We start from the raw sequence: 56,994 nt of genomic DNA on the forward strand, positions 1-56,994 counted from the left end.
GCCCGGCGCGACAAGTTCACCATGATCGAGACGGTGCGGGCGGCCGGTCTGCACTGCGCCGGACAGTTCGTCGGCTCCGATCCGGCCGGGATCACCGGCTGGGCCCGCGACCTCGGCAGCTACCCGGTGGTGGTCAAGCCGCGCAGCTCGTCCTCCTCGGACAACGTCTTCATATGCCGGTCCGAGGCGGAGGTGTCGCAGGCCGCGCGGGCGGTGCTGGCCGGCATCACCATGTACGACCAGCGCAACACCGACGTCCTCGTCCAGTCCTATCTGGACGGCACGGAGTACATCGTGGACACGGTGAGCGCGAACGGGCGCCACACGGTGTGCGGGGTGTGGCGCTACGACAAGAACCTGCTGCCTTCCGGCAGGCCGGTCTACGACCTGGACGTGCTGCAGGACCCGGACGCACCGCACGTGCGTGAACTGATCGCCTACGTGCTGCGGGTGCTGGACGCCCTGGGCATAGAGCACGGTCCCGGCCACGCCGAGGTGATCATGACGGAGTCGGGCCCCGCGCTCGTGGAGCTGGGCGCCCGGTTGAACGGGAACATGAACCCCGCCCACCACGAAGCGTTCAGCGGGACCAACCCGGCGCGTCTGGGTGCCCTCGCCTACGCACGGCCCGCCGAGTTCACCGCCCGCTACGCCGGCAAGGTCTACGCCAAGTCCTGCGAGGCGGTCGTGCACAACGCCGCCACCAGCCGTGAGGGCCTCGTGACCGGGATCGACGAGGCGGTGGTCGACAAGATCGCCTCGCTTCCCACGGTCCGGGAGGTCGTGGTCCGGCGTCCGGCCGGGACCCGGCTGGTACCCACCGTCGACCTGATGACCAGTCCCATGCGCGTGTTCCACATCGGTGGCTCGCACGCCGAGATCCTCGCCGACCACCAGGTCATCGGGCAGCTGACGGAGGACGTCTTCCGACTGGCCGACCCGACGGCCTGACCCGCAATCTCCCAGGGGGAACGATGAACGACACACCCAGGTCTCTGCTGTTCTGGGGCGGGTCCGCACCGGTGGATCTCGGACGTGACGTGGGCACCCGCCTGCTCCGGCAGGCCGCCGCCCGCGAGGTCGCCACGCAGGTCACCACCGAGTTCCCGGACGTGCCCGAACTGGAAGCACTCGCCCGCACCCTGCACCGTACCCAGGTGGAGGACCCGGCGGCGGCCGTCGCCTGGGCCGGGGGGCGGCAGTTCGACGTGGTCCTCGGCGTCAGGGAGCAGGTGCAGGTGGCCCTCGCCGAGGTCGCCCGGGCCGTCGGTGCCCCCGGCAACCCGCCGGCGGCCGTACGCACCGTCCGCGACAAGGACCGCTGCCGTCAGGTCCTGCGCGAAGCCGGGCTGCCGCAGCCGGAGTTCCGGCTCTGCGCGGATCTCGCCGAAGCCCGGGCGTTCCTGGAGGGCACGACCGGGCCGTGGATCGTGAAGCCGCGGGACGCCTCCGGCAGCCTCGGCGTCCGCAAGGTCACCGCGCCCCACGACCTGGCCCCCGCCGTGGCCGCGCTGCCCGCCCGCACGGCATTCCTCGTCGAGCAGTTCGTCGAGGGCCCCGAGTACAGCGTCGAAGGGGTGTTCCTGCGCGGTGAGCCCCGGGTGCTGGCGGTGACCGAGAAGAAGCTGCTGCCGCCGCCGAACTTCGTGGAGGCCGGGCATGTGCTGCCCGCCGACCTGCCCACCGGGCTCCTCCAGGAGTTCGAACAGGCCGTGACCAGCGCGCTCAAGGCACTGGACCTGCGGTTCGGCATCTTCCACGTCGAACTGTGGTCCACCGCGGACGGCCCGGTGCTCGGCGAGGTCCACGTCCGCAACGGCGGCGACTGGATCCACCTCATGCTCGAGTACGCGATTCCCGGGCTGGACCTGTTCGGCCTGGTGATCGACGACGCCCTCGGCTCGGACACCGGATCGTGCGACCTGGTGCCCTCCAGGGCGGCCGCAGTCCGGTTCCTCGCCCCGCCGCCGGGCCGGGTGAGGCGGGTCGTCGGCTGGGACGAGGTACTGCGGCACCCCGCCGTGCTGAAGGCGGATCTGACCGTACGGCCGGGGGACCTCGTCGGAGAGATCCGCGAGTCCTACGACCGGGCGGGATACCTCGTGGTCGGCGCCGGTTCCCCGCGACGGGCGGCGGAACTGGCCGACCGGCTGACCGCGCGGGTCCGTTTCGAGATGGCCACCCGGCAGGAGGCCGCGGCGTGAACCGCAGGGCCTTCACCGCCGGGCTGTCCGCCGACCACGCGGCCGGCAACCTCGGCCAGTACATGATCCTCCCCGTGCTGGGTGTCTTCCTGACCGCCCAGGTCGGCGGTGACTGGATCGTCGGCGTCGGGCTGTTCCTGTACAGCGCGTCCGCCGGGGTCTGCGCGCTGCTGGTGAACCACTGGCTGCCCAGGTTCAGCATCGTCGGCGCCATGACCGGCAGTACGGTGCTGTCGGCGCTGGGCTTCGGCCTGATGCCCTACAGCCACGACGCCGTGGTCCAGGTGCTGCTCATCGTCCTGGCCGGCTTCGGCGGCAGCGTCCACTTCCTGCTGTCCAGGGTCCTGGTCGCCGAAGCGATCCCCGACGCCGTCGGGCGGCACCAGGTGTACTCGGTGCTGCAGATCGCGGTGAACCTGGCCGCGGCGCTCGGCCCGTTCCTCGCCGGGCTGCTGTACTCGTCGGCCGACCCCCGGGTGCTGCTCACCACCGTCGCCGGCTGCTACCTGCTCGCCGGGCTGTCGCTACGGTTCGGCATCCCCAGGGAGCTCCGGCCCACGGCGACGTCCGGCCGGTGGCCCGTCAGCCGGGCCGTGCTGCGGCTGGTCCGGGAGGACTCCTCGATCCGCCGGACGGTGACGATCTGCGTCCTCGGCGCCTTCGTCTACGGCCAGCTGTACTCCGCGTTCGCCCTGTTCGTCGCCCGGGACGTCGGCTCCGCGCTGGTGCGGGCCGCGCTGCTGGCCGCGCCCGCCCTGGCCATCGTCGTCCTCCAGACGGCGGTCACGGCCGCCACCGGGAAGCTGCTGGCCAGGGGCACCCGCCCGTTCACACTGCTGGTCCACGGCACCGTCCTGTTCAGTGCCTCCATGGTGGTGCTGGGCGTCGGACTGCCGGTCGTCCTCGGCGCCGCCCTGGCCGTCGCGCTGTTCTCCCTCGCCGAAATGCTGTTCACCCCCATGGTGAGCACCGCGTTCGCCGGTCTGCCGGTCACGTCCACGCTGGAGGCCTTCAACCTGCGCCAGCTCAGCTGGACCGCCGGTGAGGCGATCGGCTCGCTGGCCGGCGGCACCGTGTTCCTGGCCCTGGACCAGGCAGGTCTCGCCCACGGCTACTGGCTGGGCGTGGCGCTCGGCACCGGCGCCGTCCTCTACGGGCTCGCCCGTCACGTGCCCCGGCGCGACACGGTCGTCAACGTCACCCGAGAACCGGCCGTCTGAAGCCAGGAGAGAAAGGAACCCACCATGTGCCGACTCATCCTCGCCTCCGGGGATTTCGCCGTGGCCGACATCACCGCTGCCGCCCTGGACATGAGCTGTGGCCGGACCGCCGATCACGACAACCCCACCAAGGTGCACGCGCACGGGTGGGGCGCGGTCTGGCGCGAGCACGACCAGGGGACCGGGCACGGGCTGCGCGCGCACACCGACGTACGGCCGCTGGCCGACAGCCTGCGCGAATCCCCGCTGCCGGACATCAAGACCGACTTCCTGGCCGTCCACACGCGCAACGCGAGCCTGGAATCCCAGCGCGGCCTCCGCTACACCCACCCGCTGAACAGGGACGACGGCTGGTACTTCATGCACAACGGCTATCTGCCCACCGCCCACCAGGGGCTGGGTCTGCCCGCCTGCGAGTTCGACTCGCGGGAGTACTTCGACTACCTCCTCCCGCGCGGCGCCGAGGGCCTCGATCCGGCGGTGGCTCTCGGCAAGCTGGACGCGCTGCCGCCCGGCGGGAACTCCGGCAACGCCATCGCCGTGCACCCCACGGGTGCGTACCTCGTGCACTGGAGTGCGCCCGCGGTGGCCACCCCGGTGTTCTTCGCGATGCGGCGCCTGAGCCTGCCGGGGCTGGAGGTCATCGCCTCCGAGGTGGTCCCGGGTCTCGCCCCGGCCGAGCAGTGGGAACCGCTGCCGGCCCGCACGGTCTCGTACTTCCCCTTCCCGAAGGAGGCGTGAGAGATGTCCGCGACCGGTGACCCGTACCGTCGGGTACTCCAGAAGATCGACGAGCACGGCGTCGAACTGATCCGCTTCCTGTGGGTGGACCACAACGGCATCGTCCGGGGCAAGGCGGTGACCCGCCAGTACCTGCGATCCCGGATGGAATCGGGCATCGGGCTGGCCAAGTCCAGGCAGGCGGCCGGCCTCATGGACATCGCCGTGCCGGTGCCCGGCTTCAACGCCGTCGGCGAGGTACGGCTGGTCCCCGACCCGGCGACCTTCGTCGCGCTCCCGCACGCGCCGGGATCCGGAGCCATGCTGTGCGACCTGGTCCAGCTGGACGACACCCCCTGGGACGCCTGCCCCCGCACCTTCCTGAAGTCCGCGCTGGCGGCGGCGGGCGAGCTGCAGGTCGTGGCCTCCTTCGAACCGGAGTTCACACTCTGCGACAGCCGGCCGGAGCTCGGCGCGCTGAGCGTGCTGGACGACAGCCTGTGCTTCGACAACACCGGCTTCGACGCCGCCAACGACTACGTGATCCGGCTGCTCCGGGGTCTGCGGGGGCAGGGCATCGACGTGGAGGTGTACCACCCCGAATTCGGCGCCGGGCAGCACGAGATGACCCTGCGGCACGGCCCGGCACTGAGGGCGGCCGACATCTCGGTGTGGCAGCAGGTGATCACCAGGGGGCTGGCCGCCTCGATGGGCCTGTGGGCGACGTTCGCCCCCACTCCCGGCCCCGGCTTCCGGGGCAACGGGAACCACCTGCACCTGTCCATGTGGAAGGACGGCCCCGGCCGCGCCCCGGAGAACGTGTTCGCCGACGGCGCGGACGAACTGGGCCTGTCCGAGACGGCCTACCACTTCATCGGCGGGATGCTCCGGCACCTGCCCGGCCTGCTGGCACTGACCTGCCCCAGCGTCAACAGCTACGAGCGGCTGCGACCGGGCATGTGGTCCGGCGCGCACGCCTGTTACGGCCAGGACAACCGGGAAGCCGCCGTACGGGTCCCGAGCAGGCTGCGCGGCAGCACGGCCGCGTCCACCAACGTCGAGCTCAAGGCGGTCGACTCCACGGCGAACCCGTATCTGGCCATGGGCGCGGTGATCTACGCGGGCATGGACGGCATCACCAACCGGATCGATCCGGGACCCCAGCTCGCGGAGGACCCGAGCGGGCTGTCCGACTCGGAACGGGACCGCCTCGGGCTGGGCCTGCCGCTGTCCCTGGAGGAGTCGTTGGAGGCGCTGCGCCGGGACGACTACCTGATGGATGTACTGGGTCCGCTGCGCCGGCAGGTGTATCCCGCGATCAAGGAGGCCGACATCCGGGCGGTCAAGGAGATGGGGGACGACCTCGCCTTCCTGACCTACGCCACGCGCTACTGAGGAACCGCGCTCGCCACAGGAGGTCGCAGTGCTGGAACAACCTGCCTTCGGGCAGCGGCTGCGGGCACTCCGCATCGAGCGAGGACTGTCGCAAGCCGCGCTGGCCGCGGGCGGCCTGTCCACGGGCTACCTGTCCCGGCTGGAATCGGGCACCCGGCCGCCCACCCGACGAGTACTCGAACACCTGGCCAAGCGGCTGGGGCTGCCGGTGTCGGCGTTCGCCCGGGGGTCGGGCCAGAGCCTGTCCCGGGCGCTGGCCCTGGCCGTGTCCTCGGCGCGCATCGGTACCGTCGCCGACGAACTGGCCGTGCTGCTGCACGCGGGCGAGGACCGGCTGGATCCCGCGTTGCGCTGGCAGTCACTGTGGCTGCTGGCCTCGGTGCGGGACGGGGAAGCCCGGTACGAGGACGAACACGAGCTCCTGGTGGAACTCGGCGAGCTCAGCGAGGTGATCGGCATCCCCGAGCTGACCGTACGGGCCCGCATCCGGCTCTCCCGGTGCCTGCTGTTGCTCGGGAACACCGCCCGCGCCCACGCCGAGGCGCAGGAGGCCCACCACCTGGCCGCGGACCTGTCGGTGGACGACAGGTCGGCCGCTCTGCACGCGCTGATCCGCGCGGAGGCCGAAGCGGACCGCCCGGACGAGGCCCGGGCGCACGCCCGCGAACTGTGCGAGCTCACCGCGGCGGAACCCGGGCCGCTGCACGTCCAGGCCCTGTGGGCGACGAGCTGGTTGTACGCCCGCCATCGCGACCACGCGAATGCCCAGCGGTCACTGGAACGGGCCCTGGACCTGCTGGGCCGGGAGCAGAACCCGTGGCTGCCGGCGTGGGCGTTCCCGCTCCACCTGTGGCCACCCGGTCGATGACCGGACCGGCGGCCGGCCCCTGGGGCCGGCCGTTTCGTCAACTCCGGGTCGTGGTCCGAATATGCGACGATCCGGCCAGCAATCGAGAGGGCTGATGGGCACATGGGCAAGATGCACGCCGACGAAGCGCAGACCGACGCCGACCTGGTCCGGCGGCTGTTACGCGCCCAGTTCCCCCAGTGGGCGGATCTGCCGGTCACCCGGCTCGCCTCCGGAGGAACGGTCAACGCGATCTACCGGCTGGGCGAGGACCTGACCGTCCGGCTCCCGCTGCGCCCCGGCGGCGCCGAGGCCATCGCCATGGAGGCGGGGCTGCTGCCCCGGCTGGCACCGCTGCTGCCGCTGCCGATCCCCGAGGTGGTGGCGACCGGCGCTCCCGGCGAGGGGTACCCCCTGACCTGGGCGGTGCACCGGTGGATCGAGGGCCGAACCCCGGTCGAGGGCGACCTCGCCGAGCCCGAGCGCGTGGCCCGCGACCTCGCCGCGTTCGCGGTCGCCATCCGCGAGATCGACCTCCCCTGCGGTCCGCCCGCCCACCGCGGCGAGCCGCTGATCGCCGAAGACCGGGAAATGCGGGCGGCGATCGAGGCACTGCGCCGCACCGACGAACCCTTCGACGCCGACGAGATCACCGCTGCCTGGGAGGAGGCACTCGCCGCGCCCCTGTGGACCGGCCCGGCCTGCTGGACGCACTGCGACCTGATGCCGAGCAACCTGCTGCTGGCCGGCGACCGCGTCGGCGCGGTCATCGACTTCGGCACCGTGGGCATGGGTGAACCGGCCACCGACCTCATCCCGGCCTGGAACCTGCTGCCCGCCTCGGCGCGGCAGGTGTACCGCGATGCCGTGGACGTCGACGACGCGACCTGGGCCCGCAGCCGGGGCTGGGCGCTGTCCATGGCGGTCATCCAGCTGCCGTACTACCGGACCACCAACCCGGTCATCTCGGCCAACGCCCGGCACGTCATCAGGGAGGTACTCGGCACCGCGGCATAGCGCGGTGCCGAGGACCCCGACGCACCGAAGAGGGGCGCTCCTTCCGGGAGCGCCCCTCTTCGGTGCGTCGTGCGGCCGGCTACCGGTGCGGCCGGATCCGCCGGTGGAGCCTGTCCATCGTGGTCACGCGTTCATCCCGTCGCGCCAGGCGATCCACCGGCGGAGCGTCCCCAGGTCGAACGCGGGGCCACCCGCGCCGACGACGAACAGCGAGACACCGAGACCGTGCAGCTCGGTCCCCAGTTCGTTCGGGTCGCCCTCGTGCGCGGCCAGGCCGGACACGCTGGTCGACACCTCGATCCCGGCCGGATCCCGGCCCACGTCCGCGCAGTGCTTGTGCAGGACGGACAGCTTGTGCCGAATCGTCGCCGGATCGTGGAAGGCGTGCCAGATGTCCGCGTGTTCGGCGACGAGGCGCAGGGTGCGCTTCTCGCCTCCCCCGCCGAGCAGCAGGGGCAGCTTCCCCGCCGGCGCCGGGTTGAGCCGCGACAGCCGGGACCTCACCCGCGGGATCGCCGCCGCGAGTTCCCGCAGCCGTTCGCCGTCGGAGCCGAACGGGTAGCCGTAGCCGGCGAAGTCCTTCTCGTACCAGCCGGAGCCGAGGCCGAGCACGACCCGGCCGCCGCTGATGTGGTCGACGGTGCGTGCCATGTCCGCGAGCAGATCGGGATTGCGGTACCCGGTGCAGCTCACCAGCGGCCCGAGCTGCACCGTCGAGGTGGACTCGGCCAGCGCCGCGAGGACCGTCCAGCATTCGAAGTGCCTGCCCTCCGGCTCACCGGTGAGCGGGAAGAAGTGGTCCCAGACGAAGATCGCGTCCGCGCCGAGGGCCTCGGCCTCGGCCGCGGTCCGGCGGATCGACGCGTAGTCGGCGTGCTCGGGCTGCAGCTGCAGCCCGATACGTACGGGCCGGCCGCTCACGCGGGCCCGCTGTACTCGGCGAAGGTCAGCTCGGTGAACAGCTCCGGGCGGTCCGGCGCCAGGTTCAGCTCCCGGGCCCGCCTGAGCATGTAGCGCCAGTACGGCTTGACCGGCGGCCACAGCGGGCCGACCTCGCAGTAGGAGGCGTCGACGAAGTAGCGCGGCTTGCCCAGCCCGCCCGGGCGGGGCCGGCGGGCATGGAAGAGGGCCGAGTGCAGTACGACGGTGCTGCCCGGCGGCAGCTCCTCCAGCACGACCTCACCGGGCAGCGGGCCGGTGCCCAGGTGCACACGGGCCGTCTTGTCCACGCGCTCCCGGTGCGACCCGGGCAGCACGACCAGCGAGGAGGTGTCGGTGCTCAGGCCGTCCAGGTAGTGCAGGGCGTGGATCATCGTCGCCGAGCGGCCGGTCTGCGTGCTCTCGTAGTCGTGGTGCCAGGGCTTGCCGGGCACGTCCGGGGCCTGGCGGTCGCTGTGCAGGTGGTGGAACACGTAGGACGCGCCCATCAGCTGGTCGAGTATCCCCAGCAGCGGGGACCAGGTGATCAGCTCGCCGTGGGCGGGCAGCTCCAGCTCCATGACCGGCGGAACGCCGAACTTCTCCGGGTCCTTCACCGAGTCGATGGAACGCGCCCGCAGGCCGTCGTCCACCCACCGGTCGACCTCGGGCTTCATCCGGTCGACCAGGTCCTCGTCGAGGAAGCCGGGCAGGATCAGGTAGCCGAGCTCCTGGAACTGCCGCAGCTGATCGGAACGCAGGGAAGTCGGCTTGTCGCGGGCGAGCAGAAGAGTGTTCGGTGTCATCGCGTTACCCCCATTGGCTTCTACAGATCGGTGAACAACTGATCGATGAACGCGGAACGGAACTTGCCGTCCGGATCGTGCTTCGTGGCGAGGCGGGCGAAGTCCGCCGCGCGCGGATAGCCGGCGGTGATCCGCCCGGCCGGGGTCTCGGTGAGCTTGGCCCAGTGCGGCCGGGCGCCCAGGGGCATCAGCTGCTCCTCGACGGCGGCGATCACCGGCCGTACCGCGGGCAGGTCCTTGAACCAGGTGAAGTGGAAGGTGACGGTGTCCCGCCCGTAGGCGGAGCTCAGCCACAGGTCGTCGCCGCGGACCGTGCGCACCTCGGCGATGTGCAGCACCGGGGCGATCCGGTCGGCAAGTGCCCGGATCGCGGCGAACGCGGTGGCGGCCCGGCTGCGGGGCAGGAAGTACTCGGACTGCAACTCCTCACCGGCGCCGGGCGTGAGCTCGGGCCGGAAGTGCGGCAGCCGCTGGTACCAGGGGCCTGGCACGCCCAACTGCTCAGTGCTGGAACCGGGATCGACCCCGGGCACCGGGTGCAGCGGCGCGGCCGCCTGACGTCCGCGCCACCAGCCTGAATCGGGCCGGTCGGTACGGTGCTTGAGCCACACCGAGCCGTGACCGCTGCGCCAGTCGGTGAACAGGCTGACGCTGTAGGCGGCACCGAACACCGCGTCCAGGTCTTCCGCGACCTCGTCCAGCGGCACGTCCGGGCAGACCGTCTGCGCCATTTGGTAGGCCGGTTCGACATCCAGGGTGAGCCGGGTGACCACGCCCAGCGCGCCCAGCGCCACCACCGCGCCGGCGAACTCGTCGGCGTGTGTCTCCCGACGCAGTTCGACGAGGTCGCCCTCCGGACCGACGAGCTCCAGACCGGACACCGCCGCGGCCAGACAGCGCTGGCTGTCACCCGAACCATGGGTTCCGGTGGCGACCGAGCCGGCCACCGAAATGTGCGGGAGGGAAGCCAGGTTGCCGAGCGCCCAGCCCTCCCGGTGCAGGTACGGCGCCAGTTCGGCGTAGCGCGTGCCCGCCGGCACCGTCACGGTGCCGGCCGCCGGGTCCAGCAGCACGGAGTCCGCAAGCCCGTCCAGCCGTACGAGGTCACCCGTGGTGTCGGCGACCCCGTTGAACGAGTGCCGGGTGCCGAGCGCGCGTATCCGGTCGCTGCCCGCGACGAGCGCGCGCAACTCGTCGACCGTGCGCGGCCGGTGGACCCGGCGCGCGCCGTAGGTCAGGCTGCCCGCCCAGTTGCTCATCGTTTCGGACACCGCCGTCACCGTTCCCCACCTGCGAACGCGGCGGCGGGCGCGGGTGCGCCCAGCTGCTGCTCGACCGGAACGATGCTGAAACCGCGCTCCAGCAGCCCCTCGATCATCGGGGCCAGGGCCGCCACCGTCTGCGAGCGGTCGCCGCCGCTGTCGTGCAGCAGCACGATGGAACCGGGCCGGGCCTGCTCGACCACGCCGGTGGCGATGGTGTCCGCGCCGGGCATCTGCCAGTCGTCGGGGGCCACGTCCCACAGCACGGTGGTGAGCCCCGATTCGGCGAGCCAGCCCAGCACTTGCGGAGTGCGCGAGCCGTACGGGGGCCGGAAGAGGGTGGGTGCCCGGCCGCCGGTGGCCGCGGCGATCGCCTCGTTGGTGCGGTCCAGCTGCTCGACGAGCTGGGGCCGCGTCAGTTCGAAGAGCAGGGGATGCGACCACGTGTGGTTCGCGATGCCGTGGCCCTCCTCCAGCATCCGGGCCAGGTACTCGGGATACGCCGTCGCGTACATGCCGGTGCAGAAGAAAGTGGCCGGTACGTCGTAGCGTCGCAGGACGTCCAGCACCTGCCCGGTGTAGGGCGGCTGCGGGCCGTCGTCGAAGGTCAGAGAGATCTCCCGGCGCTCACCGCTGCCCCGGCTGACGCAGGTACGCCGCTCGGTCCACTCGGCCAGGGCCCGCTCACTGGTGCGGGCGAACTCCGCGAGGTCGGGCTCCCGCCCGGTCTGGCTGCCCCGGTGGCGCTGCAGCCGGGTCAGTGCGCCGAGTCCGCGGCGCGCGGCCGCCGCGATGTCCGCGGCCGGCACCGCGGCGAAGAGCGGGCGTTCCCCGAGGTGCCGCGGATCCGCGCGGTACACGGTCAGCCCCTCGGCCATCATGCGCCCGTCGAGCACCCCGTTGGTGCTGTCCACGACGGCGGCCAGCTCCCCTTCGAAGCCGTACAGGTACCGGATCAGTTCCTGGGTGTGCCGGGGGCCGAACAGCCGTGACGGCTGCCGCCGCTCCCCGGACTCGTCGATGACGTCCACCGTGAAGCCGTCGGCGCTCCAGGAGATTCCCGAATAGAACATCTGCCCCCCAGCTTGGCAAATTGTTGTCAATATATGTCAGATGTGCCAGCACATCAGCACTGGTCATCACATGGGGACTCAAGCCATGCGATCCCGCCAGTATTGATGTTTGGCACAGTGATGTCAACGCATGGCAATTAGCTTGCCTTGGGTTGGACACTGCCGACCGGGCGTCCGGGCCGGCCTGGAAGAGGCGGGCGAGCAGGCACCGGGAGGCGGCGAGGGCGGTTTCTCGCGGTTGTCCGGCGAGGCCGCTGGGGGCCGGGAGCAGGAGGGTGATGCCGGCAGGGGCGAAGTGGTCGCGCGGCTGTCCGGTCTCGCGGGCACGCCGGACCGGCCGCGCCGGACCCTCTTGCCCCGGCGCGGCGGGCTCGCGCACGCGGCGCGGCCCGCCGGCGGTGAGAGCGCTCGCGCCGAGGGGCGGCGGGGTCGGCGAGTGCGGGCGTGTCCGCCCGGCCCCGGCCCCGGCTCCGGCTCCGGCTCCGGCCCCGGCACCGCCGGAGGCCGGTCGTGGGGCGGCGGGGTGCCGCGGTCGTGCGGCTCAGGGTTCCAGGACCACCTTGCCCATGGTGCGGCGGCCTTCCAGTGCGGTGTGCGCGGCTGCGGCGTCGGCCAGGGGGAAGCGCTGGAGAGCGGGTACGAGCCGCCTCGTCGCGGCTTCGGCCAGTGCGGCGGTTTCCAGGCCGCGCAGGCCGTCCGCGCCGGCGGCGGCGAGCATGGGCGGGCCGACCAGGAGCTCGCCCCGTCCCGGCTGCGGCGGCTCACCGGACGACCAGCCGTACACCAGGTGCCGGCCGCCGTCCCCGAGCAGTGCCACCGCCTCGCGGGCGAGGGCGCCGCCGACGCCGTCGAAGACCCTCGTCGCCGTACGGCCGCCGAGCGCGGCCCTGGCGTGTCCGGGCCATCCGTCGGCGGAGTAGTCGACGGCGGCGTCCGCGCCGAGCGCGAGGACCCGTCCGGCCTTGGCGGATCCGCCCGCCAGGCCGATCACCACGGCTCCGGCCCGGTGTGCGGCCTGTACCAGCAGGGTGCCGATGCCGCCGGCCGCCGCGGTGACGACGACCACGTCGTCCGGGCCCAGCGGCCCGGCCTGGCGGAGGATGCCCAGGGTCGTACGACCGGTGCCGATCATGGCCACCGCGGTCGCGAAGTCCAGGGCGTCCGGCAGGACGTGCGGCTTGTCGGTGCCGGTGACGGCCAGTTCGGCGTAGCCGCCGGGCACCATGCCGAGGTGGGCGACGACGCGCCGGCCCAGCCACTGCGGCCCGACGCCCGCGCCCACCGCGTCCACCGTCCCGGCGACCTCGCGGCCGGGGATCGTCGGCAGGTCGGGAAGCGCGTACGGGCCCTTGGGGTCGCCGGCCCGGATCGCGGTGTCGATGACGTGCACCCCGGCCGCCGCGACAGCGATCCGCACCTGGCCGGGGCCGGGTTCCGGGTCCTCGGTCCGCTCGTGACGGAGGTTCTCGGCCGGTCCGAAGGCATGGAGTCGGATGGCGTGCACGGTGGGCTCCTGGAGGTGGGCGGACGCGTGACGTCAGCCTTGGACCTCAACCCTGGTTGAGGTCAAGTCCTCGGGAACCGCGCCAGCAGATCCCAGACGACCGGATTCCGGTCCAGCCCGTCGTGCATGTCGGTCAGATCGGCGACCAGGTCCTGCAGGAAGTCGCGGGCCTCCCGGCGCAGTTCCGCGTGGTTGAAGGCCAGCGGCGGATCGTCGGGGGCCCAGTCGGCGGTGACGTCCACCCAGCCGAAGCGCCGTTCGAAGCGCAGCCGGTCGGTGGACTCGGTGAAGTCCAGCTCGGCGTACTGCGGCCGGGCCGCGCGACTGCCCAGGGGGTCGCGGTCGAGCCGCTCGACGATGTCGCACAGCGCCCACGCGAAGTCCAGTACCGGAACCCATCCCCAGGCTGTGGACAACTCGCGGTCCGACTTCACGTCCGCGAGGTAGACGTCGCCGCAGAACAGGTCGTGCCGCAGCGTGTGGACGTCCGCGCTGCGGTAGTCGGTCTGGGGCGGGTCCGGGAAGCGGCGGGAGAGCGAGTAGCCGATATCGATCACGTCGCCGATGGTGTCATGGGCGTGCGGACAAGCCGGTGGCCCCGGTCCGTTCTGGACGGACCGGGGCCACCGTGGGACCGGACGTCAGAGACTGACGCCGAAGTCGGTCGCGATGCCCGCCAGGCCGGACGCGTAGCCCTGGCCCACGGCCCGGAACTTCCACTCGGCGCCGTTGCGGTACAGCTCGCCGAAGACCATCGCGGTCTCGGTGGCCGCGTCCTCGCTGAGGTCGTAGCGGGCGATCTCGGCGCCGCCGGCCTGGTTGATGATGCGGATGTACGCGTTCCGCACCTGGCCGAAGTTCTGGCTGCGCGTCTCGGCGTCGTAGATCGACACCGGGAAGACGATCTTGTCGATGTCGGCCGGGAGGCCCGCGAGGTTGACGTTGATGGACTCGTCGTCGCCCGAGCCCTCGCCGGTGCGGTTGTCACCGGTGTGGACGATGGTCTGGTCCGGGCTGGTCTTGTTGTTGAAGAAGACGAAGTGGCCGTCCGAGTAGACCTTGCCGCCCGTGTTGACGGCGATGGCGCTCGCGTCCAGGTCGAAATCGGTGCCGGTGGTGGTGCGAACGTCCCAGCCGAGGCCGACCGTGACAGCCGTCAGGCCCGGTGCCTCCTTGGTGAGCGAGACATTGCCGCCCTTGGACAGGCTTACAGCCATGGGAGTCCCTCCGTGATGCCGATGCGTTACCGGCGAACGACGCTACCTTCATCGGGCACAACGTCGTCAGGGGGTCACTCGGTTCCGTTCGCGGCCAAAAACCGCGTGACGGACCGCTGCCGGACACGGGATCATGGGACACATGTCCGGGCCACTGCAAATCCGCGGCTCGGTCTCCGTCCCGGAGGCCGAGCTGATGTGGCGTTTCTCCCGCTCCTCCGGGCCCGGCGGCCAGCACGTCAACACCAGCGACAGCCAGGTCGAGCTGCGCTTCGACCTGGCCGCCACCGACGCCCTCCCCCCGGTGTGGAAGGAACGCGCCCTCGAACGGCTCGCCGGCCGCCTCACCGGCGGCGTGCTGTCCGTACGGGCCTCCGAGCACCGCTCCCAGTGGCGCAACCGGGAGACCGCCGCCGCCCGGATGGCCTCCCTCCTCGCCGAGGCCACCGCGCCCCCGCCCAAGGCCCGGCGGGCCACCCGCATCCCGCGCGGCATCAACGAACGCCGCCTGGAGCACAAGAAGCGCCGCGCCAACACCAAGCGGGGCCGATCCGGCAAGGACTGGAGCTGAACGCCCCATGAGCGACGCCACGGGCGACATCACGGACGACATGACGGACGGCGTCACGGACGACATCACGGACGGGGACAAGGCCGCCCGCCGCTTCGCCGCGATCCGCGCGTGCGACCGGGTGCTGTCCTACGGCAGGCCGCTGACGATGGGCGAGCAACTCGCCCGCCTGACCGGGTACGAGGGCCTCGACCGCCGGCCCGACATGTACGGCGACGGCATCGTCGCCGAACTGGAGCAGCGGGTCGCCGGGCTGCTGGGCACCGAAGCCGCCGCCTTCTTCCCGACCGGCACCATGGCCCAGCAGGCCGCCCTGCGCTGCTGGGCCGGGCAGACCGGCAACTCCACGGTCGCCCTGCACCCGCTGGCGCACCCGGAGGTCCACGAGCGGGGCGCCCTCGGCACCCTGAGCGGGCTGCGCACCGTCCACCCCACCACCGCGCGCCGGCTGCCCAGCGCCGACGAGATACGTGACCTCGACGAGCCGTTCGGCACCCTGATGCTCGAACTGCCGCTGCGCGACGCCGGTTTCCTCCTCCCCACCTGGGAGGAGCTCACCGCGACCGTCGCCGCCGCCGTCCAGCGCGACGCCGTCGTCCACTTCGACGGCGCCCGGCTGTGGGAGTGCCCGCCGCACTTCGGGCACTCCCTGCGCGAGATCGCCGGGCTCGCCGACAGCGTCTACGTCTCGTTCTACAAGTCCCTCGGCGGTATCTCCGGCGCCGCCCTCGCCGGACCCGCCGACTTCGTCGCCGAGGCCAAGGCCTGGCGGCACCGCTACGGCGGTCTGCTCTTCCAGCAGTGGCCCGCCGTGCTGGCCGCGCTGCACGGCCTCGACCACGAACTGCCGCGCCTGCCCGGCTATGTCGCCCACGCCAAGGTCGTCGCCACGGCGCTGCGGGAGGCGCTGGAGGGCGCCGTGCCGTTCTTCCGGATCAGCCCGGAGGCTCCGTACACCCACCAGTTCCAGGTCTGGCTGCCCTATGACGCCGACGCGCTCGACGCGGCCGGTCTGCGCCAGGCGGAGGAGTCCGGGACGGCCGTCTTCGGCAGGTGGTTCGCCTCGGAACTGCCGGGTCTTTCGGTCACCGAGGTGACGGTGGCCGCCTCCGCGCTGGAGTGGACGGCGGAGGACGTACGCAAGGGCGTCGCCGACTTCCTCGCCTACGGGCCGTCCGGCGGCTGAACACAGGCGCGCTGTCCAGCCGTCCGGCGATCGAGGACAACACGGCCACCGGAAGGACCCGGTGAACCGACCCGGTCGCCGCGCCAGGCCCCGCGCCAGGCCCCGCGCTAGCCGCCCGCGCTGCCCGCCCGCACCAGCCCGGTCTCGTAGGCCAGCACCACGGCCTGCACCCGGTCGCGCAGGCCGAGCTTGGTGAGTATCCGGCCGACGTGGGTCTTCACGGTGGCCTCCGAGAGCACCAGTTTGCGCGCGATCTCGCCGTTGGACAGGCCCTGGGCGACCAGCAGCAGCACCTCGCGCTCGCGCTCGGTGAGCCGGTCGAGGTTCTCCGCGCCCGGCTCGGCGGTGGTGCTGGGCAGCATCGGCGTGAAGCGGTCGAGGAGCCGGCGGGTGGTGCTGGGAGCCACGACGGCGTCGCCGCTGTGGACGGCCCGGATGGCGGCGAGGAGGTCGCCGGGCGGGACGTCCTTGAGCATGAAGCCGCTGGCGCCGGCCTTCAGGGCGGAGAAGGCGTACTCGTCCAGGTCGAAGGTGGTCAGGATCAGGACCCGCGGGCCGTTCTCGTCGTCCCGGCCGCCGGGCCGGTCGCCGCAGATCCTGCGGGTCGCCTCGACGCCGTCCATCCTCGGCATGCGCACATCCATCAGCACCACGTCCACCTTGGTGGAGCGCAGCACGTCCACGGCCTCCGCGCCGTCGCCCGCCTCGGCTACGACCTCCATGTCGGGCTGGGCCTGCAGCACCATGCGGAAGCCGGTGCGCAGCAGCGCCTGGTCGTCGACGAGCATCACGCGGATCGCCATGGTCGTGGGGTCCTCTTCTCCGTCGTTCTCTGTCGTTCTCAGTCGTTCTGTGTGGTTCCGTCGTGCTCTGGTGCTAGTGGGTGGCCTTGACCGGCAGGACGGCACTGACCCGGAAGCCGCCGCCCGGCCTCGGTCCGGCGTCCAGGGTGCCGCTGACCATACCGACGCGCTCGCGCATGCCGATGAGGCCCTGACCGAGGCCGTCCTCGCCGCCCTCCTCGTACAACTCGTGCTGCGCGCCGCGCCCGTCGTCGTCTATCAGCAGGGCCAGTTCGCTGTCGCCGAAGCCGATGCTCACGCTGGCGCTCACCTCCGGGCCGCCGTGCTTGCGGGTGTTGGTCAGGGCCTCCTGCACGATGCGGTACGCGGTCAGCTCGACCCCGCTGGGCAGCGGCCGCGGCTCACCGGTCATCTCGAACCGCACCGGCAGTCCGGCTCCCCGCACCTGCTCGATGAGGTCGGAGAGCTGGTCGACGCCGGGCTGCGGGACGTACTCGCCGCCGTGGTCGTCGGCCGACCGGAGCAGGCCGAGCAGCCTGCGCATCTCGGCGAGCGCCTGGCGCCCGGTCGAGGAGATGGTCTCCAGCGCCTGCTTGGCCTGCGCGGGGGAGGCGTCCAGGACGTAGGCGGCGCCGTCCGCCTGCACCACCATCACCGAGACGTTGTGCGCGACGACGTCGTGCAGCTCCCGGGCGATCCGGGCGCGCTCGGCCGCCACCGCCGCCCTGGACTGCGCCTCGCGCTCCCGGTGCAGGCGGGCGGCGCGCTCCTCCAGCTGGGCGTAGTAGGCCCGGCGGGTGCGCAGGCTGTCGCCGACGACCCAGGCCAGGGCGAAGGGGACGGTCAGGAAGACCATGCCGAACAGCTGGCCCCACTCGCCCTCGCTCCCGTCCGGCCAGCGCAGGGTGGCGATGGGTGAGGCGCACAGTCCGCCGATCAGGGCGAGGCGGGAGGCCCAGCGGGTGCCGACGGCCGCGACCGTGTAGATGATCACCAGCATCGCGAAGTCGCTGGGATTGACGCCGATGTCGAACACGACCTGGGCCACGCCCGCGGCTATCGCGAGCACGAGCATCTGCTCGGGCATCCGGCGTCGCAGCGCGACGACGACCGACAGCGCGAGGGTCGTCGGCAGGGCGGTGAGTGACGCCTCCGCGGTGATCCACATGGCGGACAGACCGAGCAGTACGACAGCCCAGAAGGTGTCGACACCGGTCGGGTGCCTGCGGAAGAAATCGTAGAGGCGCTGCACGTCACCCAGCGTATGTAACGCCGGTGTGTGCGGGAGTCAGCCGGAGGAGCGATCCGTCCTACTCCGCAGGGTGGACCCGGGGGCGGTCCGGCTCAGCCTGCGCGGCGGTGGTTGGGCCGGTTGCCGGAGCGGGAGCGCTTCTCGATGTACATCCGCTGGTCCGCCGACTTCAGCACCTCGTCGGCCGTCATGCCGCAGCCGGCCCAGCCGATGCCGAAGCTGGCGCCGACCCTCACGGCCCGGCCGTCGACCCGGATCGGCGGGATGATCGCGTTGCGCAGGCGTTCGGCGAGGTCGGCCGCGTCGTCGTCGGCCAGTCCGTCGGCGAGGACCACGAACTCGTCGCCGCCGAGCCGGGCGACGGTGTCGCCGTCGCGCACGACGCTGGTGAGCCGCCGGGCGACCTCGATGAGGACCGCGTCGCCGGTGTGGTGGCCGAAGCGGTCGTTGATGGACTTGAAGCCGTCCAGGTCGCAGAAGAGCACCGCCAGCCCCTTGCCCCCGGCGGCCTCGCCCTCGGGGGCCACGGTGTGGGTGTGGTGGTGGTCGTAGCCGGCCAGCGGGGCGGCCAGTTCGTCGGGGCCGTAGCCGTAGCTGTACGCGTCGGTGTACCGGGAGGTGTCACCGGCCTGGTGCTGCGGGCGGTCGCAGAGCTTGCCGGACAGCCGGGCGCGCAGTTCGGCGCTGTTGGGCAGTCCGGTCAGCGAGTCGTGGCTGGCCCGGTGGGCCAACGCCAGCTCGCGGCCCTTGCGTTCCTCGATGTCCTCGACGTGGGTGAGCAGGAAGCGCGGCCCGTCGGTGGTGTCGGCGACCACCGAGTTGCGCAGCGAGACCCAGACGTACGTTCCGTCGCGCCGCTGGAGGCGCAGTTCGGCCCGGCCGCCCTCGGCGCTGGTGCGCAGCAGGACCCCGACGTCCTCGGGGTGGACCAGGTCGGAGAAGGAGTAGCGGCGCATGATGGCGGCGGGCCGCCCGAGCAGCCGGCACAGCGCGTCGTTGGCGCGTACGACCTTGCCGTGCTGGTCGCCGCCCATCTCGGCGATGGCCATGCCGCTGGGCGCGTACTCGAAGGCCTGCCGGAAGCTCTCCTCGCTGGCCCGCAGCGCCTGCTGCTCCCGCTCCAGCCGGACCAGGGCGCGCTGCATGTTGGCCCGCAGCCGCGCGTTGCTGATGGCTATGGCCGCCTGGAAGGCGTACATCTGCAGGGCCTCGCAGCCCCAGGGGCCGGGGTGGCGGCCGTTGCTGGGCTTGTCGACGGATATGACGCCGATCAGCTCGCCGCCGCCGGCGAGCGAGGCGTACATCGGCGCGTAGAGCCGGTCGTCGGGGTGCCACTCGTCGGGGAAGCGCGGCGGCGGCCCGTCCACGTGCCAGGTGGGGACGTCGTCGCCGTCCAGGACCCAGCCCTCGGTGTGCGGTATGAACCGGAGTGTGCCCCAGTGCTGGGCCATGGTCAGCCGGCGGTCCCACGAGGCGCGGCTGCCGACCCGGCCGGCCAGCAGGGCCTCGGCGGCGGCGCTTCCCGAGACGGCGGCAACGACCAGATCCCCGTCCTGGCGGACGAGGTTGACGGCGGCGAGTTCGAAACCGAGGCCGTTGACCACACCGTCCGTGACGGCCTGGAGGGTGTCGGCCAGGCTGCGCGCCGTGTTGAGTTCGGCCACGACCTGGTGTACCTGACGCAGCGTGGTGAGGCGAACATATGGCTCCGACTCGGTGTCCATCGCCCTCCCCGAGCCTCGAAGCGACTGCTTGTGACGCTGATTGCCAGCTTGGCGTCCGGTTCTCATCGCAACTGAATCACAGCGAGGAGTTCGGCCGGTACACAGGGTCAACAATTCATGTCGCTTGTGACTCAAGTCACACTCATTGGTCAAATCTTAACTACAGAGGGTTTGGCTTTGCGCTTTGATGTCTTTACAGCTTGAACACATTTGATCGTCTATGACTGTGTGCTGACTGTCCTGAGTGTGCTGACGGGCGGTCCCGGAACGGCCGTCGGACCGGGACTTACGCAACATGTCCTAGGTCCAACGCCCGATCCGCCGGCCCGCCGGCCCGGTTAGCGTTCCCTGCGTGCATCCTGAGACCGTGGTCCCCTCCCCAGGGTCCGTCGACCCCGAAGCCTTCCGCGCCGCCATGTCCCGCCTGGCGTCGGGCGTCGCCCTGCTGAGCGCCCATGAGCCCGAGGACGGCCCGCCCGGTCCCGGGGCCGCCGGCCATGTGTGCTCGCCGCGCTGCGAGGACGTCGGCATGACCGCGACCGCCTTCCTGTCCGTCTCGCTCGAACCCCCGCTGGTCCTGGTCAGCCTGCGCGAGGGCTCGCGCATGGACGACCTGCTGGAGTGGCAGAGCCGGTGGGCGGTGTCCGTGCTCAGCGAGAGCCAGCGGCACATCGCCGGCCGCTTCGCGATGCGCGGCCGGATCAGCGACCGGCTGCTCTTCGAGGACCTGCCCCACTACCGGGGCGAGGAGTCCGGCGCCCCCGTACTCGACGGCGCGCTCGCCGTCCTGGAGTGCCGCACCGAGCAGCGGGTGCCCGCCGGGGACCACACCCTGGTCGTAGGCCGGGTGCTCACCGCCGGCACCCCCGGCACCGACGGCGGCCCGCTGACGTACTTCCGGGGCCGCTACCGCTTCCTCGCGTGAACAGGCCGCAGAAGGCCGGAAACACTCCCGTAGCATGAAGCCGTACGTCCGGTACCCGCGAGGACTGGAACGGAAGGCGAGCGACGAGCGTGAACGCATCACACACCCCGGGGCCGATGCCCCACCACGCCGAGGGCGCGGCGGGCCGCCCCGCGCGGCTCACGGTCGGCGTCGTCGGCACGGGCCGGGTCGGCCCCGCGCTCGCCGCGGCCCTGGCCCTCGCCGGACACCACCCCGTCGCGGCCTCCGGCGTCTCCGACACCTCCCGCCGGCGGGCCGCCGAGCTGCTGCCCGACGTCCCCCTGGTCGAACCCGCCCAGGTGCTCGCCCGAGCCGAACTGGTGCTGCTGACGGTGCCCGACGACGCCCTCCCCGGGCTGGTCGCCGGTCTGGCCGAGACCGGCGCCGTCCGCCCCGGCCAGCTCCTCGTCCACACCTCCGGGCGGTACGGGACCGGCGTACTGGAACCCGCCCTGCGGGCCGGCGCGCTGCCGCTGGCACTGCACCCCGCCATGACCTTCACCGGCACCTCGGTGGACGTCCAGCGGCTCGCCGGCTGCTCCTTCGGGGTGACCGCGCCGTACGAACTGCGCATGGCCGCCGAAGCCCTGGTCATCGAGATGGGCGGCGAACCCGAATGGATCGAGGAATCCGCCCGCCCGCTCTACCACGCGGCCCTCGCCATCGGCGCGAACCACCTGGTCACCCTGGTCGCCCAGTCCATGGAGCTGCTGCGCGCCTCCGGCGTCGCCGAACCCGGCCGGATGCTCGGCCCCCTCCTCGGCGCCGCCCTCGACAACGCGCTGCGCAGCGGCGACCAGGCCCTCACCGGCCCCGTCGCCCGGGGTGACGCCGGCACCGTGGCCGCCCACCTGGAGGAGCTGCGCAGGCGCTCCCCGCAGGCCGTCGCCTCCTACCTCGCGATGGCCCGCGCCACGGCCGACCGGGCCCTGGCCAACGGCATGCTCAAGCCGGAACTGGCCGAGCCGCTGCTGGAGGTCCTGGCGGACGGGGGCGAGCGATGAGCGTCCGGCTGCTGGAGACCGCCAAGGAACTGGCCGCCCCGCGCGAGCCCGGCCGTACGCGGGCCGTCGTGATGACCATGGGCGCCCTCCACCAGGGCCACGCCGCCCTGATCCGTACCGCCCGGCAGCACGCGGGCGAGCAGGGCGAGGTCGTGGTCACCGTCTTCGTCAACCCGCTGCAGTTCGGGCCCGGCGAGGACCTCGACCGCTACCCCCGCACTCTCGACGCCGACCTCGTACTCGCCGAGCAGGCCGGCGCGGACCTCGTCCTCGCGCCCGCCGTCGGCGAGGTCTACCCCGGCGGCGAGCCCCAGGTCCGTATCACCGCCGGCCCGATGGGCGAGCGCTACGAGGGCGCCTCCCGCCCGGGGCACTTCGACGGAATGCTGACCGTCGTGGCCAAGCTGCTCCACCTCACCCGGCCCGACCTCGCCCTCTACGGACAGAAGGACGCCCAGCAGCTCGCCCTGATCCGGCGGATGGTGGCCGACCTCGACTTCCCGGTCGGGATCGTCGGCGTCCCCACCGTCCGTGAGGACGACGGGCTGGCCCTGTCCAGCCGCAACCGGTTCCTGTCCGCGCGGGAACGGCAGACCGCGCTGACCCTCTCCCGGGCCCTGTTCGCCGGCCGGGACGCGCTGGACGCCGGCCCCGCCGCCGTACTGGCCGCCGCCCGGTCCGTCCTGGAGCGCCCCGGCGGCCCGGACCTGGACTATGTGGCCCTCATCGACCCCCGCGAGTTCCGTGACGCGGCCCCGGGCCACACCGGCCCGGCGGTACTCGCGGTCGCCGCCGGGGTCGGCACGACGCGGTTGATCGACAACATTCCCCTGGAGTTCGGAGCCCGCCCATGAGCGGCACAGAGATACGTCTGCACGCCCCCGCACCCGGCTGGGCGCACGAGGCGGACGTGGTGGTCGTCGGATCCGGGGTCGCCGGACTCACCGTCGCGCTGCGCTGCGCGGCCGCCGGCGCGCGCGTCACCGTCGTCACCAAGGCCCGGCTCGACGACGGCTCGACCCGCTGGGCCCAGGGCGGCATCGCGGCCGCCCTCGGCGAGGGGGACACCCCGGAGCAGCACCTGGACGACACCCTGGTGGCGGGCGCCGGGCTGTGCGACGCCGAAGCGGTACGGATCCTGGTCACCGAGGGCCCGGACGCCGTACGGCGCCTCATCGCCACCGGCGCGCAGTTCGACACCAGCGAGACCACCGGCGAGATCCTCCTCACCCGCGAGGGCGGCCACCACCGCCGCCGTATCGCGCACGCCGGCGGGGACGCGACCGGCGCCGAGATCTCCCGGGCACTGATCGACGCGGTCCGCGCGGCCGGGATCGAGTTCATCGAGAACGCGCTCGTCCTGGACCTGCTCACGGACGCCGCCGGCCGCACCGCCGGCGTCACGCTGCACGTCATGGGCGAGGGCCAGCGCGACGGCGTGGGCGCGGTCCGCGCGAAGGCGGTCGTCCTGGCGACCGGCGGCATGGGCCAGGTCTTCAGCGCCACCACCAACCCGGCGGTCTCCACCGGCGACGGCGTCGCCCTCGCCCTGCGTGCCGGCGCGGAGGTCTCCGACCTGGAGTTCGTGCAGTTCCATCCCACCGTGCTCTTCCTCGGCCCCGACGCCGAGGGCCAGCAGCCGCTGGTCTCCGAGGCGGTGCGCGGCGAGGGCGCGTACCTCGTCGACGCCGACGGCGTGCGCTTCATGCAGGGGCAGCACGAGCTGGCGGAACTCGCCCCGCGCGACATCGTCGCCAAGGGCATCATGCGCAGGATGCGGGAGCAGGACGCCGAGCACATGTACCTCGACGCCCGCCACTTCGGCGCCGAGATGTGGGAGCACCGCTTCCCGACCATCCTGGCCGCCTGCCGCGCCAACGGCATCGACCCGGTCACCGAGACCATCCCGGTCGCCCCCGCCGCGCACTACGCCTCGGGCGGCGTGCGCACCGACCTGCGCGGCCGCACCACCGTCCCGGGCCTGTACGCCTGCGGCGAGGTCGCCTGCACCGGCGTGCACGGGGCGAACCGCCTGGCGTCGAACTCGCTCCTGGAAGGCCTGGTCTTCGCCGAGCGCATCGCCGCCGACATCACCGCGCACCCCGCCGCCCCCGGGGAGCCGGTCGTCCCGGACCCGAGCCGCTTCCCGCTGCTGTCCTACGAGACCCGCTTCGAGATCCAGCGCGTCATGACCCGGGGCGCCGGCGTGCTGCGCAGCGCGCGAAGCCTGGAGCAGGCCGCCGCCGCCCTGGAGCGGATCTACGACCAGGCCGCCGACGACCTCGCGCGGGACGGCAAGACCGCCGAGCCCTGTGTGGAGACCTGGGAGGCGTCCAACCTCAGCCTGGTCGCCCGGGTCCTGGTCGCGGCCGCGCTGCGCCGCGAGGAGACCCGTGGCTGCCACTGGCGCGAGGACCACCCGGACCGCGACGACCCGGCGTGGCACCGCCACCTCGTCGTACGCCTGACCCCCGAGCGGACGCTCGCGGTGCACACCACCGAGTCGGCGGAACTGCCGCCCACCACGGATACGGAGCCACAGCTGTGACCGAGCACGATCACCACGACCTCCCCCTGGTTCCCGCCGACGGGGCCGGTGGCTGCGGCGACGGCTGCGGCTGCGCGTCGGGCGACGGGTCCGCCGACGAGGAGTACGAGTGCGGTCTGGACCCCGCGCTCGCCGAGCTGCTCGCCGACGCCGGACTCGACCCGATCGAGGTCGAGGACATCGCGCACATGGCGCTCGCCGAGGACCTGGCCGGCGGTGTGGACGTCACCACCGTGGCCACCGTCCCCGAGGACGCCGTCGCGGTCGGCGACTTCACCGCCCGCGAACCGGGCGTGGTCGCCGGGCTCCGGGTCGCCGAGGCGATCCTGTCCGTGGTCTGCGCCGAGGAGTTCGAGGTCGAACGGCACGTCGAGGACGGCGACACGGTCAAGGCCGGCCAGGTCCTGCTGTCGGTGACCGCCCGGACCCGCGACCTCCTCACCGGCGAGCGCAGCGCCCTCAACCTGCTGTGCCGGCTGTCCGGCATCGCCACCGCCACCCGCGCCTGGGCCGACGCCCTGGAGGGCACCAGGGCCCGGGTCCGCGACACCCGTAAGACCACGCCGGGCCTGCGCTCGCTGGAGAAGTACGCGGTGCGCACCGGCGGCGGCGTCAACCACCGCATGTCGCTGTCCGACGCGGCCCTGGTCAAGGACAACCACGTGGTCGCGGCCGGCGGTGTGGGCGCGGCCTTCAAGGCGGTACGCGAGCAGTTCCCCGACCTGGACATCGAGGTCGAGACCGACACCCTCCACCAGGTCCGCGAGGTCCTGGACGCGGGCGCCGACCTGATCCTGCTGGACAACTTCACCCCCGCCGAGACCGAGGAGGCCGTCGCCATCGTCGCCGGCCGGGCCGCCCTGGAGTCCTCGGGCCGCCTCACCCTCGCCAACGCCCGCGCCTACGCGGTCACCGGTGTCGACTACCTCGCCGTCGGCGCCCTCACCCACTCCTCCCCGATCCTCGACATCGGCCTCGACCTGCGGCCGGGGAACTGATCAGCGATGCTGCTCACCATCGACGTCGGCAACACCCACACCGTCCTCGGCCTGTTCGACGGTGAGGAGATCGTCGAGCACTGGCGGATCTCCACCGACCAGCGCCGCACCGCCGACGAGATCGCCGTCCTCCTGCAGGGGCTGATGGGCATGCACCCGCTGCTGGGCGAAGGCCTCGGGGACGGCATCGACGGCATCGCCATCTGCTCCACGGTGCCCGCCGTCCTGCACGAGCTGCGCGAGGTCACCCGCCGCTACTACGGCGACGTGCCGGCCGTCCTGGTCGAGCCCGGCGTCAAGACCGGCATCCCGGTCCTCACCGACAACCCGAAGGAGGTCGGCTCCGACCGGGTCATCAACTCCCTCGCCGCGGTGCACCTGTACGGCGGCCCCTGCATCGTCGTCGACTTCGGCACCGCCACCACCTTCGACGCGGTCACCGCCCGCGGGGAGTACGCGGGCGGCGCCATCGCCCCGGGCATCGAGATCTCCGTGGACGCCCTCGGCGCCCGCGGCGCGCAGCTGCGCAAGGTCGAGCTCAGCCGGCCGCGCAGCGTCATCGGCAAGAACACCATCGAGGCCATGCAGTCCGGCATCCTCTACGGTTTCGCCGGTCAGGTGGACGGCGTCGCCGAACGCATGGCCCGTGAACTCGCCGACGACCCCGACGACGTCACCGTCATCGCCACCGGCGGGCTCGCCCCCCTGGTGCTCACCGAGTCCGCCGTCATCGACGCCCACGAGCCCTGGCTCACCCTCATCGGGCTCCGCCTGGTCTACGAACGGAACGTGTCCACCACCTGAGCACAACCTTTCGGCCTCCTGTGCGGTCCACTGTGCATGCGACGTGGACTCCGATGCACGACAACCCTTCTGACGGCGGCTCTCCTGACGGCGGCTCAGGGTGCCGCCGCGCACGCTGCGGTCGACCCGACCCTGCTCATCCAGGCGCCGGACGCCTACTACCTGCGGATGGACGCCCCCGGCGACGGAGACCTGTTCACCATGGCCCTCAACCTGGCCTACGTGGAGAACGAGGAACCCCTCGCCGAGGACGTCACGCTGACGATCGACGCCACATCGCTCGCGGGGAAGGCCACCCTGCACAACGTGGGCGGCGCCTGCGACCGCAAGGGCCTCGTCGTCACCTGCAGCTACAGCTCCATCGACGGGCTGACCAGTGTCCAGCCCTTCGACATCAAGGCGGCGGCCGGCGCGAAGGCCGGTGACACCGGCACCCTCGCCTACACCGCGACCGCCTCCAACGCGCCGACCGTCACCGCGAAGACCAAGGTCACCGTCGGCAGCCCGAAGCTGCTCACCCACCGGCACGCCCCCATCGACGAGTCGCCGCCCGGCGCCACGGTGCAGCTGACCCCACGGGTCGCCAACACCGGCAACCTGCCCGCCGACGGCGTGGGCATCGCGCTCTACGGCCAGTCCGGGCTGAGCTTCGCCGCCCGGCACAGCAACTGCCACTACCGCCCCGACAACGCCACGGCGTACTGCGAGTTCCCGCAGGAGGTCGCCCCGGACACGGCCTACGCGCTCGCGGAGGCCGTCGACATCCACACCGCGACCGACCTGATGTACGGCTACGCCTCCTACTACTGGTGGCCGCTGAGCGGACAGCGGCCGGACGGCCTGGACCCGAAGGAGTTCACGACCACGGGTGAGGGACCGGCGCTCGGCCTCACACCGGTCGCGGTCGACAGCGGCTTCGACCAGTCCGGCGGCATGCTGGACATCACCACCACCCAGCACGCCGACTACCAGGCGGTCACCGGCACCGTGGAGGGCAAGGTCGGCAGGACCGTCTCCGTCACGCTCGGGGTGAAGAACGCCGGACCCGGCCGGATGGACCTGACGGGCCGCGAGAGCCACGGCACGGGCACGTACGTGGTGACCCCGCCGGAGGGGACGACGGTGGTCGCCATCCCCTTCCCCGGGGAGGAGGACGACTGGGCGTGCTCGCGCAAGGACACCACGCCGGTGACGTACGTCTGCGACATCGACGAGACGATGGACGCCGGACAGGTCGACTCGCTGGTCTTCCGGGTGCGGATCGACAAGGCGGTCCAGGGCGCCGAGGGCACCATCAAGGTCGTCCCGCGCGCCGACTACCCGACCCGTGACGAGGACCCCGGCAACAACACCGCCGCCATCCCCGTGGTGATCACCGGCGGGGCCTCGCCCTCGTCCACCGCGTCACCCACCGCCACCCCCACCGCATCGTCCTCGGCCTCCGCTTCGGCGTCCCCCGGCGCCACCGGCTCCGGCGACGACGCGGTGACCGGCGGCACGTCCGGCGGCGGCCTGGCCCAGACGGGCGCCGGCGCTACGGTCCCGGTGGTGGTCGGCGCCGTGGTGCTGCTCGCCCTGGGCGGCGCCGCCTTCGTCCTCGCCCGCCGGGGACGCCGCAGGGGCTGACGGGCCGGAGAGCCCGGCGTACGGCGCGCCGGGCATATCTGGTTACGCGAGGTTTGTCCGGTTAGTACGTAAAGTCATCGCATGCCCACGCCACACGGGTCCCGAGGCGGCATGGCGTTCAGCGCGGATGAACTGCGCGTGCTCCGGCGCGCCCTCGCAGCGGCCCTCCAGCCCACCCGACCCACCCACGAGGACGTCCAGGACTGCTTCCGGCTCGCCCGGGCCGTCGACGAGGCGAGCCAGGAGGGCGGGCGGCTGCGCAGCTTCCTGTCCGCCGAGCTCGTTCGCTACCGCGCCGCCCTTCCGGGCGGCGCGGCCGGCTACCTCGAACGGCTGCACAGCGCGCTCGACGCCGGCTACGTCCCCGGCCCCGACGACCTCTCCGCCCTGCGCTCCCTGCGGGCCGAGCCCAGCGGTGCCGTCGAGGCCCGACGGCGCACCGGACTGCTCCGCCGCTGCGAGCGACTCGCGGAGCTGGACGTACGGGCCCGGCTGGAGGCCCGCATCCCGGCCCCCTCCCGGCCCCGCCTGTTCGCGCTGCCCGGCGGCAAGCCCCAGCCGGCCAAGCCGGTCAGGGGTGAGCCGGTTCCCAGGCCCAAGGTCCCCACCCCGGCCGAGATCTGGCCCAGGCGCCGCCCCGGCGCCCCACCGGCGCCCGCCCCGGCCCCCGCGCCCCCCTCCGAGCAGCCTCCCGAGGAACGGCGCGCCACGGGCTGACAGCCCCGTACGCACAGCCCCCGTAGGCCCCCGTACGCCCCCGGCGCACAACCAGCGGACAGCGTCACGAGCCCGCCTCGTGGCGCTGTCGGCGTTGTCGGCGCCGCGCAGGCCCGCAGACCGGAAGGCGGTCCGGCGCGGGGCGCGTTCGGGAGGGTGGCTAGTGTGGGCGCATGGACTACGTCGCCGCGCTCGTGCCCCCGACCGTGATGGGCATCGCCTTCATCTTCCTCATCAGGACCCTCATCAAGAGCCAGGGCGGCGCCAACAAGGCCAAGGAGGACGCCGTGGTGGACTCCGTCCTCGCCCGTGCCGAGTCCGCCCGGCAGGTGAAGACCGAGGGTCCCCGGAGCTGAATTCAGGATCCGGCATTCCGCGTTATTCCGAGTAACTCCGGCATTCCGGAGCCCGTGGCGTCACTGCCGCCACTACTATTCGGGTGTGCCGCGCCCATTGGGAGACCTCGAAGACGCCGTCATGACCAGGGTGTGGGAGTGGAACCGCCCGGTGACGGTACGCGAAGTGCTGGAAGACCTGCGCCTTGACCGCACGATCGCTTACACGACGGTCATGACCGTAATGGACAACCTCCACCAGAAGGGCTGGCTGCGGCGGGAAGCCGAAGGCCGGGCCTATCGCTATGAGGCGGTATCCACCCGGGCCGCTTACTCGGCGGCCCTCATGAACGAGGCCTGGTCGGCAAGTGACAACCCCGCGGCGGCCCTTGTGGCCTTCTTCGGCATGATGTCGCCGGAACAGCGCGAAGCGCTGAGCGACGCAATGCGGGTTGTGCGGTCAGCCGACCCCGGAGGGGCGGACGAAGCCGACGGGCGATAGCGTCCGGCCATGCCCTCCGCGCCTTCCGCATCAGCGTCCACAGCAAAAGCCGTGACGATCCGCCGGGCCCGTACCAGTGATGTGCCGGCCGTACGCACACTGCTGGACTCCTATGTCCGTGACCGTATCCTGCTCGACAAGCCGACGGTGACGCTTTACGAGGACATCCAGGAGTTCTGGGTCGCCGAACGGGATCAGGACGCCGAAGTCGTCGGCTGCGGCGCACTGCATGTGATGTGGGAGGACCTCGCCGAGGTCCGTACTCTCGCGGTCGATCCCACACAGCACGGCAAGGGCATCGGCCATCTGGTCCTGGAGAAGCTGCTGCACACGGCACGGTGGCTGGGTGTACGCCGAATTTTCTGCCTCACCTTCGAAGTGGACTTCTTCGCGAAGCACGGCTTCGTCGAGATCGGGGAGACGCCGGTCGACGGTGATGTCTTCGGTGAGCTGCTGCGTTCCAATGACGAGGGTGTCGCGGAGTTCCTGGACCTCGAACGGGTGAAACCCAACACCTTGGGCAACAGCCGCATGCTGCTGCATCTCTGAGCGGTCGATCGGCAGAACCGTTTGTCCGAATCGTCCCCCCGGTCGTGTGTGAGGTTCAGGACGAGTTCGTCCTAGGGGTTTGTGTTTTCCGGGAAAAGACGCTTTGCTTTTACCGTTAATCCGTATTCGATGAAAGGGAAGCCGGTGGCACAGAAGGTTCAGGTCCTTCTTGTTGACGACCTCGACGGCGGCGAGGCGGATGAGACCGTGACGTTCGCACTCGATGGAGTGACGTACGAGATCGATCTCACCACCGCCAACGCGGACAAGCTCCGCGGACTGCTCAACCCGTACCTGGACAGCGGTCGCCGTACCGGTGGCCGGGCCGGACGCGGTCGTGCGGCCAAGGCGGCCCGGGGCGGTTCCTCGGCGGGCCAGGACACCGCGAAGATCCGCGCCTGGGCCAAGGAGAAGGGTTACGAGGTCAACGACCGTGGCCGCGTCCCCGCGACCATCCGTGAGGCGTACGAGAAGGCGCACGGCTGATCGGGCACGTGGTGCAGCAGCCGGACCCGGTGGCAGGCGTTCGCGAGAGCGGACACCAGTGCCGTCAGTCCGGCGCTCGCGGCGCCGGTCCCGAAGCTGAGGGCCGGCAGCGGTACATCGGGTCCGGGAGGTCGCAGCCACACCGAGGCGTAACGGTGGCACGCGGCCTCCCTGCCGTCGAGCGGCACCAGATCGAGTGGGATCCCGCTCCACTCCAGCCACTCCAGCAGTCCGGGCAGCTCGTCCGCGCCGCCCGCCGCCACCAGGAACTGCATACGCCGCCCGCGCAGGGCGACCGGCCCGGTGGCCGCCGCGGCCGTGAAACGGTCCAGCACCTGGAAACCCGCCTCCGCGGGCACGTCGAGCACGTCGTACACACTCTCGTCGTACGCATCCGCGTAACAGCCCATGCCGTGTGCAACTGCCACGGGCGCCCGGGGTTACGCGCGGTCGCCGGCCACCACTCCCGGTCATCACCCCGCACATGATTCCAGCGCAAGTCTGTTCGCCCGTAGCAGACACCTATGGTGAATACGGCATGGAGTGTCAGTGCCTGCGGGTAAGAAAGTCCTAGTGGGAAGGGACGGCTGGCGTGTCGGGAAGGGCGGCGTTCGCCCTGGGCGTACTGGATAAAGGTGCATCCGCCTGGCCTGCGGGAACATCGTCTCGCACCATCGGGTTGGAGCTGTTGTCGGCTGAGTGGGGCTAACGGTCCCCTCGGGTGTCGACGGTTGAGAAGAGCTGCCCCGCTGTGCGGGACTAGCATGCGGAAGGACAGGGAGGGGACCGACCCCTAACTGCCCGACCGCTCTGAGGAGCGATTAACGATGTTCGAGAGGTTCACCGACCGCGCGCGGCGGGTTGTCGTCCTGGCTCAGGAAGAAGCCCGGATGCTCAACCACAACTACATCGGCACCGAGCACATCCTCCTGGGTCTCATCCACGAGGGTGAGGGTGTCGCCGCTAAGGCCCTGGAGAGCCTCGGGATTTCGCTCGAGGCGGTCCGCCAGCAGGTTGAGGAGATCATCGGACAGGGGCAGCAGGCCCCGTCCGGGCACATCCCCTTCACCCCGCGTGCCAAGAAGGTCCTGGAGCTGTCGCTCCGCGAGGCCCTCCAGCTCGGCCACAACTACATCGGTACGGAGCACATCCTGCTCGGCCTGATCCGCGAGGGCGAGGGTGTCGCAGCCCAGGTCCTGGTCAAGCTGGGCGCCGATCTGAACCGGGTCCGGCAGCAGGTCATCCAGCTGCTCTCCGGCTACCAGGGCAAGGAGGCCGCCACGGCAGGCGGCCCGGCCGAGGGCACCCCCTCGACCTCGCTCGTCCTGGACCAGTTCGGCCGCAACCTGACCCAGGCCGCTCGTGAATCCAAGCTCGACCCGGTCATCGGGCGCGAGAAGGAGATCGAGCGGGTCATGCAGGTGCTGTCCCGCCGTACCAAGAACAACCCCGTTCTCATCGGCGAGCCCGGCGTCGGCAAGACCGCCGTCGTCGAGGGCCTGGCCCAGGCGATCGTCAAGGGCGAGGTGCCCGAGACGCTCAAGGACAAGCAGCTCTACACCCTGGACCTCGGCGCGCTGGTCGCCGGCTCCCGGTACCGCGGTGACTTCGAGGAGCGCCTGAAGAAGGTCCTCAAGGAGATCCGCACCCGGGGCGACATCATCCTGTTCATCGACGAGCTCCACACGCTGGTGGGTGCGGGCGCCGCCGAGGGCGCGATCGACGCCGCCTCGATCCTCAAGCCCATGCTGGCGCGAGGCGAGCTGCAGACCATCGGCGCCACGACGCTCGACGAGTACCGCAAGCACCTGGAGAAGGACGCGGCCCTTGAGCGCCGCTTCCAGCCCATCCAGGTCGCCGAGCCGTCGCTCCCGCACACCATCGAGATCCTCAAGGGTCTGCGGGACCGCTACGAGGCCCACCACCGCGTCTCCATCACCGACGAGGCCCTCGTCCAGGCAGCCACCCTGGCCGACCGGTACATCTCGGACCGCTTCCTCCCGGACAAGGCGATCGACCTGATCGACGAGGCCGGCTCCCGGATGCGTATCCGCCGGATGACCGCCCCGCCGGACCTGCGCGAGTTCGACGAGAAGATCGCCGACGTGCGCCGGGAGAAGGAGTCCGCGATCGACTCCCAGGACTTCGAGAAGGCAGCCTCTCTCCGCGACAAGGAGAAGCAGCTGCTTTCGGGCAAGGCCAAGCGGGAGAAGGAGTGGAAGGCCGGCGACATGGACGTCGTCGCCGAGGTCGACGGCGATCTCATCGCCGAGGTCCTCGCGACCGCGACCGGTATTCCGGTCTTCAAGCTGACCGAGGAGGAGTCCTCGCGTCTGCTGCGCATGGAGGACGAGCTCCACAAGCGCGTCATCGGCCAGAAGGACGCCATCAGGGCCCTCTCGCAGGCGATCCGCCGTACGCGGGCCGGCCTGAAGGACCCGAAGCGCCCCGGTGGCTCGTTCATCTTCGCCGGCCCGTCCGGTGTCGGTAAGACCGAGCTCTCCAAGACGCTCGCCGAATTCCTCTTCGGCGACGAGGACGCGCTCATCCAGCTCGACATGTCCGAGTTCTCGGAGAAGCACACGGTCTCCCGGCTCTTCGGTTCTCCTCCCGGATACGTCGGCTACGAAGAGGGCGGCCAGCTCACCGAAAAGGTGCGCCGCAAGCCCTTCTCCGTCGTCCTCTTCGACGAGGTCGAGAAGGCCCACCCCGATATCTTCAACTCCCTGTTGCAGATTCTGGAGGACGGTCGCCTGACCGACTCCCAGGGCCGGGTCGTGGACTTCAAGAACACGGTCATCATCATGACGACCAACCTCGGCACCCGGGACATCTCCAAGGGCTTCAACCTCGGCTTCGCCGCCGCGGGTGACGTCAAGACCGGGTACGACCGGATGAAGGCCAAGGTCGGCGAGGAGCTCAAGCAGCACTTCCGCCCCGAGTTCCTGAACCGTGTCGACGACATCGTCGTCTTCCACCAGCTCACCGAAGAGGACATCATCCAGATCGTCGATCTGATGATTGCCCGCGTCGACGAGCGTCTCCGGGACCGGGACATGGGCATCGAGCTCTCGCCCGAGGCCAAGTCGCTGCTCGCCAAGAAGGGGTACGACCCCATCCTGGGTGCCCGGCCGCTGCGCCGGACCATCCAGCGCGAGATCGAGGACATGCTCTCCGAGAAGATCCTCTTCGGCGAGCTCCGTTCCGGCCACATCGTGGTCGTCGGCACCGAGGGTGAGGGCGAAGCCGCCAAGTTCACCTTCCGTGGCGAGGAGAAGGTGGCCGTGGCCGACGCCCCGCCGGTCGAGGCCGCGGGCTCGGGTGGCGCCGGCCCCAACCTGAGCAAGGACGCGTAAGCGCGCCAGCGCCGCGCTCCGCTCCCGCAACAGGAAGCTGCCCCGGACCGTCTCGTACGGTCCGGGGCAGCTTTTCCGCGTTGCGGCAGGCTCACCGGGTCCCCCCGGCGATCGAGGACAAGCGCGGTCACAGCACTGGCTAGTGCAGGTGGAGCTGCACCGAGGACGGGAGACCTTCGGCGTTGCGGACCCGGTCGCCGCCCGCGGCCAGGTACACGTGGCCGAGGTCGGGGAGTTCCCGCAGCGGAGCGAGGTCGATGTCGCCCTCGGCCGACATGTCGCCGGTGATCGCCAGGGTGATCAGCCGGGGGAACAGGGCGGGCAGCCGCCGGAGGGCGCCCTGCACGACGCGCTCGCCGCCGCCGCCGGTGAGCGCCAGACTCGTGACGGCCGGCATGGGCATGGACCCGGGAAGCGTGTCGAGGGACGCGGCGGTCACGGACAGATCGTCCAGCCGGTGCAGCCCGCTGATCTCCTGCCAGTCGGCGGCCGAGGCGGGGCAGGACGGCCGGTTCAGGCTCAGGGTCCGCAGCAGGGGCCGGCCGCCGAGCCCCTTGAGGCCGTCCGGGGCCCGGACCTCCCCGGTGATCTTCAGGCTCTGGAGGTGGTCGGGTGAGGGCAGTAGCCCGGCCGACCAGCTGAGCCCCGCGGGTCCGCCGACGATGAGCGCAGCGAGACGGGGGAGACGCGACACCGGCTCCAGATCGATGTCGGCCCGGGGGCTGCCGAGGTCGAGCAGCCGGACCGGCATCCCGTCCAGGGCTGAGAGGTCCACCAGGTCCGGGCAGTCATGGACGATCAGCCGTTCCAGCGTGTCCTGGCCGGTCAGGAACGCCAGATCACGCGCGGAGGCGTTCAGCAGCCTGAGATGCGTGATGGCGTTCCCGGCCGCGTAGGAGGCAAGGGCCCCGGCCGAGACTCCGTCCCGGACATCGAGCCTGCCCGGCCGCGGATCGAGGCGGAGCAACTGGGCGAGCTGCTCGTCCGACCGGAGCGTGTAGTCGAGGCCGGTGGGGTCCAGGCGTGCGATGACCTCCGTGGCGTACTGGGCGGTGTCGAAACGGGACCAGGCCCACAGCAGCTGCGCCCGCACCGCCAGGAAGCGGTGGGTGGCGAAGCGGCTCAGGAAGGCCATGGCCAGGTCCGACTTCACATGGGAGGCCGCGACCGCCACATGGAACGCGGACACGTCGTCCAGCTGGTCGGGGCCGGGCAGCAGCCCGAGGACCAGAGGTCCGGTCTCCGCCAGGGCCCGGGCCTCCTCCTCGGTGCGCGGCGGGATGAGAGTGCCGGTGCGCTGTTCGACGGCGCCGCGTACGGCGGGGTCCAGCGTGGTGGCGTGTTCCAGGGACGCGGCGGCGAGGAGGTAGACGCGGGCCCGGGCGCGTTGGTCGGTGGTCCGGTCGCCGAGGGCCAGGAGGTCCTTGAAGATCGTGACGCGTTCGCCGGGACGCGCCAGGGCCACCGCCATCCTGATGACGTCGTCCCACTGGTCGTCGACCGCGTGTTCGGTCAGCAGGCCGAAGTCGCCCTCCTCCACGGCGGCTCGGGCGCCGAGGAAGTCCTGGAAGGTGCGGTGGACGAAATCCACCGTGTCCGGAGCGGGCTCGCGCAGCAGGCCGCTGCGCTGGAGGAAGTGCTCGAACACCGCGGAGGCGTCGCCGAGCGCCGCTGCCTCGGGGATGGCCGGCAACGCCCTGCCGATGATCGTCTCGGCGCGGGAGCGGTCCATCTCGGTGCGGCCGTTCTTGATCAGCCAGTACGCGAGCCGCTGGAGCAGCTCGATCTGCGACTCCTCGCGGAGCTCGGGCCCCGCCATGTCACGTTCCCGGTCCCGGCGGATCAGCAGCATCGACAGCGCGGCCGAGTACAGGTCCTTGCGGCCGTGCGGCAGATAGCCGCGCCGGTCGCGGTGGAGCGCGCAGATCAGGCCGCACATCAGGGGACTGGTCGCGAGGCTGCCGAGATCGGACTGGGTGCGGGCTGCGGTGAGGAGCTGGGACTCGTACGTGTCGAGTTCTCCGGCGTCCCAAGCTTCTGCGGCCTGGCCGCCCTGACCACTCCGGCCGTCCTGGCCGCTCTGGCCGTCCTGACCGCCCTGTCCTGCCGTCCCGGACTCGGCGCGGGCCGCCCGGTGCCAGCGCCTGATGAAGGCGGCCACGTCGTCCGGGCTCATCGCGGACAGGGTCAGCGTGGTGAAGTCGTCGTCGGTGAGCCAGTCGTCGCGTACGGCGGAGGGGCGTGAGGTCACCAGCCAGCGATTGCCGGGGAAGGCGGCGAGGAGGTCACGCAGCCAGGTGCGGGTGCGCTCGCGCTCGGCGTCCGGGACCTCGTCGATCCCGTCGATCAGCAGCAGCCCGCGTCCGGCCGTCAGTACCCGGGCCTCCCAGCCGGCGGGCTGGGAACCGGCGAGCGGGCAGCCGCCGGCGGCGAGGAGGCCGCCGGTGGCGGGCAGCCGATCGCCGTGCCGGGTGAGGGTCCGCAGCGGCAGCACGAACGGGATCCGGTGGTCCAGGTAGGCCATCCGCCCGTCGAGGTCCTGACGGGCGGCGGTGACCGCCAGCCACTGGACGAGGGTGGTCTTCCCCGACCCGGCCTCGCCGCGCAGGAGGACGCGTTCGTGGTGGGCCAGGGCCTGGTCGGCGGGGCGCGGGCGGGCCTCGCCGAGCAGCCGCGTGGCGGAGGCCCGGGCACGGCGTCCCAGTGGCGACAGCGGATCCGGATCATCGGCCATGATCCCCGCCGCGAGTTCCTCCGCGGCTTCCATGTCCGGGACAGTACTGCCCGCAAATCGCGGTGTGGCCGTCGCTTCGAGGCTCAGATATGTCATGTCGAGCGGCCATCGGGCGGGTGAGTTGCTGAGGTCGATTCCGTAGATCGTCAGCTTGCTGTGTTTCTTCGCGATGTATTCGCCGTAGCGGGTCTCGAATTCGGCGTCGGGATTCGACGGAAGGCCGGGGACCGGGACCGTGACGGGAATCCGTGCGTCGAGTTGCCGCAGGGTGCTGATGAACGACGGAATCGCGAGCAGGGTGCTGACGCGGGTGGCTTCGACGCGCGCGCTCCGCCAGCCGTCGGGGTCGACGGCGGCGATGCCGACCAGGTGGCCGGCCGCGAAGACGGCCGCGCCGGAGAAACCGGCCCAGGGCGAGCCGCCGCCGGGACGGGGGCCGGGCGGTTGGTGCGAGCTGTCCAGGACGCAGCGGCCCTGCTGGAGGAGTGAGGAACCGGGCTTGAGGGTGCCGATGAGCTGCTCGGTCTCCAGACGGTCCGCGCTGTCGCGCCGGGCGTGGGGGAAGCCGATGGCCTGGCAGTCGGGGACCGGGGCGATCCGGGGGAGCTCGCCCCACAGCGCGCGTTCCCATGGCGTGTCCACGGCGGTCAGGGGCTCGTCGGCGAGCAGCAGCGCCACGTCGCAGGCGTCGTTCTGCCAGGACCAGAGCTGTTCGCAGCGTTTCTGTCCGTTGCCGCCGACGGAGACGGCGCGGATGTCCTCGGCGTCCTGGATGACGTGGGCGGCGGTGAGCACCAGGTAGGGCGACAGGAGGTATCCGCTGCCCTGGCGGCCGCCGGAGAAGACGGCGGCGACGCGTTCGCGCGTGGGGCCGGGCACGGGTGTCACGCGCCGTCCGGGGTGAAGCGGCTCGCGTCGCCCTCGGTGTCGGCGGCGATCCGCCAGCCGGTGCCGGTGGCCGCGTCGAGCGGCTTGAGGGTGAAGGCGACCTTGTGGGTGCGGGCCGCGGTCCTGGCCGCCTCCGCGCCGGCGTCGACGATCCAGGCCTTGACGCCACCCCTGGCCCGGGCCTCGCGGCGCAGCTCGACGGTGAACTCCATATGGATGTCACCGAGCGCGAAGCGGAGCGGGGAGCCGCTGCCGTCGGCGGTGGCGGTGAGCAGGCCGTCACGGACGGCGGCGACGGCGTCGGCCAGTTCGATATCGCTGAAGGGCGTGTCCACCGCACAACGGTAGGGGAAACAGGGCCTTGGGTGCCATGGATTCCGGGACTTTGGTCCCGACGTAATTCGCCTTTGGTCCCAGGAATTGCCGGGCGGCTTTATGCGGTGGTGATGTGGGGCACGTGAGCTGTCCCACTTACTAGGGGAAATAGTCGAGTCGCCGCCGCTCGCGGCAAGGGTCGGACGGGTCGGACGGAAGCGATACTACGATCCCTGGTAGTAGGGGTGCTGTTTTGGCCGCGCCGAATATCGGGTTACCAATGAACGGCTCGTCCGAACTATCCCGAAATCAGTGAGGTAATTCCGCATGCTGAAGAACTCCAAGGCCGTCGTGCTCGCGGCCGGTATGGTCGCGTCCCTGGCGCTGGGCGCGGCGGGAACCGCGCTTGCCGCGGAGCCCGTACAGCAGGGCAGGACCGGCGGGATCCTGGCGCGGGGCACCGCTCAGAAGCTGGCGAGGACGACGCTGGGGCAGGCGGAGGTGCAGAAGCGGGCCGCCATGGCCTCGCGGGCGCACGCCTTGAAGGTGCGGGCCGACCGGCACGCCCGCTCGGTGATGTGGGTGAAGCCGGTGAAGGTGAAGTGCGCGCTGTCGGCGGGCTTCAACCAGAGCGGCGGCATGTGGGTGCACAAGCACTCGGGCCAGGACTTCGCGGTGAACATCGGCACCGCGGTGCTGGCGGTGCACAGCGGGACCGTGGTGACGGCCGGCTGGGGCGGGGCGTACGGGAACAACATCGTGATCAAGCACGGCAGCGGGACGTACTCGCAGTACGGCCATCTGTCGAAGATCAAGGTGCGGGTGGGCCAGAGGGTCGGCGCGGGGCAGCGGATCGGGCTCTCGGGGAACACCGGGAACAGCTCGGGGCCGCACCTGCACTTCGAGATCCGCCGTACGCCGGTGTACGGCTCCGAGGTCAGCCCGCTGCCGTTCCTGAGGCATCACGGCGTGTCGGTCTGACCCCGCTGGGCCTGCGCGATGAGGCCCTGGGCGACTTCGAGGATGGCGGCCCGCTTCTCCCCGGGGTCGCCCTCGATGTTCTGCATGGCGAACATGCCCGCGTGCATCGAGAAGATCGCGGTGATGCAGCGGACCTGGTCGGCCATCGAGAAGCCGGGCTCCTTGAGCAGCCCGTTGAGGGCCTGGACCTTGGACTTGAAGACCTCGCCGATGCTCAGTTCGCGCACGGTGGCCTGGTTCTCCTGCATGAAGCGGAAGAGGTCGCTGGCGCCCCACAGGGCGTCGTTGTAGCGGCGCAGGATCTCCTGCTTGGTCTCCAGGGTGCGCGGCTGGGCCGCCGCCCAGGAGATCAGTTCGTCGACCGGCCTGGCCAGGTCGGCGACGACGCTGATGAGAATGTCTTCCTTGGTCTTGAAGTGGTAGTACAGCGCCGCCTTGGTGACGTCGAGCTGCTCGGCGATCTCGCGCAGTGAGGTCTTCTCGTACCCCTGCTCGGCGAAGAGCGCCAGCGCGACCTGCTGGATGCGCTGTCGCGTATCACCTCTGCGTACATGCGGCGTAGCCATGCGCGAACTTTAACTTACTTGACGACCGGCTAGTTGATGCCTACTGTCATGGGAACTAAAAACTAGCCGGTCGGCAAGTAAGTGTGTTTCGCAGGTAGGGGAGCTTGGACCATGGCGACGACCGCCGACGCGCCACCGCTGGCGCAGCCCGAGCCGCAGCAGCGCAGCGTGCGTGTGGTGCTGTTCGGGTTGATGATCGCGATGCTGCTCGCGATGCTCGACAACATGATCGTGGGCACCGCGATGCCGACGATCGTCGGTGAACTGGGGGGCCTGAACCGCCTGTCCTGGGTGGTCACCGCGTACACCCTCGCGACCGCAGCCTCGACCCCGATCTGGGGAAAACTCGGCGACATGTACGGCCGCAAGGGCGTCTTCATGGCGTCCATCGTGATCTTCCTGATCGGCTCGGCGCTGTCCGGCATGTCCCAGAGCATGGAGCAGCTGATCGCCTTCCGGGCCGTCCAGGGCCTGGGCGCGGGCGGTCTGATGGTCGGCGTGATGGCGATCATCGGTGACCTGATCCCGCCCCGGGAACGCGGCAAGTACCAGGGCATGATCGCCGGCGTGATGGCGGTGGCCATGATCGGCGGCCCGCTGGTCGGCGGCACGATCACCGACAACCTCAGCTGGCGCTGGAGCTTCTACATCAACCTGCCGCTGGGCGCGGTCGCGCTGTTCATGATCTCGGCGGTGCTGCATCTGCCGAAGAAGCGCGTACAGGCCCGGATCGACTACCTCGGCGCCGCGCTGCTCACCACCGGCATCACCTCCCTCGTACTCCTCACGACCTGGGGCGGCAACCAGTACGACTGGGGATCCGGCCAGATCATCGGGCTGGGGGTGCTCGGCGTCGCCTCGCTCGCGGTCTTCCTGTACGTGGAGACGCGGGCCGCGGAGCCGGTGCTGCCGCTGCACATCTTCCGCAGCCGCAACTTCTCGCTGATCTCGCTGGTCGGCTTCCTGGTCGGCTTCGTGATGTTCGGATCGATGACCTTCCTGCCGCTGTTCCAGCAGATCGTGCAGGGCGCCTCGGCGACCAACTCCGGGCTGCTGCTCCTGCCGATGCTGCTGTCGATGATGGTCGTCTCGCTGATCGCGGGCCGGGTGACGACCCAGACCGGCCGGTACAAGGTCTTCCCGATCATCGGCGGCGGCCTGATCACCGTCGGGCTGTATCTGCTGTCCACCATGGACACCGGCACCACCCGCTTCACCTCCGGCCTGTTCATGGCCGTGCTCGGCGCGGGCATGGGCTTCCTGATGCAGATCACCATGCTGATCGCGCAGAACAGCGTCGAGATGAAGGACATGGGCGTCGGCTCCTCGTCCTCGACCCTCTTCCGGACCATCGGCGGCTCGTTCGGCGTCTCTCTCTTCGGTGCGATCTTCACCCACCAGGTGACCGACACCATGTCCTCCCGGGCCGGTGCGGCCGGCTCGGCGATGGCCTCGTCCTCGTCCCAGCTGGACATGGCCGGCCTGGCCAAGCTGCCGCCGGCGGTGAAGGACGCCTATCTGCACGCGGTCGCGACCGGCACCCACCATGTGTTCCTGTGGGGCACGGTGATCAGCGTCGTCGGCTTCGTGGCGGCCTGGTTCGTCAAGGAGATCCCGCTGCGCGGGGCCATGCCCAAGGCGGCCGGGGAGGCCGACGAGGCACCGGTGCCGCTACTCGCCGGGGAGTAGCAGTTCGGCGACGGCGCCGTCGTCGTTGCGCAGCCGCAGGGACGCCCCGAGGACCCGGGCCTGGCCGGCGGCGATGGTCAGGCCCAGGCCGTGGCCGCTGCCGGCCCGGTCGGCGGAGCCGGTACGGAAACGGCTGGGGCCCTCGCGGAGCAGGTCGTCCGGGAAGCCGGGACCGTGGTCACGGACCTCGATGAAGGGGCCGTCCACGGTCACCTCGACCGGGGGCGCGCCGTGCCGGGCCGCGTTGGCCAGCAGATTGGCCAGCACGCGTTCGAGCCGGCGGGGATCGGTGCGCACGACGGCGTCCCCCCGGGTCTCCAGGCGGGCCGCCTCCGTGACCCGGCGGCGTACGAACTCGGCCAGGGCCACCTCCTGCAGATCGGCCTGCTCGGTGGCACCGTCCAGGCGGGCGACCTCCAGGACGTCCTCGATGAGGGTGCGCAGCACCGCGACCCGGTCGCGTACGAGTTCCGAGGGGCGGCCCGGGGGAAGCAGTTCGGCGGCGGTGACCAGGCCGGTGACCGGCGTGCGCAGCTCGTGGGCGATGTCGGCGGTGACCCGGCGCTCGGCCTCCAGACGGCCCGCGAGGGCGTCGGCCATGGCGTCCACCGCCCGGGCCAGCTCGTCGGTCTCGTCCCGCACCCGGGCTCCGATCGCGTCGCGTACGCGTACGTCCGTGGCCCCGTCCGCCACCCGGCCGGCCGCCTCGGCCGCCTTGCGCAGCCGGCGTGAGAGCCGGCCGCCGATGAGGACGCCGAGCGCGGTGCCGCCGACCACCACGGCGGCCGAGCCGACGACCAGCGCCTGGTCGAGGTCCTCCAGCACCGAGAAGGTGTCGGCGAAACGTGAGTTCAGGGACAGGATGCGGCCCCCGGTGAGCGGGGTCTCGGCCCAGATGACCCGCGCGCCGCCGGACCGCTGCTGGACGTAGGTGGCGCGCTTGCCCTCACGGGCGAGGCGCTTGAGGGGTGCGGGCAGCGCGGGGTCGTCCAGCCGGGCGTCGATGGTGAGCCGGCCGGTGGACTCGTAGATCCGCTCGGCGAACTGCACCCGCTCGTTCTGCACATCACGCGAGTTGTCGATCATGCTGGCCCGGGCGGCGTTGTGCACCACCAGACTCAGCACGACCGCGACCAGCGCCGACACCACGGCGATCGACGCGCTCAGTTTCCAGCGCAGCCCGCTCTTGCGCGGGCGCAGCCGCCCCCGTGGGGGACCCGGCGTGCGGACCATCGCGGTCAGGCCCGCAGCTTGTAGCCGAAGCCGCGCACGGTCTCGATCCGGTCCTGGCCGATCTTCGCCCGCAGCCGCTGCACATGGACGTCCACCACCCGGGTGTCGCCGCCCCAGCCGTAGTCCCAGACCCGCTCCAGCAGCCGGTCGCGGGAGAGGACGGTGCCGGGCGCGGCGGAGAACTCCAGCAGCAGCCGCATCTCGGTGGGGGTCAGCGCCACCCGCTCGCCGCCGCGCCGCACCTCCATCGCGTCCGGGTCCAGCTCCACGTCCCCGAAGGACAGCACCGCGCCCGCCGCCTCGCCGTCCCGCTCCGCGGCCGAGGACGTGGCCAGCGTGAAGCGCCGCAGCACCGCCCGGATCCTGGCGGTCAGCACGGCACCGTCGAACGGCTTGGTCACATAGTCGTCGGCGCCCGCCTCCAGGCCCAGGACGACATCGATGGCATCGGCCCGCGCCGACAGCATGATCACCGGCACGGTCGACTCGTCCCGGATCCGACGGCACAGGCTCACCCCGTCCAGGCCCGGCACCATCACGTCGAGCAGCGCCAGATCCGGCCGCCGCGCCCGGAACGCCTCCAGCCCGGCCAGCCCCTCGGGCACGGCGGTGACCCGGAAGCCGTCCCGCTCCAGCGCGAGTGTGGTCGCCTCGCGGATGACGTCGTCGTCCTCCACGAACAGGACGTGCGTCTCAGCCATGGGAGTCCTTGCCGGCGCCGTAGGTGCGATGGGTGGACGAGACCTTCGTGAAGCCGCCGCCCGTCCAGCGGTAGGTGGTGACATCCTCCCCGGAGGGGTTCGACACCGCGTCCTGCGGCTCGTACACCTGGTGGGTGACCTTCAGCCGGCCGCCGGCCGCGCCCGCGACCACGGGCGGCCGCTCGTCGGCGAAGACATTGACATACCGGCCGTGCTCCAGCCGGTAGACGTACGCGCCGACCCCCACCCCGTCGGCGCAGGTCGAGACGTTGACCACGAGGTCGGTGCGGCCCTGGCCGGTCAGATCGGCGCGGCGGTCGCCCACCGGGTAGGCGGAGGCGGAGGCGCCGTCGCACGACTGCAGGCTGTCACGGATGTCCTTGGCGACCTTGGGGTCGTTCCTGACCAGCCGGACGGCCTGCCGGACGCCGGACGCGCCCGCCGCCTGCCCGCTCCTGCCGGTCACGGTGGCCGAGGCGAGCGTGGCGCTGCTCGCGGCGCCCTCCTCGCGCACGCCGCCGGGGTCCACGCAGCCCGCCACCACGACCAGCGCGCCGCACACGACGAACGTGACGACGGCGATCGCCGGGACTACGCCGCGGCGCACACCCACTCGTGCTCCTCCTCAGCCGTCCTCTGCCGCTCCAGTTCGGCCCGCATCCGGGCCAGCGCCCGGTGCAGGGTGCTCTTCACCGTACCCACCGACAGGCCCAGCACATGCGCCGTCTCCCCGGTGCTCAGCTGCCGGTAGTGGCGCAGCAGGACGACCTGCCGCTGCTTGGGGGCGAGCACGGCGAGCGCTTCGAGCAGCATCGCGCGGTCGGCGCGCTGCTCGGCGCCGTCGTCCACGGCGCCCTCGGGGAGGTCCAGGGTCGGCACCTCGTCCAGCTTGCGCTGCCGCCACCACTCGGTGCGGGTGTTGATCATGACGCGGCGCATGTACGCGTCGGCCAGGCGCTTGTCGGCGATGTCCTGCCAGCGCGGGTAGGTGCGGGCCAGCGCCGTCTGGACCAGGTCCTGGGCCTCGATCGGGTCCGGTACCAGGCGGCGGGCGCTGCGCAGCAGGGCGTCCTGGCGGCTGCGCACATAGTCCTCGAAGTCCAGTACCTGGTCGGGCGTCCGGTCGGGCGTGCGACCGGGTGCCTGACCGGGTGCCTGACCGATCGGCCGGCCGATCGCCCTGTGCTGCGCCCTGTGCTGCGCCCTGTCCTGCGCCCTGTCCTGCGCCCGGTCCTGTGCCCGACCGTGTGCCCGGGCTGCTGCCTGGGTGTCCGCCGCCATGAGTGGTCCCTCCGTCCGGTGTCCCCGTGTCGCCGCACCGGTGCGTCGCTGCATCACCCCGTCACGGCAGAGCCGACGCTACGGAGGGGATGTCCGGCTTCTGCGACCACGGACGCACAGCGCCCGCACAGGCGCCCGACGGTTGTGTAACGGAGGGGTGATACCAAACCTAACCGGGCAATCGGTACACACCGTCCGCGATCGGTTCCACCAGCCCGTCCGCCACCAGCCCGTCCAGTGCCCGCGCCCGCTGCACCGGCTCGTCCCACACCTGGTCCAGCGCCGCCTGTTCCACCGGGCCGTGCGCCTCGCGCAGCACCGCCAGCAGCTTCCCGCGCACCTGCCGGTCCGTCCCGGCGTACGTCTGTCCGCGCCGGGGCGGTCCGTCATGCGCGGGTGAGCCCGCGAGCCGCCATGCGCAGCGCGAGGCGATCGGACAGCGCACGCACTCCGGGCTGCGCGCCGTGCACACCAGTGCGCCCAGCTCCATGGTCGCCGCCGCCCAGCGCGCCGCCACCGCGTCCTGCGCGGGCAGCAGTCCGAGCGCCGTCCGGCGCTCGGCGGCCGTCGTGGCCTGCGGTGGATACTGCGTACCGCTCACCGCGCGGGCGAACACCCGGCGGACGTTGGTGTCCAGCACCGCGTGCCGCTGCCCGTACGCGAACGACGCCACAGCGGCCGCCGTGTACTCCCCGATGCCGGGCAGCGCGAGGAGCTGGGCATGGTCGTGCGGGACCGTGCCGCCGTGCAGTTGCGCTATCGCCGTCGCCGCGGCGTGCAGCCGCAGCGCCCGCCTCGGATAGCCGAGCCGGCCCCAGGCGCGGACCGCCTCGCCGGCCGGATCGTCGGCCAGCGCGGCCGGTGTCGGCCAGCGCCGCATCCACTGCTCGTAGACGGGCAGGACACGGCTGACGGGCGTCTGCTGGAGCATGAACTCGCTCACCATCACCCCCCACGGACCGGCGTCGGGGCGCCGCCAGGGGAGATCGCGGGCGTTCTCGTCGAACCAGTCGATCACAGGGGCATGGAGGCCCTCGCCCGTGACCGCTGTGCTGGTGACTGCACTCATGGCTGCACTCATGGCTGTACTCGCGGCTGTAGTCATGGCTCTCCGATCCTTGCACAATGACCCCCAGGACCCGCCCGGACGGATCATTAGGCACATAAGTTGCCTGCGTGTCCCGCGTGGCCCCGGTGGATTCGACGGAAAGCGCATAAGGTTTGCGGGTGGGCTCGATGCGCAATCCCGTGGGACCTCTCCCGTCCTCCATCTACTGGCGGCGACGGGCTGTTGTGGTGTGCCTCGTCGCCCTGCTGGCACTCCTGATCCTCTGGGCCGTCAACTCCGGCGGCGGGGGCGGCAGTGGCAACGGCGCCGACGGCGACAACGGCCACACGCCCGCCCAGTCGATCACCCCGGGCCCCTCGGCCAGCGGGCCGCTCAACAGCGGCCGCCCCGGCGGTTCGGTGGGCGGCGGCAGTGGCGGATCACCCTCCGGCAGCGCCGACACCGGTTCCACGGACGGCGGTTCGAGCGGCGGTACGACCTCGGGCGGATCCAGCACGTCCGGCGCCGACGGCGGTACGACCTCCGGCGGATCCACCTCGGGCGGCGGCAGCGGGCAGCTGCCCGCCGGCTCCGCCCTGCCGGACTGCGCGAGCGGCAGGGTGAGCCTGACGGTGCGCAGCGTCAGCAACACGTACGAGCCCGGCGAGAAGCCCAAGTTCAAACTGACCGCGACCAACTCCGGCGGCACGTCCTGCAAGCTGGACCTGGGCGCGACGGCCGCGGTGTTCACCGTCACCGACGTGGACGACAACCACGTCTGGGCGAACGACGACTGCCCGGCCTCCAAGAGCGCCTACCTGGTGCAGGTCCCGGCCGGCGGCTCGGCCACCTACGTCGTCCAGTGGGGCCGCACCACCAGCTCCCCGCACTGCGCCACGCCCAAGGGCGCCCATGCCCCTACCGGCACCTATCTGGTCGAGGCGAAGCTGCCCGGCTTCGCGGCCGAGCAGACGTCCTTCGTGCTGAAGAACGACTGAGGCGCACTCACTACACGTAACGCTCCAGGATCGAGGACTCCGCCAGCCGGGAGAGGCCCTCGCGGACCGAGCGGGCTCGGGCCTCGCCGACGCCCTCGACGGTCTGGAGGTCGTCGACACTGGCGGCGAGGAGCTTCTGCAGTCCGCCGAAGTGCTCGACGAGCCGCTCGATGATGGTGTTCGGCAGCCGCGGCACCTTGGCGAGCAGCCGGTAGCCGCGCGGGGAAACCGCGGAGTCCAGCGCCTCGGGGGAACCGGCGTAACCCAGCGCCCTCGCCACGGCGGGGAGTTCGAGGAGCTCACCCTGGAAGAGGGTGTCCAGCTCGACCAGCGCCTCGGGGACGGTGCGGCTGCGCTTGGCGGTGGGCTCGGGGACGTAGTCCCGTACGACCAGCTCGCGCTCGGGCTCGACACCCGCGATCAGCTCGTCCAGCTGGAGGGAGAGCAGCCGGCCGTCGGTGCCGAGCTCCACGACGTACTCGGCGATCTCGGTGGCGATACGGCGGACCATCTCCAGGCGCTGCGCGACGGCGGTGACGTCGCGGACCGTCACCAGATCCTCGATCTCCAGGGCGGACAGGGTGCCGGCGACCTCGTCCAGCCGCAGCTTGTACCGCTCCAGGGTGGCCAGGGCCTGGTTGGCGCGGGACAGGATCGCGGCGGAGTCCTCCAGGACCCGGCGCTGGCCGTCCACGTAGAGCGCGATCAGCCGCATCGACTGGCTGACGGAGACCACGGGGAAACCGGTCTGGATGGAGACCCGCTGCGCGGTGCGGTGGCGGGTGCCGGTCTCCTCTGTGGGGATGGAGGCGTCGGGGACCAGCTGGACGCCGGCCCGCACGATCTTGGTGATGTCCTTGTCGAGAATGAGCGCGCCGTCCAGCTTGCACAGCTCGCGCAGGCGCGTGGCGCTGAACTCCACGTCCAGGACGAAGCCGCCGGAGCACAGTGACTCCACCGTCTTGTCGATGCCCAGCACGATGAGCCCGCCGGTGTTGCCGCGCAGGATCCGCTCCAGACCGTCGCGCAGCGACGTGCCCGGGGCGACGGCGCTGAGCGAGGCACGCATCAGCACGTCGCGGCCGGTGCTCCCGCCGGACTTGCCGGGAGCTGTCGCCCGGTCGTTGGCTGCCACTGCACTCCTCCGGTCGTCGGCCGGTCATCGTGATGCCCGGATGGGCGAGACCAGGGCAAAGTTTACCGTCGGAAAGGTCAGGGGCGTGGGGCCCTCTTGGGCAGGACACGCAGAGCATCCCCTATGTCCGTCACTTCCGTCACCTTCATGCCACTGGGGACCCGGCCGGGATCCGGTGGTACGAGGGCGTGCGTGAAGCCCAGCCGGTGCGCCTCCGCGAGCCTGCGCTGCACCCCCGTGACCCTTCTGACCTCGCCCGCGAGGCCCACTTCGCCCACCGCGACCAGGTTCTTGGGCAGCGGGGTGTCGATGGCGGCACTGGCGAGCGCGAGCGCCACGGCGAGATCGGCGGCCGGTTCTGTGAGTTTCACGCCGCCGACCGTGGCCGTGTAGATGTCCTGTTTTCCGATGGACTTGATCCGGCCCCGCTGCTCCAGCACGGCCAGCATCATCGACACCCGGGAGTTCTCCAGGCCGGAGGTCGTACGCCTGGGGGAGGGGATCTGCGTGTCGACGGTCAGGGCCTGGACCTCGGCGACCAGCGGCCGCTTGCCCTCCAGCGTGACGGTCAGGCAGGTGCCCGGCACCGGCTCGTCGCGCCGGGTGAGGAACAGCCCGGAGGGATCGGTCAGGCCGGTGATGCCCTCGTCGTGCAGCTCGAAGCAGCCGACCTCGTCGGTGGCGCCGTAGCGGTTCTTGATGCCCCGGATGAGGCGGAGCCGGGCGTGGCGGTCGCCCTCGAAGGACAGGACGACGTCCACCAGGTGTTCCAGGAGGCGGGGGCCGGCGATGGCGCCGTCCTTCGTGACATGGCCGACGAGCAGCGTCGACATCCCGCGCTCCTTGGAGGCCCTGATCAGCGCGCCCGCCACCTCGCGGACCTGGGCCATGCCGCCCGGCGCGCCGTCGATCTCGGGGGAGGCGACGGTCTGCACGGAGTCCAGCACGAGCAGGGCCGGCTTCACATCGTCCAGGTGGCCCAGGACGGCGGACAGATCCGTCTCCGCGGCCAGGTACAGATGCTCGGAGAGGGCGCCGATGCGGTCGGCGCGCAGCCGCACCTGGGAGGCCGACTCCTCAGCGGTGACATAGAGAGTGCGGCCCTGCGCGCTCGCCGCCTTCGCCGCCACGTCGAGCAGCAGGGTGGACTTGCCGACCCCCGGCTCGCCCGCGAGCAGCACCACGGCGCCCGGCACCAGGCCCCCGCCCAGCACCCGGTCCAGCTCCGGGACGCCGGTGCCGCGCGCCGTCGCCTGCCGCCCGTCCACCTGCCCGATCGGCTTCGCCGGTGTCGTCACCCGCCCGGCCGCCGTGGTCCGGACCGCCGGTGCCGCGCCCTGCTCCTCCACGGTGCCCCAGGCCTGGCACTCGCCGCAGCGGCCCAGCCACTTGACCGCCGTCCACCCGCATTCCGAGCAGCGGTAGGAGGGGCGGTCCTTCGGAGCGGTGCGCGTACGTGTCGCCATGCCCGCACGCTATCGGCTCCCACTGACAACGGCGTCGCTCGTTTGGGCGGGATCGCCACCCGTACGGGTTAAAGGGCCCCGTGACGGCTGAACCCGTACTGGCCGTGGGCCTACCTTCGCCGGGTGATGAGCAGCAGGCCTGAGACCTCCTCGCAGACAACCGGAGCGCACCGCCGGCACCGCGCGCCGGTGCAGCGCATGCGCGGCGACGCGGCAGGGGCGGCCGGGGCGAAGGGGGGCGCGCGCCGGCGCCCCCAGGGAACGCTGCCCGCGCAGCCGCCCGGTCACTACGAGCCGTACCTGGACGGGCTGTTCACGTACTGCCTGTCCGTGCTGTGCGAGCACGACGCGGCGACGGCCGCGCTCGGCGACGTACTGGCCCTGGCCGAACGGCAGCGGGCGCGGCTGCGCAACGCGGAGCTGCGCAGGCCGTGGCTGTACGCGCTGGCGCGGTGGGCGTGTCTGCGGCGGCTGTCGGAGGACGGCCGGCCGGTGAGGGCCAGGACATCGCCCGAGGTGGCGGCCCAGCGGCGGCGCGAGCTGTCGGCGCTGGCCTGGCCGGAGGCGGCGGGGACGACGCCGGAGCAGCGGGAGGCGCTGGAGCTGGCGGTACGGCATCAGCTGGCGCCGCACGAGGTCGCGCATGTGGCCGGGATCGAGCCGGACGCGGCCCGGGCGCTGCTCGCGCAGGCGGCCTGCGAGGTGGAGCGGACCCGGGCGGCGCTGGCCGTGGTGGAGCTGGGCCGCTGCCCGGCGGTGGCCCGGCTGGCCGGGGACACCCAGGTGCTGCTGGGCACGGCCCTGCGGCGCGAACTGGTCACCCATGTCGACGAGTGCCCGGACTGCCGGTTCACCGCGGAGCGGGCGGTGGCGGGCGGCCCGTGGCCGGGGCTGGCGGCCACCACGGCGGAGACGGCCGTCCTGGCGGTGATCGAGGCGCCCCGCCCGGCGGCGTACGCGGCGCTGCTGAACGCCATGCGGGACGGCGCGGGCCGCAGCCGTGAGGGCACCCCGCGCTTCGACCGGCGCGGCTTTCCGATGGGCCTCAAGGACCGCGCCGCCCGGCGGAGCCGGATGCGGCACCGGGCGGTGACCTCGACGGTGGTCGCGGCGGTCGTCGCGGCGCCCGTGCTGGCTCTGTGGGCGGCCTACCACGGGGCCTCGCTCGCCCCCGAGGAGCGGGACGACGGTTCGTTCTCCGCGACCGGACCGGACGGTCCGGACGGCCTGGACGGCGATCCGTACGAGAAGGCCGGATCCGCCGGTTCCGTGAGCCCGGGACAGCGGGGTGGCCGCCACCGGCCGGGGCTGTCGGTGTCCGTGGCCTCGGCCCGCCCCCCGGCGCAGGGCGCCGCCGCCTCCGCGACGAGCGGCGCGTCGTCCTCGCCCCCGGGTGCCGCGTCCCCGGGCAACCGGCCGGGGCGGCTGACCGTCGAGGCCGAGCCGCGCGGCGGCGTCACGGTGATCACGCTGACCGCGAGCGGCGGCTCCGAGGTGCGGTGGACGGCGTCCGGGGCGGCCGACTGGCTCCGGCTCAGCCGGCGCGCCGGCGTGCTGGCGCCCGGGGAGTCGGTGACGATCGCGGTCTCCGTCGACCACCGCGCCGAGCCGTCCGGGCCCTGGCGCGGCCGGATCGTTTTTGCCCCCTCAGGCGCGGTCGTCACCATCGAGGGATCGGGCCCCCCGCAGGCGCAGTCGCCGTCACCCGGTCCGTCCCCGAGCCAGCCGGGCCCCTCCGGTCCCTCCGGCCCCTCCGGCCCGTCCGGCCCCTTGGGGCCGTCCTCCTCGACCGGGGTGTCCATGACGGACCCCGTGGACCCGCCCTACGGCGGCTGAGGCCCGCTGCGCAGGGCCGGACGTCACTCCGCGGCAGGCCCCGGCCGCCGCTGCCGCCCCGGAGCAGCAGGAGCCGCGGGAGCAGCCGGATCCGCCGGGTGCGGCGCCATGGGGAGCAGCGAGGCGAGCCGCTGCTCGCACAGCTCGGCCAGCGCCGCGTACCCCGCCGCGCCCATGAGCTCGGTCAGCTCGGCGCGGTAGGACTCGTAGACCGGCCGGCCCGCGCCGTGGGCGGACGTCGCGCCGGTGCACCACCAGTGGAGGTCGTGACCGCCGGGGCCCCAGCCGCGCCGGTCGTACTCGCCGATGGACACCTGGAGCACCCGGGTGTCGTCGGGCCGGTCGATCCAGTCGTACGTACGCCGGATCGGCAGCTGCCAGCAGACGTCCGGCTTGGTCTCCAGCGGCTCGCGCCCCTCGCGCAGGGCGAGGGTGTGCAGGGCGCAGCCCGCGCCGCCGGGGAAGCCGGGGCGGTTGAGGAAGACGCAGGCGCCCTCGTGGCGCCGGGTCTGGCGCTCGCCCTCGTCATTGACCTCGGCCCATTCCAGGCCGTGGAACTGCCAGGTCTGGGGGGTCAGCCGTTCCGCGTGCGTGGCGACGCGCTTCTCGTCGTCGTCGTCGGAGAAGTGCGCGCCGAGCGTGCAGCAGCCGTCGGAGGCCCGGCCGGCCTCGATCCCCTGGCAGCCGCTGCCGAAGATGCACGTCCAGCGCGAGGTGAGCCAGGTCAGATCGCAGCGGAAGACCTGTTCGTCATCGGCGGGGTCGGGGAATTCCACCCATGCGCGGGGGAAATCCAGCCCTACCTCGTCCGCTTGGCCCTCCGGGCCCGCTGGGCCCTGGGCACCCTGGGGATCCCGGGAGCCCTGGGGATCCTGGAGCCTGTTCGCCTTCTTGGTCTTCGCCACAGAGCCAGGGTAAGCATGTCAAGCCGTACGAGCGCACACCCCGGTTGCCCCGGGGTGCGGCGTGGCGCAGTACCTTTCCGGGCATGAGACTCGGTGTCCTCGACGTGGGTTCGAATACGGTTCATCTGCTGGTCATGGACGCGCATCCCGGCGCGCGCCCGCTGCCGGCCTACTCCCACAAGGCCGAGCTGCGGCTGGCGGAGCTCCTCGACGAGGACGGCGCGATCCGCGAGGACGGTGTGGAGCTCCTGGTCGCCACCGTCGCCGAGGCCCTGGAGGTCGCGGAGGACAAGGGCGTCGAGGACGTGCTGCCCTTCGCCACATCGGCCGTGCGCGAGGCGGCCAACGGTGAGCAGGTGCTGGCCCGGGTCGCGGCCGAGACGGGCGTGACGCTGACCGTGCTGTCCGGCGAGGAGGAGGCGCGGCTGACCTTCCTGGCCGCGCGCCGCTGGTTCGGCTGGTCGCGCGGGCGCCTGCTGCTCCTCGACATCGGCGGCGGCTCCCTGGAAGTCGGCTTCGGCATGGACGAGGACCCGGACGCCGCCCTGTCCCTGCCGCTGGGCGCGGGACGGCTGACCAGCCGCTGGCTGCCGGGCGACCCGCCCTCGGCCGAGGACGTACGCAGCCTGCGCAAGCACGTGCGGGCCGAAATCGGCCGTACGGTCGTGGAGTTCAGCCGACTGGGCCGCCCGGACCACATAGTGGGCACCTCAAAGACCTTCAAGCAGCTGGCCCGGATCGCGGGTGCGGCCCGCTCCGGCGAGGGCCTGTACGTACCGCGCACCCTCACCCGCCGGGCGCTGGAGGAGTGGGTGCCCAGGCTGGCGTCGATGACGGAGGCGGAGCGCGGCGCGCTCCCGGGGGTCTCGGAGGGGCGGGCCCGGCAGCTGCTCGCGGGGGCGCTGGTGGCGGACGCGGCGATGGACCTGTTCGGGGTGCCCGAGCTGGAGGTCTGCCCATGGGCGCTGCGTGAGGGCGTGATCCTGCGCAAGCTCGATCTGATGGTGAACGAGAACAACTGAGTGTTGATCGCGTCACGTCGGCCGGGATCGATACCCCGTCCGGCCGACCGGCCGCCGTACGCTGTTCCCCGTGGATCGACCAGCTGACCCGAAGGCGCCCGACGACGCGAAAGCGTCCGGGCACGCGGTGCGCGTGCCCGACGCCAAGATCGCGCTGTCCACCGCCTCGGTCTACCCGGAGTCGACCGCCACCGCCTTCGAGATCGCGGCCCGGCTCGGCTACGACGGGGTGGAGGTCATGGTCTGGACGGACCCCGTCAGCCAGGACGTCGAGGCGCTGCGCCGGCTGTCGGACTACCACGGGATCCCCGTGCTGGCGGTGCACGCGCCCTGCCTGCTGATCACCCAGCGCGTGTGGTCCACCGACCCGTGGACCAAGCTCCAGCGCGCCCGGGCGGCGGCCGAGAAGCTGGGCGCCTCCACCGTCGTGGTCCATCCGCCCTTCCGGTGGCAGCGCAACTACGCGCGGGACTTCGTCACCGGCATCTGGCGGATGGCGGACGAGACCGACGTGCGCTTCGCCGTCGAGAACATGTACCCCTGGCGCTACCGGGACCGCGAGATGCTCGCGTACGCGCCCGACTGGGACCCCACCAAGGACGACTACCGCCACTTCACCGTCGACCTGTCGCACACCGCCACCGCGCGCAGCACCGCCCTGGAGATGACCGACCGTATGGGCGACCGGCTCGCGCATGTCCATCTGGCCGACGGCTCCGGCTCCGGCAAGGACGAGCACCTCGTCCCCGGGCGCGGCACCCAGCCCTGCGCGGAGCTGCTGGAACGGCTCGCCGCGCGAGGCTTCGACGGCCATGTCGTGATCGAGGTCAACACCCGGCGGGCGATGTCCGCCGCCGAGCGCGAGGCGGATCTCGCGGAGGCGCTCGCCTTCACCCGCCTGCATCTGGCCGCCGCCGCGCAGGTCGGCTGATGCCCGCATCGTCCGCCGCCTCCTCCTCTTCGTCCCCGGGAACCGCCCCCCGGCGCAGGGGCCGCCCCGCCGGTACCCGGGCCGGCGACGCCGGGACCCGCGACCGGATCCTGGCGGAAGCCCGTACGGAGTTCTCCGAGCGGGGCTACGACAAGACCTCCGTCCGCTCCATCGCCAAGGCCGCCGGGGTCGACTCGGCCCTGGTCCACCACTACTTCGGCACCAAGGACCAGATCTTCGCCGCCGCGATCGAGCTGACCTTCGAGCCGGCGCTCGGCGTGCCGGACGTGCTGGCGGCGGGCCCCGAGGGCGTGGGGGAACGGCTGGCCCGTCTCTTCGTCGGCGTCTGGGAGAACCCGGTGAGCCGCGGCCCGCTGCTGGCGATGTTCCGCTCCGCCCTGACCAACGACACCGCGGCCGCGGTGCTGCGCGGCTTCGTGCTGCGGCGGCTGCTGGGACGGGTGGCGGCGGATCTGAAGGTTCCCGACCCCCGGCTGCGGGCCGAACTCGCCGCCTCCCAGATGATCGGCATCGCCGTACTGCGCTACGTGGTGAAGGTCGAACCGCTGGCCTCGGCGGACGTGGAGGACATCGTGCGGATGGTGGCCCCCACCCTCCAGCGCTATCTGACCGACGCCGCCGACGGCGACGCCGACGCCGACGCCGACGCTGCCGGCGGCGGCGCCTGAGACACACACATCGTCCGCAGGGTGGACCTGATGTCCGGAATGCGGACTGCGGGTCTGGGGTGCACGACCAGGGCGTAACCTCGAAGACTCCAAGATGGAATCGTAGGGAGTGGTCCCCGTGCCCGAACTGAGGTCCCGCACTGTCACCCACGGCCGCAATATGGCGGGCGCCCGCGCTCTCATGCGGGCCTCGGGCGTAGCGAGCGAGGACATCGGGAAGCCGATCATCGCCGTGGCGAACAGCTTCACCGAGTTCGTGCCGGGTCACACCCACCTCCAGCCGGTCGGCCGGATCGTCAGCGAGGCGATCAAGGCGGCGGGTGCCGTGCCGCGCGAGTTCAACACCATCGCGGTCGACGACGGCATCGCCATGGGCCACGGCGGCATGCTCTACAGCCTGCCCTCCCGCGACCTGATCGCCGACTCCGTCGAGTACATGGTCGAGGCGCACTGCGCGGACGCGCTGATCTGCATCAGCAACTGCGACAAGATCACCCCGGGCATGCTGCTGGCCGCGCTGCGCCTCAACATCCCCACCGTCTTCGTCTCCGGCGGCCCGATGGAGGCCGGCAAGGCGACGCTCGTCGACGGCACGGTCCGCACCCTCGACCTGGTCGACGCGATCTCCGACGCCGTCAACGACAGCATCTCCGACGCGGACATCCTCCGTATCGAGGAGAACGCCTGTCCGACCTGCGGGTCCTGTTCCGGCATGTTCACCGCCAACTCGATGAACTGCCTCGCCGAGGCGATCGGCCTCGCCCTCCCCGGCAACGGCTCCGTCCTCGCCACCCACACCGCGCGCAAGGCGCTGTACGAGAACGCCGGCCGCACGGTCGTCGAGCTGACCAAGCGCTACTACGAGCAGGACGACGAGACGGTCCTGCCGCTCAACATCGCCACCTTCGAGGCCTTCGAGAACGCCATGGCCCTCGACATCGCGATGGGCGGCTCCACCAACACGATCCTGCACCTCCTCGCCGCCGCCCAGGAGGCCGGTGTCGACTTCGGTCTGGACGCCATCGACGCCGTCTCACGGCGCGTGCCGTGCCTGGCCAAGGTGGCGCCCAATGTCGCGAACGGCCGCACGTACTACATGGAGGACGTGCACCGCGCCGGCGGCATCCCCGCCCTGCTCGGCGAGCTGTACCGCGGGGGCCTGCTCAACGAGGATGTCCACACCGTCCACAGCCACTCCCTCGCCGACTGGCTCAAGACCTGGGACGTGCGCGGTGGTTCGCCCTCGGCCGAGGCCGTGGAGCTGTGGCACGCCGCCCCCGGCTGCGTGCGCTCCGCCACCGCCTTCTCGCAGTCCGAGCGCTGGGAGACCCTGGACACGGACGCGGCGGGCGGCTGCATCCGCGACGTCGAGCACGCGTACAGCAAGGACGGCGGGCTCGCGGTCCTCAGGGGCAACCTGGCGGTGGACGGCTGCGTCGTGAAGACGGCGGGCGTCGACGAGTCCATCTGGACCTTCGAGGGGCCGGCCGTCGTCTGCGAGTCGCAGGACGAGGCCGTCGACAAGATCCTCCGCAAGGAGATCACCCACGGCGACGTCGTCGTCATCCGCTACGAGGGCCCCAAGGGCGGCCCCGGCATGCAGGAAATGCTCTACCCGACCTCCTTCCTCAAGGGCCGGGGCCTCGGCAAGACCTGCGCCCTGATCACCGACGGCCGTTTCTCCGGCGGCACCTCGGGCCTGTCCATCGGCCACGCCTCCCCCGAGGCGGCGTCCGGCGGAGCCATCGCCCTGGTCGAGAACGGCGACCTGATCCGCATCGACATCCCGGGCCGCACCATCGACCTCAAGGTCGACGACGCCACCCTCGCCGCGCGCCGCGAAGCCCTCGGCGGCGTCTACGCCCCCAAGGGGCGCGAGCGCAAGGTCTCGGCGGCCCTGCGGGCGTACGCGGCCATGGCCACCAGCGCCGACAAGGGCGCGGTGCGCGACATCGGCCTGCTGGAGCGCTGAGGCTCCTCACCACACACCCTCGCGACGTCCGTACGCCTCCGGCGCCGGCCGGCCTCAGCCGGCCTCAGCCGGCCTCAGCCGACGAGCGTACGGACGTCGGTGCAGAACACCGTGCCGTTCGGTGTGTACGAGAAGACCCGCCGGCCGGCGACGATGGGCGCCTGCTGGTCCGCGAGATAGCCGCTGCGGCCCTTGCCGAGCCGGGCGGGGGTCTGGCCCAGCATCTCACCGCCGTCCAGGTCGACGGTGATGAGGCGGCCGTCGCCGGAACCGAAGTAGAGCCGCCCGTCGGAGACGACGGGGGCGGTGGGGTGGTTCACCGAGGTCTCCTGCTGCCAGGACACCGAGTCGCGGCCGACGGCGATGAGCGATCCGTTGTCGCCCAGTACGTAGACCGTCGCGCCGGACACGATCGTGTAGGCGTTGGCGACCGGATACGGAAGCGCGACCCGGGACTGCGTTCCGGTGGCCGGGTCGTAGCGCAGCACCGCCACGGTCGCGCCGGCCGTGTTGGACTGCGCCAGGTACAGGATCCCGTCCGTAGCGCCGACCGGCAGTGCCGAGCCGGTGAAGGTGTGCTGCCAGCGCACCGTGCCGCTGCCCATGGCGACCGCGCTGACGACCGTGTGGGAGCCGTCGCGCGACACCGACTGGGCGTAGGCCGCGAAGCCGGTCCCGGAGCCGCCGAACGCGGTGAACACCGGCTGCGAGTGCCCGGGGATCCGCTTGCGCCAGCGGGTCGTCCCGGTCGTGGAACTCAGCGCGGACACCGTCCCGTCGCCGGCGACCAGCAGCACCGTGTCCCCGGCGTAGAAGCGCAGGCCGCCGTACGCGGACACCTTCTTGGACCAGCGGACGTCACCGGTGGCCGGGTCCAGCGCCTTCAGCCGGCTGCCGTCCGCCGAGACCACGTGCACCAGCCCGCCGGAGACCACCGGCGGTTCGCCCGCCTCCCCGGCGGTGCCCGCGCGATGCCACCCCTCGTGGCCGGTGGCGGCGTCGACACGGGCGGCC

Annotated in this window: 53 protein-coding genes (2 of these 53 cut by a window edge); 30 read left to right on the forward strand and 23 right to left on the reverse strand. The window is 72.0% G+C overall.

Features of this window, described 5'->3' with window-relative positions; translation table 11 throughout:
• From RWE79_RS22180 to RWE79_RS22210, 7 genes are all read left to right on the forward strand, one after another.
• A protein-coding gene (locus RWE79_RS22180) for an ATP-grasp domain-containing protein (protein ID WP_475941809.1) crosses the window boundary here: on the forward strand, positions 1-951 show its 3' portion. Its footprint begins 330 nt before the window's first position; only the last 951 of its 1,281 coding nucleotides appear in the window; its start codon lies beyond the left edge, outside the window; the stop codon is at positions 949-951.
• Positions 952-974: 23 nt separating this feature from the next.
• Complete coding sequence (locus RWE79_RS22185; RefSeq protein ID WP_475941810.1) at positions 975-2,204, forward strand: ATP-grasp domain-containing protein; 1,230 nt, start codon at positions 975-977, stop codon at positions 2,202-2,204.
• The gene (locus tag RWE79_RS22190) at positions 2,201-3,424 is read left to right on the forward strand and encodes an MFS transporter (protein ID WP_475941811.1); all 1,224 of its coding nucleotides are present in this window, start codon (positions 2,201-2,203) and stop codon (positions 3,422-3,424) included. Before RWE79_RS22185 ends, RWE79_RS22190 begins: the two co-directional genes overlap by 4 nt.
• A 24-nt stretch (positions 3,425-3,448) precedes the next feature.
• Complete coding sequence (locus RWE79_RS22195; RefSeq protein WP_475941812.1) at positions 3,449-4,165, forward strand: class II glutamine amidotransferase; 717 nt, start codon at positions 3,449-3,451, stop codon at positions 4,163-4,165.
• A gap of 3 nt (positions 4,166-4,168) precedes the next feature.
• Positions 4,169-5,539, forward strand: coding sequence for a glutamine synthetase family protein (locus RWE79_RS22200; protein WP_475941813.1), 1,371 nt, complete (start codon positions 4,169-4,171; stop codon positions 5,537-5,539).
• Between the two features lie 28 nt (positions 5,540-5,567).
• A complete protein-coding gene (locus RWE79_RS22205) occupies positions 5,568-6,407 on the forward strand; it encodes a helix-turn-helix domain-containing protein (protein WP_475941814.1) in 840 nt (279 codons plus the stop codon).
• A gap of 111 nt (positions 6,408-6,518) precedes the next feature.
• On the forward strand, positions 6,519-7,403 hold the full coding sequence (locus tag RWE79_RS22210; RefSeq protein WP_475946004.1) for an aminoglycoside phosphotransferase family protein: 885 nt from the start codon (positions 6,519-6,521) through the stop codon (positions 7,401-7,403).
• A 123-nt stretch (positions 7,404-7,526) separates the two neighbouring features.
• Here RWE79_RS22210 and RWE79_RS22215 read toward each other — a convergent pair whose 3' ends face one another.
• The 7 genes from RWE79_RS22215 to RWE79_RS22245 all read right to left on the reverse strand — a co-directional run bounded on the left by RWE79_RS22215 (position 7,527) and on the right by RWE79_RS22245 (position 14,183).
• Positions 7,527-8,324, reverse strand: a complete 798-nt coding sequence (locus RWE79_RS22215) for an LLM class F420-dependent oxidoreductase (protein WP_475941815.1) — start codon at positions 8,322-8,324, stop codon at positions 7,527-7,529.
• Positions 8,321-9,127, reverse strand: coding sequence for a phytanoyl-CoA dioxygenase family protein (locus tag RWE79_RS22220; RefSeq protein ID WP_475941816.1), 807 nt, complete (start codon positions 9,125-9,127; stop codon positions 8,321-8,323). Before RWE79_RS22220 ends, RWE79_RS22215 begins: the two co-directional genes overlap by 4 nt.
• 20 nt (positions 9,128-9,147) lie before the next feature.
• Positions 9,148-10,386 carry an FAD-binding protein gene (locus RWE79_RS22225; protein ID WP_475946006.1) on the reverse strand — a complete coding sequence of 413 codons (1,239 nt, stop codon included), beginning with the start codon at positions 10,384-10,386 and terminating at the stop codon, positions 9,148-9,150.
• Positions 10,387-10,403: 17 nt separating this feature from the next.
• Positions 10,404-11,462 (reverse strand): polysaccharide deacetylase family protein, encoded by a 1,059-nt coding sequence (locus tag RWE79_RS22230; protein WP_475941817.1) that lies wholly within the window; start codon positions 11,460-11,462, stop codon positions 10,404-10,406.
• Positions 11,463-12,003: 541 nt separating this feature from the next.
• A complete protein-coding gene (locus tag RWE79_RS22235; protein WP_475941818.1) occupies positions 12,004-12,966 on the reverse strand; it encodes a zinc-binding dehydrogenase in 963 nt (320 codons plus the stop codon).
• A 62-nt stretch (positions 12,967-13,028) separates the two neighbouring features.
• Positions 13,029-13,523, reverse strand: a complete 495-nt coding sequence (locus tag RWE79_RS22240; RefSeq protein WP_475941819.1) for a hypothetical protein — start codon at positions 13,521-13,523, stop codon at positions 13,029-13,031.
• Between the two features lie 84 nt (positions 13,524-13,607).
• Positions 13,608-14,183 carry a TerD family protein gene (locus tag RWE79_RS22245; protein ID WP_475941820.1) on the reverse strand — a complete coding sequence of 192 codons (576 nt, stop codon included), beginning with the start codon at positions 14,181-14,183 and terminating at the stop codon, positions 13,608-13,610.
• Positions 14,184-14,316: 133 nt separating this feature from the next.
• Here RWE79_RS22245 and arfB point away from each other — a divergent pair, with 133 nt between their 5' ends.
• Together arfB and RWE79_RS22255 are read left to right on the forward strand one after the other, a co-directional pair.
• Positions 14,317-14,754, forward strand: a complete 438-nt coding sequence (gene arfB / locus RWE79_RS22250; protein WP_475941821.1) for an alternative ribosome rescue aminoacyl-tRNA hydrolase ArfB — start codon at positions 14,317-14,319, stop codon at positions 14,752-14,754.
• Between the two features lie 7 nt (positions 14,755-14,761).
• Positions 14,762-15,940 carry a threonine aldolase family protein gene (locus tag RWE79_RS22255; RefSeq protein WP_475941822.1) on the forward strand — a complete coding sequence of 393 codons (1,179 nt, stop codon included), beginning with the start codon at positions 14,762-14,764 and terminating at the stop codon, positions 15,938-15,940.
• A gap of 107 nt (positions 15,941-16,047) precedes the next feature.
• On the opposite strand, the gene RWE79_RS22260 is transcribed toward RWE79_RS22255, so the two are convergent.
• The 3 genes from RWE79_RS22260 to cdgB form a co-directional block, all read right to left on the reverse strand.
• The gene (locus tag RWE79_RS22260; protein ID WP_475941823.1) at positions 16,048-16,743 is read right to left on the reverse strand and encodes a response regulator; all 696 of its coding nucleotides are present in this window, start codon (positions 16,741-16,743) and stop codon (positions 16,048-16,050) included.
• Between the two features lie 73 nt (positions 16,744-16,816).
• Positions 16,817-17,995, reverse strand: coding sequence for a sensor histidine kinase (locus RWE79_RS22265; protein ID WP_475941824.1), 1,179 nt, complete (start codon positions 17,993-17,995; stop codon positions 16,817-16,819).
• A 92-nt stretch (positions 17,996-18,087) separates the two neighbouring features.
• Complete coding sequence (gene cdgB / locus RWE79_RS22270; RefSeq protein WP_475941825.1) at positions 18,088-19,719, reverse strand: diguanylate cyclase CdgB; 1,632 nt, start codon at positions 19,717-19,719, stop codon at positions 18,088-18,090.
• Between the two features lie 415 nt (positions 19,720-20,134).
• Between cdgB and RWE79_RS22275 the strand changes: the two genes are divergently transcribed.
• From RWE79_RS22275 to RWE79_RS22330, 12 genes are all read left to right on the forward strand, one after another.
• Entirely contained in the window at positions 20,135-20,644 is a 510-nt protein-coding gene (locus RWE79_RS22275; protein ID WP_475946008.1) for a flavin reductase family protein, read from the forward strand.
• Positions 20,645-20,760: 116 nt separating this feature from the next.
• Entirely contained in the window at positions 20,761-21,669 is a 909-nt protein-coding gene (locus tag RWE79_RS22280) for a Rossmann-like and DUF2520 domain-containing protein (protein ID WP_475946010.1), read from the forward strand.
• On the forward strand, positions 21,666-22,523 hold the full coding sequence (gene panC / locus RWE79_RS22285; protein ID WP_475941826.1) for a pantoate--beta-alanine ligase: 858 nt from the start codon (positions 21,666-21,668) through the stop codon (positions 22,521-22,523). Before RWE79_RS22280 ends, panC begins: the two co-directional genes overlap by 4 nt.
• Positions 22,520-24,217 (forward strand): L-aspartate oxidase, encoded by a 1,698-nt coding sequence (locus RWE79_RS22290; protein WP_475941827.1) that lies wholly within the window; start codon positions 22,520-22,522, stop codon positions 24,215-24,217. The genes panC and RWE79_RS22290 overlap by 4 nt, the downstream gene beginning before the upstream one ends.
• Positions 24,214-25,215 carry a carboxylating nicotinate-nucleotide diphosphorylase gene (gene nadC / locus RWE79_RS22295; RefSeq protein ID WP_475941828.1) on the forward strand — a complete coding sequence of 334 codons (1,002 nt, stop codon included), beginning with the start codon at positions 24,214-24,216 and terminating at the stop codon, positions 25,213-25,215. The genes RWE79_RS22290 and nadC overlap by 4 nt, the downstream gene beginning before the upstream one ends.
• 6 nt (positions 25,216-25,221) lie before the next feature.
• A complete protein-coding gene (locus RWE79_RS22300) occupies positions 25,222-26,019 on the forward strand; it encodes a type III pantothenate kinase (protein WP_475941829.1) in 798 nt (265 codons plus the stop codon).
• A gap of 36 nt (positions 26,020-26,055) precedes the next feature.
• On the forward strand, positions 26,056-27,645 hold the full coding sequence (locus RWE79_RS22305) for an LPXTG cell wall anchor domain-containing protein (RefSeq protein WP_475941830.1): 1,590 nt from the start codon (positions 26,056-26,058) through the stop codon (positions 27,643-27,645).
• An 81-nt stretch (positions 27,646-27,726) separates the two neighbouring features.
• On the forward strand, positions 27,727-28,362 hold the full coding sequence (locus RWE79_RS22310; RefSeq protein ID WP_475941831.1) for a hypothetical protein: 636 nt from the start codon (positions 27,727-27,729) through the stop codon (positions 28,360-28,362).
• Positions 28,363-28,535: 173 nt separating this feature from the next.
• Positions 28,536-28,718, forward strand: coding sequence for a hypothetical protein (locus RWE79_RS22315; RefSeq protein ID WP_475941832.1), 183 nt, complete (start codon positions 28,536-28,538; stop codon positions 28,716-28,718).
• Between the two features lie 85 nt (positions 28,719-28,803).
• Positions 28,804-29,199 carry a BlaI/MecI/CopY family transcriptional regulator gene (locus RWE79_RS22320; protein ID WP_475941833.1) on the forward strand — a complete coding sequence of 132 codons (396 nt, stop codon included), beginning with the start codon at positions 28,804-28,806 and terminating at the stop codon, positions 29,197-29,199.
• 9 nt (positions 29,200-29,208) lie between these two features.
• Positions 29,209-29,748 (forward strand): amino-acid N-acetyltransferase, encoded by a 540-nt coding sequence (locus tag RWE79_RS22325; RefSeq protein ID WP_475941834.1) that lies wholly within the window; start codon positions 29,209-29,211, stop codon positions 29,746-29,748.
• A gap of 144 nt (positions 29,749-29,892) precedes the next feature.
• Entirely contained in the window at positions 29,893-30,234 is a 342-nt protein-coding gene (locus RWE79_RS22330; RefSeq protein ID WP_475941835.1) for a histone-like nucleoid-structuring protein Lsr2, read from the forward strand.
• Here RWE79_RS22330 and RWE79_RS22335 read toward each other — a convergent pair.
• The gene (locus tag RWE79_RS22335; RefSeq protein WP_475941836.1) at positions 30,165-30,662 is read right to left on the reverse strand and encodes an SCO3374 family protein; all 498 of its coding nucleotides are present in this window, start codon (positions 30,660-30,662) and stop codon (positions 30,165-30,167) included. The two genes, RWE79_RS22330 and RWE79_RS22335, sit on opposite strands and share 70 nt — an antisense overlap.
• A gap of 399 nt (positions 30,663-31,061) precedes the next feature.
• Here RWE79_RS22335 and RWE79_RS22340 point away from each other — a divergent pair, with 399 nt between their 5' ends.
• Entirely contained in the window at positions 31,062-33,590 is a 2,529-nt protein-coding gene (locus RWE79_RS22340; RefSeq protein WP_475941837.1) for an ATP-dependent Clp protease ATP-binding subunit, read from the forward strand.
• 139 nt (positions 33,591-33,729) lie between these two features.
• Here the strand turns inward: RWE79_RS22340 and RWE79_RS22345 are convergent, their stop codons facing one another.
• Both RWE79_RS22345 and RWE79_RS22350 read right to left on the reverse strand, forming a co-directional pair.
• The gene (locus tag RWE79_RS22345; protein ID WP_475941838.1) at positions 33,730-37,203 is read right to left on the reverse strand and encodes an NACHT domain-containing protein; all 3,474 of its coding nucleotides are present in this window, start codon (positions 37,201-37,203) and stop codon (positions 33,730-33,732) included.
• A 5-nt stretch (positions 37,204-37,208) separates the two neighbouring features.
• Positions 37,209-37,547, reverse strand: coding sequence for a trypco2 family protein (locus RWE79_RS22350; protein WP_475941839.1), 339 nt, complete (start codon positions 37,545-37,547; stop codon positions 37,209-37,211).
• Between the two features lie 307 nt (positions 37,548-37,854).
• Here RWE79_RS22350 and RWE79_RS22355 point away from each other — a divergent pair, with 307 nt between their 5' ends.
• The gene (locus tag RWE79_RS22355; protein ID WP_475941840.1) at positions 37,855-38,508 is read left to right on the forward strand and encodes a M23 family metallopeptidase; all 654 of its coding nucleotides are present in this window, start codon (positions 37,855-37,857) and stop codon (positions 38,506-38,508) included.
• Here the strand turns inward: RWE79_RS22355 and RWE79_RS22360 are convergent.
• Entirely contained in the window at positions 38,490-39,074 is a 585-nt protein-coding gene (locus RWE79_RS22360; protein WP_475941841.1) for a TetR/AcrR family transcriptional regulator, read from the reverse strand. The two genes, RWE79_RS22355 and RWE79_RS22360, sit on opposite strands and share 19 nt — an antisense overlap.
• A 111-nt stretch (positions 39,075-39,185) precedes the next feature.
• Between RWE79_RS22360 and RWE79_RS22365 the strand changes: the two genes are divergently transcribed.
• Positions 39,186-40,763, forward strand: coding sequence for an MDR family MFS transporter (locus RWE79_RS22365; RefSeq protein ID WP_475941842.1), 1,578 nt, complete (start codon positions 39,186-39,188; stop codon positions 40,761-40,763).
• Here RWE79_RS22365 and RWE79_RS22370 read toward each other — a convergent pair.
• From RWE79_RS22370 to RWE79_RS22390, 5 genes are all read right to left on the reverse strand, one after another.
• Positions 40,746-41,996, reverse strand: coding sequence for a sensor histidine kinase (locus RWE79_RS22370; protein WP_475941843.1), 1,251 nt, complete (start codon positions 41,994-41,996; stop codon positions 40,746-40,748). The genes RWE79_RS22365 and RWE79_RS22370 overlap by 18 nt on opposite strands.
• 5 nt (positions 41,997-42,001) lie before the next feature.
• Entirely contained in the window at positions 42,002-42,697 is a 696-nt protein-coding gene (cseB, locus tag RWE79_RS22375) for a two-component system response regulator CseB (protein ID WP_475941844.1), read from the reverse strand.
• Positions 42,690-43,304: a hypothetical protein gene (locus RWE79_RS22380; protein WP_475941845.1), complete on the reverse strand. Its 615-nt coding sequence runs from the start codon at positions 43,302-43,304 to the stop codon at positions 42,690-42,692. The genes cseB and RWE79_RS22380 overlap by 8 nt, the downstream gene beginning before the upstream one ends.
• Positions 43,289-43,861, reverse strand: a complete 573-nt coding sequence (locus RWE79_RS22385; protein WP_475946012.1) for a SigE family RNA polymerase sigma factor — start codon at positions 43,859-43,861, stop codon at positions 43,289-43,291. Before RWE79_RS22385 ends, RWE79_RS22380 begins: the two co-directional genes overlap by 16 nt.
• A gap of 286 nt (positions 43,862-44,147) precedes the next feature.
• The gene (locus RWE79_RS22390) at positions 44,148-45,047 is read right to left on the reverse strand and encodes an HhH-GPD family protein (RefSeq protein ID WP_475941846.1); all 900 of its coding nucleotides are present in this window, start codon (positions 45,045-45,047) and stop codon (positions 44,148-44,150) included.
• 167 nt (positions 45,048-45,214) lie between these two features.
• Here RWE79_RS22390 and RWE79_RS22395 point away from each other — a divergent pair, with 167 nt between their 5' ends.
• Entirely contained in the window at positions 45,215-46,024 is an 810-nt protein-coding gene (locus RWE79_RS22395; protein WP_475941847.1) for a hypothetical protein, read from the forward strand.
• Between the two features lie 10 nt (positions 46,025-46,034).
• Here RWE79_RS22395 and disA read toward each other — a convergent pair whose 3' ends face one another.
• Complete coding sequence (disA, locus tag RWE79_RS22400) at positions 46,035-47,159, reverse strand: DNA integrity scanning diadenylate cyclase DisA (protein ID WP_475941848.1); 1,125 nt, start codon at positions 47,157-47,159, stop codon at positions 46,035-46,037.
• Between the two features lie 77 nt (positions 47,160-47,236).
• Entirely contained in the window at positions 47,237-48,625 is a 1,389-nt protein-coding gene (gene radA / locus RWE79_RS22405; RefSeq protein ID WP_475941849.1) for a DNA repair protein RadA, read from the reverse strand.
• A gap of 126 nt (positions 48,626-48,751) precedes the next feature.
• Here radA and RWE79_RS22410 point away from each other — a divergent pair, with 126 nt between their 5' ends.
• Complete coding sequence (locus tag RWE79_RS22410) at positions 48,752-50,461, forward strand: BACON domain-containing protein (protein ID WP_475941850.1); 1,710 nt, start codon at positions 48,752-48,754, stop codon at positions 50,459-50,461.
• A 23-nt stretch (positions 50,462-50,484) separates the two neighbouring features.
• Here RWE79_RS22410 and RWE79_RS22415 read toward each other — a convergent pair whose 3' ends face one another.
• Positions 50,485-51,366, reverse strand: coding sequence for a DUF3109 family protein (locus RWE79_RS22415; RefSeq protein WP_475941851.1), 882 nt, complete (start codon positions 51,364-51,366; stop codon positions 50,485-50,487).
• An 83-nt stretch (positions 51,367-51,449) separates the two neighbouring features.
• On the opposite strand from RWE79_RS22415, the gene RWE79_RS22420 reads away from it, so the two are divergent.
• From RWE79_RS22420 to ilvD, 4 genes are all read left to right on the forward strand, one after another.
• Positions 51,450-52,388, forward strand: a complete 939-nt coding sequence (locus RWE79_RS22420) for a Ppx/GppA family phosphatase (protein ID WP_475941852.1) — start codon at positions 51,450-51,452, stop codon at positions 52,386-52,388.
• A gap of 127 nt (positions 52,389-52,515) precedes the next feature.
• Positions 52,516-53,319: a sugar phosphate isomerase/epimerase family protein gene (locus RWE79_RS22425; protein WP_475946015.1), complete on the forward strand. Its 804-nt coding sequence runs from the start codon at positions 52,516-52,518 to the stop codon at positions 53,317-53,319.
• Positions 53,319-54,008, forward strand: coding sequence for a TetR/AcrR family transcriptional regulator (locus RWE79_RS22430; RefSeq protein ID WP_475941853.1), 690 nt, complete (start codon positions 53,319-53,321; stop codon positions 54,006-54,008). Before RWE79_RS22425 ends, RWE79_RS22430 begins: the two co-directional genes overlap by 1 nt.
• Before the next feature lie 118 nt (positions 54,009-54,126).
• Positions 54,127-55,980 (forward strand): dihydroxy-acid dehydratase, encoded by a 1,854-nt coding sequence (gene ilvD, locus RWE79_RS22435; RefSeq protein WP_475941854.1) that lies wholly within the window; start codon positions 54,127-54,129, stop codon positions 55,978-55,980.
• 74 nt (positions 55,981-56,054) lie between these two features.
• Here ilvD and RWE79_RS22440 read toward each other — a convergent pair whose 3' ends face one another.
• On the reverse strand, positions 56,055-56,994 hold the final stretch of the coding sequence (locus tag RWE79_RS22440) for a protein kinase domain-containing protein (protein WP_475941855.1). 1,304 nt of this gene lie beyond the right edge of the window; only the last 940 of its 2,244 coding nucleotides appear in the window; the start codon falls outside the window, past its right edge — the gene reads right to left on this strand; the stop codon is at positions 56,055-56,057.

Source organism: Streptomyces sp. RLA131, assembly GCF_056270125.1.

Bases quoted from the DNA above. Each gene is read 5' to 3' on its own strand.
- cseB (WP_475941844.1), bottom strand. From the start codon at position 42,697: ATGGCTGAGACGCACGTCCTGTTCGTGGAGGACGACGACGTCATCCGC.
- RWE79_RS22210 (WP_475946004.1), top strand. From the start codon at position 6,519: ATGCACGCCGACGAAGCGCAGACCGACGCCGACCTGGTCCGGCGGCTG.
- arfB (WP_475941821.1), top strand. From the start codon at position 14,317: ATGGGACACATGTCCGGGCCACTGCAAATCCGCGGCTCGGTCTCCGTC.
- radA (WP_475941849.1), bottom strand. From the start codon at position 48,625: ATGGCGACACGTACGCGCACCGCTCCGAAGGACCGCCCCTCCTACCGC.
- RWE79_RS22340 (WP_475941837.1), top strand. From the start codon at position 31,062: ATGTTCGAGAGGTTCACCGACCGCGCGCGGCGGGTTGTCGTCCTGGCT.
- RWE79_RS22430 (WP_475941853.1), top strand. From the start codon at position 53,319: ATGCCCGCATCGTCCGCCGCCTCCTCCTCTTCGTCCCCGGGAACCGCC.
- RWE79_RS22225 (WP_475946006.1), bottom strand. From the start codon at position 10,386: ATGAGCAACTGGGCGGGCAGCCTGACCTACGGCGCGCGCCGGGTCCAC.
- RWE79_RS22255 (WP_475941822.1), top strand. From the start codon at position 14,762: ATGAGCGACGCCACGGGCGACATCACGGACGACATGACGGACGGCGTC.
- RWE79_RS22310 (WP_475941831.1), top strand. From the start codon at position 27,727: ATGCCCACGCCACACGGGTCCCGAGGCGGCATGGCGTTCAGCGCGGAT.
- RWE79_RS22410 (WP_475941850.1), top strand. From the start codon at position 48,752: ATGAGCAGCAGGCCTGAGACCTCCTCGCAGACAACCGGAGCGCACCGC.
- RWE79_RS22195 (WP_475941812.1), top strand. From the start codon at position 3,449: ATGTGCCGACTCATCCTCGCCTCCGGGGATTTCGCCGTGGCCGACATC.
- RWE79_RS22230 (WP_475941817.1), bottom strand. From the start codon at position 11,462: ATGTTCTATTCGGGAATCTCCTGGAGCGCCGACGGCTTCACGGTGGAC.
- RWE79_RS22420 (WP_475941852.1), top strand. From the start codon at position 51,450: ATGAGACTCGGTGTCCTCGACGTGGGTTCGAATACGGTTCATCTGCTG.
- RWE79_RS22200 (WP_475941813.1), top strand. From the start codon at position 4,169: ATGTCCGCGACCGGTGACCCGTACCGTCGGGTACTCCAGAAGATCGAC.
- RWE79_RS22185 (WP_475941810.1), top strand. From the start codon at position 975: ATGAACGACACACCCAGGTCTCTGCTGTTCTGGGGCGGGTCCGCACCG.
- RWE79_RS22275 (WP_475946008.1), top strand. From the start codon at position 20,135: ATGTCCCGCCTGGCGTCGGGCGTCGCCCTGCTGAGCGCCCATGAGCCC.
- RWE79_RS22370 (WP_475941843.1), bottom strand. From the start codon at position 41,996: ATGGTCCGCACGCCGGGTCCCCCACGGGGGCGGCTGCGCCCGCGCAAG.
- cdgB (WP_475941825.1), bottom strand. From the start codon at position 19,719: ATGGACACCGAGTCGGAGCCATATGTTCGCCTCACCACGCTGCGTCAG.
- RWE79_RS22260 (WP_475941823.1), bottom strand. From the start codon at position 16,743: ATGGCGATCCGCGTGATGCTCGTCGACGACCAGGCGCTGCTGCGCACC.
- RWE79_RS22355 (WP_475941840.1), top strand. From the start codon at position 37,855: ATGCTGAAGAACTCCAAGGCCGTCGTGCTCGCGGCCGGTATGGTCGCG.
- RWE79_RS22280 (WP_475946010.1), top strand. From the start codon at position 20,761: ATGCCCCACCACGCCGAGGGCGCGGCGGGCCGCCCCGCGCGGCTCACG.
- RWE79_RS22300 (WP_475941829.1), top strand. From the start codon at position 25,222: ATGCTGCTCACCATCGACGTCGGCAACACCCACACCGTCCTCGGCCTG.
- RWE79_RS22290 (WP_475941827.1), top strand. From the start codon at position 22,520: ATGAGCGGCACAGAGATACGTCTGCACGCCCCCGCACCCGGCTGGGCG.
- RWE79_RS22395 (WP_475941847.1), top strand. From the start codon at position 45,215: ATGCGCAATCCCGTGGGACCTCTCCCGTCCTCCATCTACTGGCGGCGA.
- RWE79_RS22360 (WP_475941841.1), bottom strand. From the start codon at position 39,074: ATGGCTACGCCGCATGTACGCAGAGGTGATACGCGACAGCGCATCCAG.
- RWE79_RS22245 (WP_475941820.1), bottom strand. From the start codon at position 14,183: ATGGCTGTAAGCCTGTCCAAGGGCGGCAATGTCTCGCTCACCAAGGAG.
- RWE79_RS22365 (WP_475941842.1), top strand. From the start codon at position 39,186: ATGGCGACGACCGCCGACGCGCCACCGCTGGCGCAGCCCGAGCCGCAG.
- RWE79_RS22315 (WP_475941832.1), top strand. From the start codon at position 28,536: ATGGACTACGTCGCCGCGCTCGTGCCCCCGACCGTGATGGGCATCGCC.
- RWE79_RS22390 (WP_475941846.1), bottom strand. From the start codon at position 45,047: ATGAGTGCAGTCACCAGCACAGCGGTCACGGGCGAGGGCCTCCATGCC.
- RWE79_RS22220 (WP_475941816.1), bottom strand. From the start codon at position 9,127: ATGACACCGAACACTCTTCTGCTCGCCCGCGACAAGCCGACTTCCCTG.
- panC (WP_475941826.1), top strand. From the start codon at position 21,666: ATGAGCGTCCGGCTGCTGGAGACCGCCAAGGAACTGGCCGCCCCGCGC.
- RWE79_RS22305 (WP_475941830.1), top strand. From the start codon at position 26,056: ATGCGACGTGGACTCCGATGCACGACAACCCTTCTGACGGCGGCTCTC.
- RWE79_RS22325 (WP_475941834.1), top strand. From the start codon at position 29,209: ATGCCCTCCGCGCCTTCCGCATCAGCGTCCACAGCAAAAGCCGTGACG.